The 56,479-nt window shown below is 71.3% G+C and carries 50 protein-coding genes and 1 pseudogene (2 of these 51 only partly in view); 25 read left to right on the plus strand and 26 right to left on the minus strand.

The features are described 5' to 3' along the window. Positions 1–475, plus strand: partial view of a GNAT family N-acetyltransferase gene (locus BX283_RS04715; protein ID WP_101386396.1) — the 3' portion only. It extends 122 nt beyond the left edge of the window; only the last 475 of its 597 coding nucleotides appear in the window; its start codon lies beyond the left edge, outside the window; the stop codon is at positions 473–475. Positions 476–531: 56 nt separating this feature from the next. Here the strand turns inward: BX283_RS04715 and BX283_RS04720 are convergent, their stop codons facing one another. Beyond that, positions 532–765 (minus strand): hypothetical protein, encoded by a 234-nt coding sequence (locus tag BX283_RS04720; RefSeq protein WP_101386397.1) that lies wholly within the window; start codon positions 763–765, stop codon positions 532–534. A gap of 188 nt (positions 766–953) precedes the next feature. Here BX283_RS04720 and BX283_RS04725 point away from each other — a divergent pair, with 188 nt between their 5' ends. Both BX283_RS04725 and BX283_RS04730 read left to right on the plus strand, forming a co-directional pair. After that, positions 954–1,427 carry a flavin reductase family protein gene (locus BX283_RS04725; protein WP_101386398.1) on the plus strand — a complete coding sequence of 158 codons (474 nt, stop codon included), beginning with the start codon at positions 954–956 and terminating at the stop codon, positions 1,425–1,427. Between the two features lie 221 nt (positions 1,428–1,648). Then, entirely contained in the window at positions 1,649–2,755 is a 1,107-nt protein-coding gene (locus BX283_RS04730) for a serine hydrolase (RefSeq protein WP_101386399.1), read from the plus strand. Between the two features lie 95 nt (positions 2,756–2,850). On the opposite strand, the gene BX283_RS04735 is transcribed toward BX283_RS04730, so the two are convergent. Then, positions 2,851–3,696 (minus strand): oxidoreductase, encoded by an 846-nt coding sequence (locus BX283_RS04735; RefSeq protein WP_101386400.1) that lies wholly within the window; start codon positions 3,694–3,696, stop codon positions 2,851–2,853. Positions 3,697–3,802: 106 nt separating this feature from the next. Here BX283_RS04735 and BX283_RS04740 point away from each other — a divergent pair, with 106 nt between their 5' ends. Continuing rightward, the gene (locus BX283_RS04740; RefSeq protein WP_101386401.1) at positions 3,803–4,720 is read left to right on the plus strand and encodes a LysR family transcriptional regulator; all 918 of its coding nucleotides are present in this window, start codon (positions 3,803–3,805) and stop codon (positions 4,718–4,720) included. 51 nt (positions 4,721–4,771) lie between these two features. Here BX283_RS04740 and BX283_RS04745 read toward each other — a convergent pair whose 3' ends face one another. Both BX283_RS04745 and BX283_RS04750 read right to left on the minus strand, forming a co-directional pair. Continuing rightward, entirely contained in the window at positions 4,772–5,239 is a 468-nt protein-coding gene (locus tag BX283_RS04745; protein ID WP_101386402.1) for a MarR family transcriptional regulator, read from the minus strand. Beyond that, positions 5,236–5,730 (minus strand): MarR family winged helix-turn-helix transcriptional regulator, encoded by a 495-nt coding sequence (locus BX283_RS04750; RefSeq protein WP_101386403.1) that lies wholly within the window; start codon positions 5,728–5,730, stop codon positions 5,236–5,238. Before BX283_RS04750 ends, BX283_RS04745 begins: the two co-directional genes overlap by 4 nt. Before the next feature lie 120 nt (positions 5,731–5,850). Here BX283_RS04750 and BX283_RS04755 point away from each other — a divergent pair. Next, positions 5,851–5,994: pseudogene (locus BX283_RS04755) on the plus strand (SAM-dependent methyltransferase); the annotation flags it as partial. A gap of 40 nt (positions 5,995–6,034) precedes the next feature. On the opposite strand, the gene BX283_RS04760 reads toward BX283_RS04755, so the two are convergent. The 3 genes from BX283_RS04760 to BX283_RS04770 form a co-directional block, all read right to left on the minus strand. Continuing rightward, a complete protein-coding gene (locus BX283_RS04760; RefSeq protein WP_101392131.1) occupies positions 6,035–6,478 on the minus strand; it encodes a GNAT family N-acetyltransferase in 444 nt (147 codons plus the stop codon). A gap of 62 nt (positions 6,479–6,540) precedes the next feature. Then, positions 6,541–8,088, minus strand: coding sequence for an FAD-dependent monooxygenase (locus BX283_RS04765; protein ID WP_101392132.1), 1,548 nt, complete (start codon positions 8,086–8,088; stop codon positions 6,541–6,543). A gap of 76 nt (positions 8,089–8,164) precedes the next feature. Continuing rightward, positions 8,165–8,797 (minus strand): TetR/AcrR family transcriptional regulator, encoded by a 633-nt coding sequence (locus tag BX283_RS04770; RefSeq protein ID WP_101386404.1) that lies wholly within the window; start codon positions 8,795–8,797, stop codon positions 8,165–8,167. Positions 8,798–9,115: 318 nt separating this feature from the next. Here BX283_RS04770 and BX283_RS04775 point away from each other — a divergent pair, with 318 nt between their 5' ends. From BX283_RS04775 to BX283_RS04790, 4 genes are all read left to right on the plus strand, one after another. Continuing rightward, positions 9,116–10,024, plus strand: coding sequence for a hypothetical protein (locus BX283_RS04775; protein ID WP_101386405.1), 909 nt, complete (start codon positions 9,116–9,118; stop codon positions 10,022–10,024). 201 nt (positions 10,025–10,225) lie between these two features. After that, positions 10,226–12,415, plus strand: a complete 2,190-nt coding sequence (gene helR, locus BX283_RS04780; protein ID WP_218976509.1) for an RNA polymerase recycling motor ATPase HelR — start codon at positions 10,226–10,228, stop codon at positions 12,413–12,415. Between the two features lie 112 nt (positions 12,416–12,527). Then, positions 12,528–13,493: a phosphotransferase family protein gene (locus BX283_RS04785; protein ID WP_101386406.1), complete on the plus strand. Its 966-nt coding sequence runs from the start codon at positions 12,528–12,530 to the stop codon at positions 13,491–13,493. 138 nt (positions 13,494–13,631) lie between these two features. Then, a complete protein-coding gene (locus tag BX283_RS04790) occupies positions 13,632–14,729 on the plus strand; it encodes a methyltransferase (RefSeq protein ID WP_101386407.1) in 1,098 nt (365 codons plus the stop codon). A gap of 77 nt (positions 14,730–14,806) precedes the next feature. Here BX283_RS04790 and phzG read toward each other — a convergent pair whose 3' ends face one another. After that, on the minus strand, positions 14,807–15,508 hold the full coding sequence (gene phzG / locus BX283_RS04795) for a phenazine biosynthesis FMN-dependent oxidase PhzG (protein ID WP_101386408.1): 702 nt from the start codon (positions 15,506–15,508) through the stop codon (positions 14,807–14,809). A gap of 61 nt (positions 15,509–15,569) precedes the next feature. Beyond that, complete coding sequence (locus BX283_RS04800; protein ID WP_101386409.1) at positions 15,570–15,962, minus strand: nuclear transport factor 2 family protein; 393 nt, start codon at positions 15,960–15,962, stop codon at positions 15,570–15,572. A gap of 94 nt (positions 15,963–16,056) precedes the next feature. On the opposite strand from BX283_RS04800, the gene BX283_RS04805 reads away from it, so the two are divergent. Next, on the plus strand, positions 16,057–16,500 hold the full coding sequence (locus BX283_RS04805; RefSeq protein ID WP_101386410.1) for a MarR family winged helix-turn-helix transcriptional regulator: 444 nt from the start codon (positions 16,057–16,059) through the stop codon (positions 16,498–16,500). Between the two features lie 80 nt (positions 16,501–16,580). On the opposite strand, the gene BX283_RS04810 is transcribed toward BX283_RS04805, so the two are convergent. Further along, positions 16,581–18,299 (minus strand): acyl-CoA dehydrogenase family protein, encoded by a 1,719-nt coding sequence (locus BX283_RS04810; protein WP_101386411.1) that lies wholly within the window; start codon positions 18,297–18,299, stop codon positions 16,581–16,583. 37 nt (positions 18,300–18,336) lie between these two features. Beyond that, the gene (locus tag BX283_RS04815; RefSeq protein ID WP_101386412.1) at positions 18,337–18,912 is read right to left on the minus strand and encodes a PadR family transcriptional regulator; all 576 of its coding nucleotides are present in this window, start codon (positions 18,910–18,912) and stop codon (positions 18,337–18,339) included. Positions 18,913–19,157: 245 nt separating this feature from the next. Between BX283_RS04815 and BX283_RS04820 the strand changes: the two genes are divergently transcribed. Continuing rightward, positions 19,158–19,340 carry a hypothetical protein gene (locus BX283_RS04820; RefSeq protein WP_101386413.1) on the plus strand — a complete coding sequence of 61 codons (183 nt, stop codon included), beginning with the start codon at positions 19,158–19,160 and terminating at the stop codon, positions 19,338–19,340. Positions 19,341–19,358: 18 nt separating this feature from the next. On the opposite strand, the gene BX283_RS04825 is transcribed toward BX283_RS04820, so the two are convergent. The 6 genes from BX283_RS04825 to BX283_RS04850 form a co-directional block, all read right to left on the minus strand. Continuing rightward, positions 19,359–22,349, minus strand: a complete 2,991-nt coding sequence (locus tag BX283_RS04825; protein ID WP_257581969.1) for a BTAD domain-containing putative transcriptional regulator — start codon at positions 22,347–22,349, stop codon at positions 19,359–19,361. An 89-nt stretch (positions 22,350–22,438) separates the two neighbouring features. Then, positions 22,439–22,840 (minus strand): NUDIX domain-containing protein, encoded by a 402-nt coding sequence (locus BX283_RS04830; protein ID WP_101386414.1) that lies wholly within the window; start codon positions 22,838–22,840, stop codon positions 22,439–22,441. Next, a complete protein-coding gene (locus tag BX283_RS04835) occupies positions 22,837–24,060 on the minus strand; it encodes a hypothetical protein (RefSeq protein WP_101386415.1) in 1,224 nt (407 codons plus the stop codon). The genes BX283_RS04830 and BX283_RS04835 overlap by 4 nt, the downstream gene beginning before the upstream one ends. Beyond that, the gene (locus tag BX283_RS04840) at positions 24,057–24,821 is read right to left on the minus strand and encodes a hypothetical protein (protein ID WP_101386416.1); all 765 of its coding nucleotides are present in this window, start codon (positions 24,819–24,821) and stop codon (positions 24,057–24,059) included. The genes BX283_RS04835 and BX283_RS04840 overlap by 4 nt, the downstream gene beginning before the upstream one ends. 39 nt (positions 24,822–24,860) lie before the next feature. Further along, positions 24,861–26,774, minus strand: coding sequence for a hypothetical protein (locus BX283_RS04845; protein ID WP_101386417.1), 1,914 nt, complete (start codon positions 26,772–26,774; stop codon positions 24,861–24,863). Further along, positions 26,771–27,601: a glucose 1-dehydrogenase gene (locus BX283_RS04850; protein ID WP_101386418.1), complete on the minus strand. Its 831-nt coding sequence runs from the start codon at positions 27,599–27,601 to the stop codon at positions 26,771–26,773. The genes BX283_RS04845 and BX283_RS04850 overlap by 4 nt, the downstream gene beginning before the upstream one ends. 358 nt (positions 27,602–27,959) lie before the next feature. Here BX283_RS04850 and BX283_RS04855 point away from each other — a divergent pair, with 358 nt between their 5' ends. Genes BX283_RS04855 through BX283_RS04885 form a run of 7 tightly spaced genes read left to right on the plus strand, consistent with a single transcriptional unit; the run spans position 27,960 to position 34,240 of the window. After that, entirely contained in the window at positions 27,960–29,171 is a 1,212-nt protein-coding gene (locus tag BX283_RS04855) for a pitrilysin family protein (RefSeq protein ID WP_101386419.1), read from the plus strand. Next, on the plus strand, positions 29,168–29,989 hold the full coding sequence (locus BX283_RS04860; protein WP_101386420.1) for a hypothetical protein: 822 nt from the start codon (positions 29,168–29,170) through the stop codon (positions 29,987–29,989). The genes BX283_RS04855 and BX283_RS04860 overlap by 4 nt, the downstream gene beginning before the upstream one ends. After that, positions 29,986–31,047, plus strand: a complete 1,062-nt coding sequence (locus BX283_RS04865; protein WP_101386421.1) for a nucleotidyltransferase family protein — start codon at positions 29,986–29,988, stop codon at positions 31,045–31,047. The genes BX283_RS04860 and BX283_RS04865 overlap by 4 nt, the downstream gene beginning before the upstream one ends. Continuing rightward, the gene (locus BX283_RS04870) at positions 31,044–31,997 is read left to right on the plus strand and encodes an ABC transporter ATP-binding protein (RefSeq protein WP_101386422.1); all 954 of its coding nucleotides are present in this window, start codon (positions 31,044–31,046) and stop codon (positions 31,995–31,997) included. Before BX283_RS04865 ends, BX283_RS04870 begins: the two co-directional genes overlap by 4 nt. Continuing rightward, positions 31,997–32,764: an ABC transporter permease gene (locus BX283_RS04875; RefSeq protein ID WP_101386423.1), complete on the plus strand. Its 768-nt coding sequence runs from the start codon at positions 31,997–31,999 to the stop codon at positions 32,762–32,764. The genes BX283_RS04870 and BX283_RS04875 overlap by 1 nt, the downstream gene beginning before the upstream one ends. After that, positions 32,761–33,567: an ABC transporter permease gene (locus tag BX283_RS04880; RefSeq protein WP_101386424.1), complete on the plus strand. Its 807-nt coding sequence runs from the start codon at positions 32,761–32,763 to the stop codon at positions 33,565–33,567. Before BX283_RS04875 ends, BX283_RS04880 begins: the two co-directional genes overlap by 4 nt. Position 33,568: 1 nt before the next feature. Further along, positions 33,569–34,240: an HAD family phosphatase gene (locus tag BX283_RS04885; protein ID WP_180357054.1), complete on the plus strand. Its 672-nt coding sequence runs from the start codon at positions 33,569–33,571 to the stop codon at positions 34,238–34,240. Here BX283_RS04885 and BX283_RS04890 read toward each other — a convergent pair. Next, positions 34,233–34,724, minus strand: coding sequence for a carboxymuconolactone decarboxylase family protein (locus BX283_RS04890; RefSeq protein ID WP_101392134.1), 492 nt, complete (start codon positions 34,722–34,724; stop codon positions 34,233–34,235). The two genes, BX283_RS04885 and BX283_RS04890, sit on opposite strands and share 8 nt — an antisense overlap. Positions 34,725–34,897: 173 nt before the next feature. Here BX283_RS04890 and BX283_RS04895 point away from each other — a divergent pair, with 173 nt between their 5' ends. The 3 genes from BX283_RS04895 (at position 34,898) to gltX (ending at position 38,249) form a co-directional block, all read left to right on the plus strand. After that, positions 34,898–35,833: an RNA polymerase sigma-70 factor gene (locus BX283_RS04895; RefSeq protein ID WP_101386426.1), complete on the plus strand. Its 936-nt coding sequence runs from the start codon at positions 34,898–34,900 to the stop codon at positions 35,831–35,833. 172 nt (positions 35,834–36,005) lie between these two features. Beyond that, positions 36,006–36,770: a hypothetical protein gene (locus BX283_RS04900; RefSeq protein ID WP_101386427.1), complete on the plus strand. Its 765-nt coding sequence runs from the start codon at positions 36,006–36,008 to the stop codon at positions 36,768–36,770. A gap of 114 nt (positions 36,771–36,884) precedes the next feature. After that, a complete protein-coding gene (gene gltX, locus BX283_RS04905; RefSeq protein ID WP_257581971.1) occupies positions 36,885–38,249 on the plus strand; it encodes a glutamate--tRNA ligase in 1,365 nt (454 codons plus the stop codon). Positions 38,250–38,252: 3 nt separating this feature from the next. Here gltX and BX283_RS04910 read toward each other — a convergent pair whose 3' ends face one another. Beyond that, entirely contained in the window at positions 38,253–40,451 is a 2,199-nt protein-coding gene (locus BX283_RS04910) for an MMPL family transporter (protein ID WP_101386429.1), read from the minus strand. 164 nt (positions 40,452–40,615) lie between these two features. Between BX283_RS04910 and BX283_RS04915 the strand changes: the two genes are divergently transcribed. Further along, positions 40,616–41,515, plus strand: coding sequence for an acyl-CoA thioesterase II (locus tag BX283_RS04915; RefSeq protein WP_101386430.1), 900 nt, complete (start codon positions 40,616–40,618; stop codon positions 41,513–41,515). 28 nt (positions 41,516–41,543) lie between these two features. Here BX283_RS04915 and fabG read toward each other — a convergent pair whose 3' ends face one another. The 4 genes from fabG to BX283_RS04935 form a co-directional block, all read right to left on the minus strand. Continuing rightward, positions 41,544–42,305 carry a 3-oxoacyl-ACP reductase FabG gene (fabG, locus tag BX283_RS04920; RefSeq protein WP_101386431.1) on the minus strand — a complete coding sequence of 254 codons (762 nt, stop codon included), beginning with the start codon at positions 42,303–42,305 and terminating at the stop codon, positions 41,544–41,546. Beyond that, positions 42,302–43,741 carry a coproporphyrinogen-III oxidase family protein gene (locus tag BX283_RS04925; protein ID WP_101386432.1) on the minus strand — a complete coding sequence of 480 codons (1,440 nt, stop codon included), beginning with the start codon at positions 43,739–43,741 and terminating at the stop codon, positions 42,302–42,304. Before BX283_RS04925 ends, fabG begins: the two co-directional genes overlap by 4 nt. 57 nt (positions 43,742–43,798) lie before the next feature. After that, positions 43,799–47,731 (minus strand): type I polyketide synthase, encoded by a 3,933-nt coding sequence (locus BX283_RS04930; protein WP_101386433.1) that lies wholly within the window; start codon positions 47,729–47,731, stop codon positions 43,799–43,801. Between the two features lie 406 nt (positions 47,732–48,137). Then, the gene (locus BX283_RS04935) at positions 48,138–50,462 is read right to left on the minus strand and encodes a beta-galactosidase (protein ID WP_101386434.1); all 2,325 of its coding nucleotides are present in this window, start codon (positions 50,460–50,462) and stop codon (positions 48,138–48,140) included. Between the two features lie 313 nt (positions 50,463–50,775). Here BX283_RS04935 and BX283_RS04940 point away from each other — a divergent pair, with 313 nt between their 5' ends. Next, positions 50,776–52,482 (plus strand): ricin-type beta-trefoil lectin domain protein, encoded by a 1,707-nt coding sequence (locus BX283_RS04940; protein ID WP_218976510.1) that lies wholly within the window; start codon positions 50,776–50,778, stop codon positions 52,480–52,482. A gap of 27 nt (positions 52,483–52,509) precedes the next feature. Here the strand turns inward: BX283_RS04940 and BX283_RS04945 are convergent, their stop codons facing one another. After that, positions 52,510–52,818 carry a hypothetical protein gene (locus tag BX283_RS04945; RefSeq protein WP_101386436.1) on the minus strand — a complete coding sequence of 103 codons (309 nt, stop codon included), beginning with the start codon at positions 52,816–52,818 and terminating at the stop codon, positions 52,510–52,512. Positions 52,819–53,049: 231 nt separating this feature from the next. Between BX283_RS04945 and BX283_RS04950 the strand changes: the two genes are divergently transcribed. After that, the gene (locus tag BX283_RS04950) at positions 53,050–54,039 is read left to right on the plus strand and encodes an aldo/keto reductase (protein ID WP_101386437.1); all 990 of its coding nucleotides are present in this window, start codon (positions 53,050–53,052) and stop codon (positions 54,037–54,039) included. A gap of 198 nt (positions 54,040–54,237) precedes the next feature. Here BX283_RS04950 and BX283_RS04955 read toward each other — a convergent pair whose 3' ends face one another. Continuing rightward, positions 54,238–54,852: a dihydrofolate reductase family protein gene (locus tag BX283_RS04955; RefSeq protein WP_180357055.1), complete on the minus strand. Its 615-nt coding sequence runs from the start codon at positions 54,850–54,852 to the stop codon at positions 54,238–54,240. Positions 54,853–55,075: 223 nt separating this feature from the next. Between BX283_RS04955 and BX283_RS04960 the strand changes: the two genes are divergently transcribed. Next, positions 55,076–55,918 (plus strand): class I SAM-dependent methyltransferase, encoded by an 843-nt coding sequence (locus BX283_RS04960; protein ID WP_101386438.1) that lies wholly within the window; start codon positions 55,076–55,078, stop codon positions 55,916–55,918. 3 nt (positions 55,919–55,921) lie between these two features. Here BX283_RS04960 and BX283_RS04965 read toward each other — a convergent pair whose 3' ends face one another. After that, a protein-coding gene (locus BX283_RS04965; RefSeq protein WP_101392136.1) for a LysR family transcriptional regulator crosses the window boundary here: on the minus strand, positions 55,922–56,479 show its 3' portion. It continues 378 nt past the right edge of the window; the window shows 558 of its 936 coding nt (coding positions 379–936); the start codon falls outside the window, past its right edge — the gene reads right to left on this strand; it ends in the stop codon at positions 55,922–55,924.

A 56,479-nucleotide genomic window follows, 5' to 3' on the forward strand; every position in this document is an offset into this window, starting at 1 on the left:
CCGCGGGGCACGCTCCCCGCTGGACAGCGAGGACGACGTGCGGGGGTGGATGCGGATGCAGGAGCAGGGGTGGGAGGCGGGCGACCGCTTCGGCTTCGCCGTCCTCGAAGCCGCCCAGGACGCGGCGCCGCCACGGTTGGTGGGCAATGTGGCGCTCAAGGACGTCGGCGCCGGGGAGCCCCGCGGCGAGGTCGGCTACTGGACGGCAGCGGCGGCGCGTGGGCGCGGTGTGGCTCCGCGCGCCCTGGAGGCTCTCACGACCTGGGCGTTCGACACCTTCGCAGCCGGTGGTCTGGAGCGCCTCGAACTCCTGCATCAGATGGACAACCCGGCGTCGTGCCGCGTGGCGGAGAAGTGCGGGTACGCCTTCGACCGGATCCTGCCGTCGTGGCCGCCCACGTACCCGCTCGACGGACACCTGCACGTCAAGACCGCACCGACGCACGGCACTTCGGGTGAAGTACGAGCCGAATGACGGCGGTCCGGTCTCGACGGACGTACGAGTACCCGTATCGCTCCCCCGTCCGCCCCCTATCCGCGCAGGAAGCCGTCACCATGGGCGGCGATGTGGGTCTCCAGGGCGCTGAGCGCCTGCTGTGTCGCGTCGGGGGTGCCTGAGCCGCGCCGCTCCGCGTAGTAGGCCGCCCCGAGCTGCTTCAGCAGTTCGTTGCCCGCGCGTTGCTGTTGGACCTCGTCCACCTTCTGCTTCCCCTGGTTGAGGGCGGACTGGGCCTGTTCCTTGGCCCGGTCGAGGAATCCCGGCATGACAACCTCCGCGTTTGGTGTGGGCCCATTCTGCTTGCTGGGACGAGCCGCCCGCAGCAGGGCGCGCCGCTGTACCTGCTCATGGGCTTCGCCGTGGGCGGTCCCGATCGGCGCCCGGACCTGTCGGCGTGAGGGGACGGCCCTTCGTCCGTATCCTCGTGCGAAAGCCGGATCCGAGGAGGCTTCAGATGGGTTTCGACGACTTCACCGCACTGGTGGACTCTCCCGTGTACGTGGTGACCGCCTCGGCGGACGGGCGGCGGGCCGGGTGCCTGGTGGGATTCGCCGGGCAGTGCTCCTTGCGACCCGAGCGGTTCATCGCGTGGCTCTCCAAAGCCAACCACACCTTCCTGGTGGCCGAGCGGGCAACGGTCCTGGCGGTGCATCTCCTGCCCCAGGACCACGGCCTGGCCGTGCGGTTCGGCGCCCTGTGCGGGGCCGAAGTGGACAAGTTCGACGGCCTGGAGTGGACCGAAGGCCCGGACGGAACGCCGCTGTTGGCCGATGCCGTGGCCTGGTTCACCGGGCGGATCCTTGAGCGTTTCGACGGAGGCGACCACGTCGGCTTCCTCCTGGAGCCGCTGACCGTCGACAAGGCACACGACGGCAGACCGCTGTCCCTGCACCAGACGCTCGACATCACCGCCGGGCATCCCGCCTAGTGGACGAACCCCCGGTGACGCCCGATGCGCGAGCCGTCGGGGGTTAACCCCACCTGGCGTCGGGCGGTAGCAGGATCGTTCGAGGCGGCCGCTTCCGGAGAAGCTGGGACTCGGCACACACCGCCGTTTCCCGACGATTCCCCAGGAGTTGACTCGTGCGCGAGCAGGCATGGCAGAGGTTCCGTTCTTCCGGGCGGCAGCAAGGCGGTCGGCCCATAGCCGTGCCGGCCGCGGTCGCGGTGGCCGTGGGTGTCCTGACGATGGGTGCGCTGGCGCCGCCCGCGGCATCCGCCGCCGCCAGGCCGGACACCGTCCAGCAGGGCCTCGACGCCCTGGTGCGGTCCGATGGCCTGCCCGCGGCCCTGGCGAGCGTCAAGGACCTAGACGGGCACACCCGTACGTACACCGCGGGCGTCGGCGACGTGGCCACCGGGTCGAAGGTGCCTCGGGACGGTCAGGTGCGGATCGGCAGCAACACCAAGACGTTCACCGCGGTGGTCGTGCTGCAACTGGTCGCTGAGGGGAAGATCAGTCTCGACGCCTCGGTCGACACCTACCTGCCGGGCGTCGTACGCGGGGACGGGATCGACGGAAGCCGCATCACCGTCCGTGACATCCTGCGGCAGACCAGCGGACTTCCCAGCTACCTCGAGTACCTCGACGAGGAGATCCGGTACTACGAGCCCCGCGAGCTCCTCGACCTCGCGCTCCAGCACAAGGCGCACTTCGACCCCGGGAAGAAATGGGAATACAGCAACACGAACTACGTGCTGGCGGGCCTGATCGTCGAGAAGGTCACCCACCGCCCGCTCGCCGAGGAGATGGACCGGCGCATCATCCAGCGCATCGGGCTGCGCCACACCTACTTCCCCGCCCCGGGTGACGCGACCATCCGAGAACCCCACCCCCATGGCTACTACCGGGGTTCAGCGGACCAGCCTCTGCAGGACATGACGGAGATGGACCCCTCCTGGGCGTGGGCGGCGGGCCAGATCATCTCCACCAACTCCGACCTCAACCGGTTCTTCACGGCGCTGCTCGTCGACGGCCGCCTCCTCCCGAAAGCCCAACTGGCCGAGATGCGCACCACCGTTCGCGCCGGAGCCCCCTTCGCCGACGGGGCCCGATACGGGCTGGGGCTCGTGAGCACGCCGTTGTCGTGCGGCGGTGTCTACTGGGGTCACGGCGGCAGCATCCCCGGATACGAGACCCGGGGCGGAGTCACCGACAGGGGCCGCGCCGCCAACGTCGCGGTGACCGTCCAGCAGGACGACAAGACACCCATGAAGCATGTGGAGCGCGTCGTGGACACGGCCCTGTGCCGCTGAGCCACCCGGTGCCGGGCGGTGGAGGGGGCCCGCGGTAGAACCGCAGGCCCCCTGCTCCGACCTTGTGAGGGTGCCCCTGCGGACGGCACCCACCGTCACTCCGTGTCGAAGTCCGTCCCCCTGGAAACCTTCTCCCACTCCGCCAGTTCGGCCCGCACGGAGTCCAGGTGTGCCGTCAGGAAGTCGACCGCGTCGGCACCCAGGGCGAGGCGGAGTGGGGGGTTCTCGGCGGCCAGGGCCAGGCGGATGGCCGCTGCGGCCTTCGCCGGATCGCCGGGCTGGTCGCCATTGCCGCCCTGGACCATCTGCCGGGTCACGCCGACCTTCTCGGCGTACGCCGGGTTCTCCTCGGAGAAGTACGCCGCGCCCTTGCCGAACAGGTTGGTGCGGAACGCGCCCGGCTCCACGATCAGCACCTTGATGCCGAACGGTGTCACCTCGTCGGCCAGGGCCTCCGACAGTTGCTCCAGCGCCGCCTTGGTCGCGCTGTAGGCGGAGAACCCGGCGAAGGACAGCTGCCCGCCGAAGCTGCTGATGTTCACGATCGAGCCGCTGCCCCGCTCCCGCATCTGCGGCAGCAGCGCCCGGGTCAGCCGGGCCGGGCCGAACACATGCAGCTCAAACAGGTCGCGCAGCTCCTGGTCGGTGGTTTCCTCGAACGCCCCCACCTGGGTGCGGCCGGCGTTGTTCACCAGCACGTCCACCCTGCCGTAACGGGCCAGGACGTCGGCGGCCACCGCGTCGATCCGTTCGCCGTCGGTGACGTCCAGGCTGATCGCCTCGACGCGGTCGGGGTGCGCGGCGACCAGGTCGTCCAGCGCCTGCGTCCGCCGGGCCGTGCCGATCACCGTGTCGCCGGCGGATACCGCGGCCTCGGCGATGGCCCGCCCGAAGCCGCTGCTCGCACCGGTGACCAGCCAGACCTTGGCGCCGTTGCTCATCTTCCGCTCCCTCGTCAACTGCCGTTCGGGGCTACCCCGTCGACAGCCCTCATCCTTCGCCAGGAACGGGAGATGCGTCCAAGACCCGTTGTGATAGCCATGAGTTATGGATGTCCATGGACGCGATCTGCGCTACTTCACCGCCGTCGCCGAGGAGCTGAGCTTCACCCGGGCCGCCGAGAGGCTGTTCGTCTCCCAGCCCGCGCTGAGCAAGCAGATACGTATGCTTGAGAGACAACTCGGCGCGGAACTGTTCCAACGCGACAGACGCACCGTGCGGTTGACTGCGGTGGGGCAGGCCCTGCTGCCGCACGCCCACGAAGTACTGGCCCTTTGGCGCACCGCGCAGGCAGCGGTGGAGGAGGCGAAGAGCGCCGGGCGGTGCGACCTGGTGATCGGCATGTCCACCAGCCCGGGCCGCGGATTGCTGCCCGCCCTGCGGGCCCGTCTCCTCTCCCGGCATCCGGACGTACGCCCCGTACTGCGGCAGGTCAACTGGGCCGATCCGAGCGCAGGGTTGGCGGACGGGTCCAGCGATGTCGCCTTCGTCTGGCTGCCGCTGCCGGACGGGGACCGTTACCAGCACGCGGTGGTGGCCCGCGAGCCACGACTGGTCGCCCTGCCCGACGGGCACCCCCTGGCGGCGCGCGCAGCCGCCGACCCCGAGGGAGAAGTGGACTTCACCGACCTGCTGGACGAGCCCTTCCTCGCCCTCCCCCCGCAGGCCGGCCCGCTGCGGGACTACTGGCTCGCCCTTGACGCGCGCGACGGCCGCGAGCCACGGATCGGCGCGGTGGTGGCCAGTGCCGAGGAGACCCACGAAGGCGTCGCAGGCGGCCAGGGCGTCGCACTGCTGGCTGCCGGAAACGCCCCGCTGGTCGCCCGGGACGAGGTGATCGCCGTGCCGGTCCGGGGCATCTCGCCGTCCCAACTGGCGGTGGCCGCCCGCAAGGACGACAAACGGCCGCTGGTTGTCAGCTATCTGGCCGCCGCACGGGAGGTGGGGGCCGCAGCCGCCTCTTGATCCCCACGGCGTGGCCCCCCGGCCCGCACATCAGAGCTCGCTCGCGAATGGTCAGGCGGCCAGCGCCGCAAGCTCCGCGTCGGCCCGCTCGGCGACCAGGGCCAGGACACGCCCGGCGGCGGCCAGGTCCTCGGGGTCCATCCCGCCCCAGATCCGGGCGGTGAAGGGGGCGGCCTCCGCAGCGGCAACGGAGATCAACTCGCGCCCCGCGGCCGTGGGGCGGAGGTGCGCGCCGTCCGCGACGAGCAGGTGCTTGGCCAGCAGTTCGTCGAGAGTGGTGCGGATGTCGGTGGGATCGGCCTTGAGGGAGCCCTGCACCTGGACGACGAGATCGTCCGGCGTCGGCGGGGTGTCGGCGGTGACAGCGGCGCGCAGGGCGATCTGCTCCTGGAACGTGACGCCGTGCCGGGCGAGGACGCGCTCCAGGACGCCACGGGCGGCGTAGTGGGCCAGAGCGAGGACACGGGGGTCGGCGACGGGTGCGGTGACGGACGCGGCGGTGGCTGCTGTGGCGGTCATGGGGTTGTCTCCCGGGTGCTCTCGTCGTTCGGTACGGACGGGCCGAGTGGTGCGTCGAGCAGGGTTCTCAGTTCGTCGGTGAACGCACGCGTTCGCGGAGCGTCCAGGCCGCCGAGCGGCTCCAGCAACCGCTGGTGCAGTTCCTGGACCAGCGCGATGGCCTCCCGCGTGACGGCCCGGCCCTGCTCGGTGAGGGCGAGCTGTACGGCGCGCGGGTCGCGGGGATCACGGGTGCGCTCGATCAGACCGGCCGACTCCAGGGCACGCGCCAGCTTCGAGACGTACAGCGCTTCCAGACCGGTGTGGTCGGCGAGCCGGCGCTGACTGGGCCGCTCACCGGCACGGTGCATGCCGTGCAGCGACGCGACCACCGAGTACTGCGCGTGGGTGAGCCCCAGCGGAGCCACCGCGCGATCGACCGCGACGCGCCACTTGTTGGCGAGTCGCCATACGAGGAAACCGGGCGTGGGGCCCGGCGAACCGTTGCTCATGACACATAGAGTACATGGCTACTATGTCCATGACTACTATTTTCTGACGGAGTACGAGCGGCTCTACGGCTCGTTCGGCTCACGCCGTAGTGCGTCTGCCGCAATCGCCCGATGGCCGAGCACGACAGGGATCGCACCGAGGCCCTGCGCCGGATGGTCCAGGCGCTGCGGCCCGGCAGCCGGCTGCTCCTGGAGGACGCCGACACCACCTTGCAACCACTGCTGTGCCCGGACGAGTCGGGGCCCGAACAGCGGCGCGCCTCCGCTTGGGGACGCCGCCCGTAGCGGCGATCCGGAGCGGTGGCTACGCGGACACGTGGCGCACCATGAACACGTCGACCGGATCCTCGCTCTCGGCCACGAACCCGTGCCGCTCGTACAACCGCCGGGCCGCGCTGCCCCGCAACACGTTCAAACGCACCGGGAATCCGCCGCGGTCGCACCGCTCCAGCAGTTCGCGCAGCACGCCCGAGCCGATGCCGGTGCCCTGGAGGTGCGGGGCCAGGTAGAAGTGCTCCAGCCAGTGGCCGTCCTCGGCCGGTCGCAGCGCCACACAGCCGGCGAACGTATCGGCCACCTCGATCACCCAGGTGTGGGCCGGGTCGAAGCGGTCCCGCAGCCGCTGCCGCACCCGGTGCTCGTCGTACCGGCCGAGCCGTTCCAGGTCCGGTCGCATCACGACCGCCCGCAGCTCGACCGCGGCCTCGACGTCTGCCGGCGAGGCCGCCCGTATGTTCCAGTCCGCCATGATCGCCACGCTACCGCCACGGGGTTGCACCGTCGTCGGGGCGGTCAGGAGGCCGTCGGCTCTCAGGCCGTGAACCAGCGCTCGATTGCCGACCGCAGGGCGGCCAGCTCGACCGGGTCCGGGGCGGGCGAGCCGCAGGCCCAGGCCACATAGCCGTCGGGGCGGATCAGCAGGCCGGTGAGGTCGGCCGGGCCGCCGTGCGCGAGGACGAGGTCGACGGGCGCGTCCTGGCCCTTCGGCAATACGGCTGCCAGCGACTGCCCCTCGGTGAGATCCACCAGCAACGGCCGGGCGCTGCGCGCCAGTTCGGCGATCCGGACCTTCTCCGTCCCGGTGATCAGCTCCAGCTCCGGTGCGAAGTAGCCGACCGCGGGATGGGGGTCGGTGACGCCCATGTCGTAGCGCACGTCCGTGCCCGCGGTGAGGTCGGCGAGGTGCTGGACGACTTCCTTACGGGTGAGCAGCTCGGTGAAGAGTTCGCGCAGGGCGGTGATGTCGCTCCCCGGTGCGGTGAGTGCGGACTGCGCCTCGGCGTTGAGCACCATGCGCCGGGCCGCCTGGCGGCGCTCGCTGTCGTAACTGTCGAGCAGGCCGGGCGGGGCGGCGCCCCGGAGCTCGGCGGCGAGCTTCCAGCCGAGGTTGGCGGCGTCCTGCAGACCGAGGTTCAGCCCGGGGCCGCCGCCGGCGGTGTAGACGTGGGCGGCGTCGCCGACCAGGAGGATCCGACGGTCGCGGAACCGGTCGGCGACACGGGTGTTGCCGCCGTCGAGGCGCCGCAGCACATGTGGGCCCGTGCCGTCCGGCGCACCCAGTGGCAGGTCGACGCCCAGGACCCGGCGGATGCTCGCCTCCATCTCGGCCAGGGTCATCGGCTCGTCCGTCGCGGGCTGGTCCCACTCGGTGGTGCTGACCAGCGGCGGATGGCCGGGGAACGGCGCGTAGGTGAAGCCGCCGCGGTCGGTGCGGTGGGGCAGGAAGGGCAGGGCCGGACCATGGCCGGGAATCGTGAGGGCGCCGTTGACGGGGTCGATCCAGTCGGCCGGGACGGTGGCGTGGGCGGTGCGGTTGGTGCGGCGGTCGTAGCTGACGCCGGGGAACCCGATCCCCGAGAGTTTGCGGACCACGCTGTGCGCGCCGTCCGCCCCGACCACGTAACGCGCCCGCAGCCGCTGATCGCCGTCGGGGCCGGTGACGTCGAGGGTGACGGCGTCGTCGTCCTGGGCGACGGCGCCGACCCGGTGTCCGCGCCGGACGTCGACGCCGAGTGCGCGGGCGCGCTCCTCCAGGACCTCGACGATGCGGTGCTGCGGAACGGCCAGCCCGAAGACCGGACTGGCGTCCAGCAGGGCGAGGTTGAGGCCCATGGCCGCGAACATGAAGTACGCGGAGTTCGGCCGCGGGGGCTCGGGGCTGCCGCTGAGCGGTTCGTACAGGCCCCGGTGGTCGGCCAGGCGCACCACCTGCCCGAGCAGGCCGTTGGCCTTAGGTTCGGTGCTGGGCCGCGGAAGTTGCTCCAGTACGGTCGGCCGGATGCCGGCCAGAGCGAGCTCGCAGGCCAGCATCAGCCCGTTCGGGCCGCCTCCCACGATGATCACGTCGTCGACTGTCACGATCACGCCTCCTCGGGCGGCGAGCGGGAACAGGAAAGGGGTACACCCACGCCGAAGGCGTGGCCGCCGCTCCTCGTCAGGGGACGGGCAGACCGGCGGCGAGCTGCTCGAAGACCTGTGTCAGGGCCGCGCCGAGCGGCACGGCCTCCTCGGCGCGCAGACTGTGCTCGACGGCCACCGCGCTGCCGGCGGCGACCACCGCCGCGACCAGCTTCGGGTACACCTCGCGTTCGGCGTCGCTTCCGGTGCGCCGTGCGACGGCCTCGGCCAGTTCCTGCTGGGCGGCGGCGTTGGCCTTGACGATCTCCCCGGCCAGCGCGGGTTCGGCCAGCATCAGCCGCACGCCCTCGCGCCACCGCTCGTCCTGCGGCGCGGAGTTGCCCTGCGGTGCGAACTGCCCCAGGACGGCGTGGCGCAGCGAGTCCCAGAGCGGTTCGCCGGGCGGGCGGGTGAGCAGGTCGCCGGCGACGCGGTGCATCCGTTCCAGGTGACTGGCGGCGATCGCCTCGGCCTTGCCGGCGAAGTAGTTGCGGAAGGTGCGGACGGAGACGTTGGCCTCGGCGGCGATCTGATCCATCGTCACATTCGCCCAGCCGTGCAGGACGCACAGCCGGATCGCCGCCTGGCTCAGCGCGACCCGGGTCTCGCGCTTCTTGCGCTCGCGGAGTCCAGGCCGGTCGGCCGGGCGGGCCTCGTCTGCGGGTGTCATGGGAGGACCGTACGGCAAATCTTGCCGCCACGGCAAGTTTTCCAGAATGGCAATTATTTTTCGGAGGCCTCCCCGCTCGGCGACCTCACGGAGATGCGATGCGGCCGTGGGCGGCGCACGATGAAGAGGACGTCTGACCACGAGCGTGGAACGAGCTCGACAGGCAGCCCGGCAGGGCGTCGGGCGGGGGCGGGGCCGACTGTCCGGGCGGGTGCACGGACGTCCTCCTTTCAGATCGTGAACGGCTGCGGCGCGGGAATTCCGGCGCGCCCCGAGGGCCGACCGCACGCGTCCAAGTGCGAGGAAATGGGGAGAATCATGAGGAAGTCCCTGGTGGCCGCGCTTGCCACTGCCACGTCCGCGACGGCCGCCCTGCTGGCCGGGCCCGCCATCCCCGCGAACGCCGCCACGTCGTACTGCAACAGCACCACACCGAGCAGCTCGATCCTGTTCTACCGGGCCGACAACGGCGAGGCCGGCACCGGCACCCTCTCCGGCGGCCACTGGCGATACAGAGGCGGTTTCAGCCTGCCGACCGGCTACACCCACGCGGCGGCGAGCCGCGACTCGCTGGTGCTGTACAACGCGGACACCGGAGCCGGGGAGGTCGGCACCTTCAAGAACGGCACCTACTCCCGCACCCAGACCTACGACGACTTCTCGACGGGCTGGACCTTCGTCGAGGCGTCCGGCGACTCCGTGCTGTTCTACAACGGGGACACCGGCGACGGCGTCACCGGCACCCTCAAGAACGGCAGGTACCAGGAGGTGCGCACGTACGACAACTTCAGTACGGGCTGGGGCACCATGGCCAGTTCCTGCGACACCCTGATCTCCGCGGCCCGGCACGGCTCCGGCGACTTCCCGTGGAGCAACGTCGGTTACGGGACCCTCAAGAACGGCGTCTACTCGGACAAGGGCGCCATCCCGAGGGACGACTTCCTGGGTGAGCTGACCGCGACCAAGGACTCCGTGCTGGCCTTGTCGAAGAGCGGCGGCGAGCTCCAGTTCCGGGTGAGCAACGCGACCAACGGCACGGGCATCAACTTCCGTGAGATCGGCACGTCGGGTATCTGGGACACCGTCGGCCGGACCTCGGACAGCCTGTTCTTCTACAAGACCGACGGGACGGCCTGGATCTCGACGCTCTCCGGCGGCCACTACCGAAACGTCGGCGCGCTCCCCCACGTCTCCTCGGGCTGGTCCCTCATCGTGGGCGGTGTGTGACCACCGTCTGAACGCCTGCCCCTGCCGCGGTGTGCCGCGGCAGGGTTTGTCCGTCCGGAGGAAACGAAAAAGGCAAGGAGGTATATCCGCTCCTTGCCACTCTCAACTTATAGCGCACCGGGGGGCTTGCCGCAAGGCCCCGGGGGTGGGGCAGAATCGCCGACCTCAGTCAGAAGCCGCAGTACAAGGGGGATTCAGGAAGTGCGTGTTCTGTCGTCGGTCCCATCGGTTCACAGGTCTGCGTTCGACCTTCCCGAGCGCCTTTCCCACAAGGCCGACCCGGCGTTGATCGACGGTGACGAGCGGCACTTCGCGGCGATCGCGGAGAGCCTGGAGCGGTCGACCGCCGAACTGTCCGAGCGTCTGGAGGCCGCGCGCCGGGCACCCGGCGGCATCGGCCGGGAGGCGATGGACCGGGACACCGAGATCCACCGGCTGACCGGCCGCCTGCGCACCCTGCGCCGCTTCGGCCTGGACCTGTGCCTGGGGCACTTCGTCCCCGCGGACGACGCCGAGCCCGTGTACATCGGGCGTCTCGGTCTCACCGACAGCACCGGCCACCGGCTGCTCGTCGACTGGCGCTCCCCCGCGGCCGAGCCGTTCTTCGCGGCCACCCACGCCAACCCGATGGGCCTGACGAGCCGCCGCAGGTACCGCTGGGCCCAAGGCCGGATCAACGACTACTGGGACGAGGTGTTCACGGCCGAGGGGCTGGAGGGGCGCGCCGCACTCGACGACCAGTCCGCGTTCATCGCCAGCCTGGGCGGCAACCGCTCGGCCCGGATGCGCGACGTGCTGTCCACCATCCAGTCCGACCAGGACGCCATCATCCGCGCGGGTTCCCGTGGCGCGCTCGTCGTCGACGGCGGTCCGGGTACGGGCAAGACGGTCGTCGCCCTGCACCGCGCCGCCCATCTGCTCTACTCGGACCCGCGCCTGGGTCACCGCCGGGGCGGTGTGCTGTTCGTCGGCCCGCACCGGCCCTACCTGGACTACGTCGCCGACGTCCTGCCCAGCCTCGGCGAAGAGGGCGTACAGACCTGCCTCGTACGGGACATGGTCACCGAGGGAGCCACGGCGGTGGCCGAGACCGACCCGGAGGCGGCCCGGCTGAAGTCGTCCGCGGAGATGGTGAAGGCGATCGAGCCGGCCGTGGGCCTCTACGAGGAGCCGCCCACCAAGGGCATGACGGTCTCGACCCACTGGTCCGACGTCTGGCTGAGCGCCGACGACTGGGCGGCGGCGTTCGCGGCCGTGGAGCCCGGCACTCCGCACAACGAGGCGCGCGACCAGATCCGCGAGGAGCTGCTCACGATCCTGATGGACAAGCACGCGGACGAGTACGAGGACGACGACGAGGTGTCGCCCCAGCTGCTGCGGAGGTCGCTGCTGCAGAACCGGGAGCTGATCGGGACCCTGAACCGGGCGTGGCCGATGCTGGAGGCGACCGACCTCGTCGGCGACCTGTGGACGGTGCCCGCGTATCTGCGCAAGTGCGCTCCGTGGCTGAGCGCCGACGACGTACGCACGCTCCAGCGCGCGGAGGCACAGGCCTGGACGGTGTCCGACCTGCCGCTCCTGGACGCGGCACGGCAGCGGCTCGGCGACGCGGAGGCGTCCGTGCGCAGGCGTCGCCACGAGGCCGCCGCCGAGGCCGAACGCGCGCGGCGGGCCGACGTCATGGACAGCCTGCTGCAGAACGTCGAGCTCGACGAGAGCGAAGGCGCGCTCGGCATGCTGCACGGGCGGGACCTGCAGGACACCCTGATCGACGAGAGCGCGCTGCCCACCGCCGAACCGGACCTGCTCGCCGGTCCGTTCGCCCACATCATCGTGGACGAGGCGCAGGAGCTGACCGACGCCGAGTGGCAGATGCTGCTGCTGCGCTGCCCGTCGCGGAGCTTCACCATCGTGGGCGACCGCGCCCAGGCCCGGCACGGGTTCACCGAGTCGTGGCGGGAGCGGCTGGAGCGGATCGGCCTCGACCGCATCGAGGTGGCCTCCCTGAGCGTCAATTACCGCACGCCCGAGGAGGTCATGGCGGAAGCCGCGCCGGTCATCCGGGCCGTGCTCCCGGACGCCAACGTGCCGACCTCGATCCGCAGCAGCGGTATCCCCGTGGTCCACGGACCGGTCGCGGAGCTGGAGGGGATCCTCGACGACTGGCTCGCGGCGCATGACGAGGGGGTGGCCTGTGTCATCGGTGATCCCCGGTTCCGGGAGAGGCCGCGTGTGCGGTCGCTCACGCCGACGCTGTCGAAGGGCCTTGAGTTCGACCTGGTCGTTCTCGTCGACCCGGATACGTACGGCGACGGCATCGAAGGAGCTGTCGACCGGTATGTCGCGATGACCCGCGCGACCCAGCGACTGGTCATCCTCACCAGTGCCTGACGCCAGCGGCCCCCGCCACACGTGAGGCGTGTGGCGGGGGCGGCCGGTGGTGTGAGCGCGCCCACACGAAAACCTGTCGCTTCGCCCGCGCCGCGTCGTCGACCATGTCGGCATGACCATCAGCGCACCGTCCGCCACCGGAGTCCGTACCGAATGGGACCAGGTTCCCGAGCACGTCAGGCGCGGGCTGGAGGCGCGGCTGGGCGCACCGGTCGTCGAAGCGGTGACCCAGCACGGCGGTTTCTCTCCCGGGGTGGCCGCGCGTGTGCGGTTGGCGGATGGGAGGCGTGCGTTCGTGAAGGCGGTGAGCGCCGAGGCCAACCCCGCCAGCCCGGTGCTCCACCGGGCCGAGGCCCGTGTCTCCGCCGCCCTGCCGCCCGAAGTCCCCGCACCGCGGTTGCTGGCCGGCCACGACGACGCGACCTGGGTGGCCCTGGCCTTCGAGGACGTCGACGGACGGCAGCCCCAGGTGCCGTGGCGGCCGGACGAGTTGGCGCGGGTCCTGCGCGCGGTGGGCGACCTCGCGCACACCCTCACCCCCGCACCCCTCGACGTACCGACCGTCGTGGAGAGCGAGGCCGAGTCGTTCCGGGGGTGGGAGGAGCTCCTCGACGGCGACGAAAGCACACGGGACCGCCTCGATCCCTGGGTGCGGCGCAACCTGGCCGCTCTCGCCGACCTCGCCGCGCCCTGGGGCGAGTTCGCCTCGGGCGACACCCTCGCCCACGGCGACCTGCGCGCCGACAACCTCTTGCTGACCGCCGACGGCCGTGTCGTCTTCGTCGACTGGCCGCACGCGGTACGGGCAGCGCCCTGGTTCGACCTGCTCCTGATGCTGCCCTGCGTGCGTGCACAAGGAGGCCCCGACCCCGACGAGGTGTTCACCGCGCACCCGGTGGGCCGGGACGCCGAGCCCGAAGGGGTGACCGCCACCCTCGCCGCGCTGGCCGGCTATTTCGTACGCCAGTCGCTGCGGAGCGCGCCGCCCGGGCTGCCGACCGTACGTGCCTTCCAGGCCGCGCAGGGGGCCGCCGCGATCGAGTGGCTCAGGACCCGCCTGGGCTCGCGGCTCCCCTAGCGGCGACGCCGACCGGATCTCACGCGGCACTCAAGCGAAATGCCACGTGCCGGACGTAGGCTGGAGCGCCGCTGCTGGATCATACGTACATTCCATGCACTCTTGTTCACACGAGAGTTGAGAGAGGGGACCTCACCGATGGCAGGCGCTCGCCCGGAAGCCACAGGAGTTTCGCAGACGTCCGGCACCCCGCACGGCCCGGAGGCCGGACAACCCCTCGGCTCACCCGCCGCCCCGGACGAGGTGACGGGCGAGTTACTCGAACTCTCCCTGGGCTACCTCTACTCGGCGGCCCTGCACACCGCCGCACGCTTCGGCATCGCCGACCACCTGGCGGGCGGCCCGCGCAGCGCCGACGAACTCGCCAAGGCCGCGGAGGTCGACGGCCCCCACCTCCACCGGCTCCTGCGGTTCCTCGCCACCAAGGGCGTCTTCCGTGAGGACGAGGAGGGCCGCTTCCACCTCACCCCGCTCGCGCAGCCGCTGCGCTCTGACACCGAGCGTTCGCTGCGCGACTACATCCTGGTGCGCGGCGAGCCGGTCTTCTGGCAGTCGGCGGCCCAGCTCCACGAGGCCGTCCGCACGGGAAGCACCGCCTTCGAGAACGTGTACGGCGTCCCCTTCTACGACCACGTGGCCGCCGACCCGGAACTCGGCAGGGCCTTCAACTCCAGTATGGCGGCGTTCTCCGAGACGCTGAGCAACGACGTCGTCGAGGCCGTCGACTTCTCCGGGGCCACGAGCGCCGTCGACGTGGGCGGCGGGCGCGGCGGTCTGCTGCGCGCGATCCTGCGCCGCAACCCGCACCTGACGGGCACCCTGGTCGACCTGGAGCCGGTGGTGGCCGGGCACGTTCTCGACACCCCGGAGCTGGCCGGGCGGTGGCGTGCGCAGGCCGGGGACTTCTTCGCCTCCGTGCCCTCCGGCGCCGACGTCTACCTCCTCAAGCACGTATTGGCCAGCTGGCCGGACGAGGAGTGCGTACGCATCCTGCGGACGTGTCGTGAGGCCATGCCCGCGCACGGACGCCTCCTGGTCATCAACGCGATGATCCCGGCGGGCAACGACCCGCACCCGGGCAAGACCATCGACATACTGATGATGACGGTCCTGAACGGCAGGGGCCGCACCCGCGCGGAGTACGAGGCGCTGCTGGCCACGGCGGGATTCTCTGTCGTACGGGTTCTGGACCCCTCGCCGCACGCGTCGGTCATCGAGGCGGTCGTGGCCGACTGAGGTTCCGCCCGAGGTGAGCGAGCGGGGGCCGGGTCGGCGCATGCCCTGTGGGTGGGGCGCGCCGACCCGGCCCGCCGTCACGGCTGGAGCCTGCTGATCCTCCAGCCGTCGCCGGTGCGGTCGTAGCGCAGCCTCTCGTGCAGACGGTCGGTGCCGTCGGCCCAGAACTCCACGCTGTCGGGTGCGAGTCGGTAGGCGGTGAACGTCGTGGGGCGCGGTAAGGGCCGCTGCGGCTCCCCCAGCTCCCGCGCCCTGTCGCGCAGTTCGGCCACCCGGTCGAGACCGTCCATCGGCTGACTCTGCCGGGAGGCGGTGCTCATGGCGTGGGTGAAGACGGGCCGCGCGAACCACATACTGTCCGCCTCGGCGTCGGGCAGCCGGTCCACCGGGCCCGCCAGTGTGATCTGCTGGCTCGTCTCCCTCCAGTAGAGGACGCCGGACGCCCAGGGGTTCTCCTCCAGTTCACGGCCCTTCTGGCTGCTGGAGTGGCTGAGGAAGACGATTCCGGCGTCCGTCATCGAGGTGAGCACCACGATGCGGGAGGACGTACGGCCCCGGGTGTCGGCGGTGGCCAGGGCCAGCGCCCGGGGCTCGCGCACCCCCCGCGCGACGCTGCTCTCCAGCCACGAGGCCAGCAGTCCCATCGGTTCGGGGGGTGGCGTGCGGAACTCGGGGAATTCCACGTCGATGCTGCCGGTGAGTGTCTCGGAACGGCGGGTTCCCGTACGGCCGTTGGCGGCGTTGACGGGAGATCCGTTCGACTGGGACAGGTCAGGCATGAAGAATCCTTTCGATCGTCGAAACATCATGTCCCGCGACCTCCACGGCGTCGACGGTGCCTCAGCGGGCGCTGCCCAGATTCCGGTCGGCGTCGGAGCCCTGAAGCATCAGGGTGGTCTCCTCGATGCGGTGGAAGCGTCCGTCGGGCGCGAGGTCGGCGAAGACGTACACCTCCATGCTCACCGTCGAGCCGTCCTTCTTGGTGACGTCGACGGTGTGCCGGTCGGCGTACTTGCCGCCGTCGTACAGCTCCTCGTGGACCGTGACACTGCCGTCGGCGACGACGGTGCGCAGATGGGAGATGTGCTCGACGAACCCGGCGCGGTCGGCCCACTCCCCGTCGGTGCGCTGGCGGTACTGCGCGGTGAAGTGGCGGTCGGCCGCCTCCTCCACGGTGATGTCGCTGTTGAACAGCAGGTCGTTGAGGGCGGCGCTGATACGGGTGGGGTTCATGGTGGTTCCCTTCGCAAGCCATAGTGCGTGCGCGGCGCACGCATTGATGACACCGTAACAGGTACACGTGCGCCGCGCACGCTATTCTTCGGGGGTGGACAACGAAGTAGGGCAAGAGATCGCGGACGCGCTGGGGATCCTGCTGCGCCGCACCACTCGCGCGCAGCTGCACAAGCAGCTCACCACCGGTATGGGCGAGGGAGTGGACGAGGTGACATACCCGGTGCTCAGCGCACTGGCGCGGACAGGGCCGCGCAGCGCGGCCGACCTGGCACCCGAGGTCGGAATCGACCGCTCCGGCGTCACCCGCCGCGCCTCCCGACTGGAGGCCGCCGGGCTCGTCCGCCGCGAGGCGGACCCCCACGACCGCCGGGCACACCTGCTCATCCTCACCGAGCAGGGCCGACTCGCCGTGACGGAGCTGCGCAGGCGGCTGGCCGCCCACATCACGGCCAGCCTCTCCTCCTGGCCGCCGGGCGAGGCGGAGGCGTTCGCGCACCAGCTGCGGCGCTTCACGGCCGAGGGCCCGTTCGCCTAGCGGGCGCCCAAACGCACCATGGCCCACCGGCGGCGGTCGCGCCGGTGGGCCATGGCAGATGGGCAGGTTGGCTCAGTGCGTCACTGCGCCATCTCGTACGCCCCGGACAGCGCCTCGACGCGCTCCCAGACCCGCGCCGAGCGGGCCTCGTCCACGACCGGGCGCCGGACCGCGCCGAGCGCCCAGGTCTGCTGCTGCTCGGTGGCGGAGTCCTTGCCGTGCAGCTCGACGGCGTGCGCGGAGAAGTCCCGTACGAGCACGGCGAACAGCTCGTCCAGCACGTCCTCGTCCAGACCCGTCAGACGCGCCTGCTCCAGGATCAGCTGGCCGTGGACGACGAGCGCGAACAGCTGGCCGACGGCGAGCAGGAGGTCGAGGTCGCGGCTCTGCTGCTCGTCGGGTGCGGCGGTGGTGACGAACTCGCACAGCGCGTCGGCCTGTTCGCGGAAGCGGGCCACGTTGGGCACGGTCGCGTACGCGTCGAAGGCGGGGCGCCAGTCGTGGAAGCGCACGGAGCCCAGGCCCCGGGCCGGGCCCTGCCGGAAGAGGAAGTCGTCGTCGGCCGCGTCCAGGCGCGTCGGGACGGCGGGGTAGTCCACCGGGTCGAGCAGGTGGTTGCGCATGAACTTCAGGATCAGCGCGAGGTTGACGTGGACCGTGCCCTCCAGCTTGGGCAGTCCGCGGATCTCGACGGCCGCCTGGGCGAAGTAGTTGTCCTTCTCGAAACCCTTGGCGGCGATGACGTCCCACATCAGGTCGATGACCTTCTCGCCCTCCGTGGTCACCTTCATCTTCGTCATCGGGTTGAAGAGGAGGTAGCGGCGGTCGTCGGGCCCGGCGGAGCGGAAGTAGTCGACGGCGCGGTCGCTGAACAGCTTCATCCCGACGAGACGGACGTACGCGTCGGCCAGCTCGCGGCGCACGTGCGGGAAAGCGGTGACCGGGCGGCCGTAGAGGATGCGGTTGTGCGCGTGGGTGACGGCCTCGTACATCGCGTGCTCGCAGATGCCGATCGAGGCGGTGCACAGGTTGAACTTGCCGACGTTTACCGTGTTGAGGGCGGCGTCGAAGGCGGCGCGGCCGGTGTGCAGGACGTCGTCCGGGCCGACCGGGTAGCCCTCCAGGCGGAACTCGCTGACGTACTTGGAGGAGTCCACGACGTTCTTGACGAGGTGGTACGAGGTGTGGCGGCTGTCGGCCGCGAAGAAGACGTAGCCGTCGGGGCCCTCGACGTCGGTGCGCCGGCCGAAGACCGACACCAGTCCGGCGGCGTTGCCGTTGCCGATGTAGTACTTGGAACCGGTGGCCCGGAAGCCGCCGTTGCCGTCCGGCTCAAGGAGCATGTCGGTGGAGTAGATGTCGGCGCCGTGCGTCTTCTCCGACAGGCCGAAGGCGAACACCTCGCCCTGGGAGAGCAGTTCGGCCGCGCGGGCGCGGGCGGCGGCGTTGTCGCTCTGCCACACGGGGCCGAGGCCGAGGATGGTGACCTGCCAGGCGTACCAGTAGTCGAGGCCGTAGAACCCGAAGATCTCGTTGAGGGCCGCGATACGGGCCGTGTCCCAGCGCTGCTCCTCGTTCCCGGCGTCCGCGGCCGGGGTGAGGAAGGTGGCGAACAGGCCTTCCTTGGCGGAGAAGGCGAGGAAGTCCGCGAGCCAGGCGCGGGAGCGGTAGTCCTCGATCAGCTTGCGCTTGCCGCGCGCCTCGAACCAGTCGACGGTGGCGCGCAGCAGCCTGCGGGTCTCGGGGTCGAAGTGCGCCGGGTCGTAGGTACGCGGGTTGAACAGCAGGGCGTCGGCCATGAAGGGTCGCCTTTCGCGGAGGGGTCGGAGTCGACGGTCAGTGGTCATCGGTGGTCGGTGAGCCGGTGGACAGCCGGTGGATGGTGGCGAGGACGTCGTCGAGCCAGGCGATCGTCATCCGCTCGTACGCGATGCCGCCGCGCAGCACGACGTGCTGGAGCTCCTGGCCGGTGTCGAGCGGGGCCGGGGCGGCGGGCCCGGTGAAGTCGCGCAGCTCTCCGGCGAGGTAGTGCGCGAGGCGGTCGCTGTGCACCCTGCGGTGCCGCTCGACCTCGTGGAGCACCGCGGCCGGGTCGTCGAAGGCCGCACCGCGGATCTTCACGGCGAGGTCGTGGCGCAGGCTCTCGGGTTCGATCGGCTCGTGCAGCCACTGGGAGAGGGCGGCCCGGCCGGGGCCCGCGACGGAGTACTCCTTCTTGTCCGGCCGGCCCTCCTGGGCCACCTCGCGGACGGCGAGCAGGCCGTCGCTCTCCATGCGCTTGAGGACGCGGTAGATCTGCTGGTGCGTCGCCGTCCAGAAGTAGCCGATGGACCGCTCGAACCGCCGGGCCAGCTCATAGCCTGAGCCCGGCTTCTCCAGCAGGGAGACGAGGATCGCGTGTTCGAGCGCCATACCGCCGATCCTTCTATGCAACTCGTTGCATAGCCAGCGCCGCCGCCCGAGTGAGACCCGGATCACCCGGGGCTGGGGGCGGTGCGGGGCGCCCGCGCCCGGGGAATATACGAGCTTGGTCGAGCGGCCCGCCCTGGCTGTGACCGCCGTATATGAAACATAGATGCCCCGCTGTGACACTCGGGCGCAGAACACCCCGCAGGCCAGGTCGCAGCCGTAGGCCTCCTCGAAAGACAGGGAATCCCGTGCACAACCTGAACTCCGGCGCCCGCCGTATGACCGTTCTCGTCCCGGCCCTCCTCGCCGCCCTCATCGCCGTCTCGGGACCGGTCCTGTCCGCGGCCCACTCCGGTGACACCGCACGGACCTCCCTGGCCGACGGCCCCCGCCACGGGAAGGACCCCGAGGAGTTCAACACCAAGGCGTGACGGCCGCTGCCACCGGGGTCATGCCGGTGTAGGGCGGACCCCCCTGCCCTGCACCGCCATGACCCCGGTGGCCTCGATGAGCAGCCGCGCCTGTGCGGCCTCGGGCAGACCGGCCCGGGTGAAGACCTCCAGCGCCTCCCGGGAGCGGGCCAGCGCCTCCTCGTGGTGGCCGGCGTCGGCGGAGATCCGGGCGTGGATCAGCAGCGCGTAGCCCCGGTCCCGGTTCCGGTCGGGGACGGTCCGGAAGTAGGCCACCGCACCGGCGGCCGCGTCCAGTGCCGACTCGACGCGGCCCAGGACGCGCAGGGTCTCGGCGCAGCGGTACAGGGCCTGCGCCCGCTGGCCCGGAATCCTCTCCGCCTCGCAGACCTCCAGACACCGCTCGTAGTCGGCCAGCGCCTCCGGCAGCCGGTCCAGTTCGTGCAGCGCCTGGCCGCGTACGCACAGCGCGTGCGCGATGCCGTGGGGGTCCGCCATCTCGCGCAGGGCGCTCAGCGCCTCGTCGCAGGCGGGCAGCGCCTCGTCGGCCCTGCCCCCGCGGATCCGGGCCAGCGCGGCGTTGAGGGTGGTGGTCAGTCCGCCCGAGCGGTGCCCCAGCTCCCGGGCCAGGGCGAGCGCTTGGTCGAAGTGCTCGGCCGCGTCGTCGTAGCGCTGCTCGAACTGGGCGATGACACCCAGGTCGTTGTACGCCTGTTGCAGGATGGAGCGGTCCCCGGCCCGGCTGCACGCCTCGGCGGCCAGCTGGGAGTCGGCCCGGGCCTGCGCCAGCTGGGTCGCCTGGAGTGCCGCGTTGCCGCAGATGAAGTGGGCGCGCCCGGCCGCGTGGTGGTTGCCGTGCTGCGCCGAGACGCGGGCCAGCGTCCTCGCCGTGAGCGCCATCCGCCCGTACGGGATGTCCTGGCCGAACGAGCTGAGGGCCACCAGCAGGTCCGCCGCCACCGTCAGCAGGTCCGGTTCGGCACTGTCCCCGCGTGCGACCAGGAGCTGGACTGCGTGGACGGCGCAGTCGAACTCCGCCACCACCCAGGCCCGCGCCTGCGCCAGGGTCGTGAGCCGGTGCTCTCCAGGCTCCGCGGTGACGACCGGGATCGTGCTGTGCGCCGGGTCTCCCGGCACCATCCGGTGGAACGCGTCGGCGGCCATCCGCAGCAGATGGTGGAGCAGTCGGCGCTCCACCGCGAAGTCCGCCTCGCCCGCGGCGGTGTCGGGCCGCGGCAGGTGCAGCGCGAAGTCCCGGCCGAGCTCGTGGTAGCGGTACCGTCCCGCTTCCGGCGATTCGAGCAGCGCGGCATCCACCAGCGCCTCCAGGAGGGACTCCGTCTCCGACTCGCCGAGGCCCAGTGCCGCCGCCGCGGCGGACAGGCCGATGCTCGGCCAGGCCACCGGGGCCAGCGAGCGGAACACCATCGCCTGACTCGCGGTCAGCTGGCGGTAGCCGAGCTCGAAGACGGCGGAGACGGCCAGGTCGTCGGCCCGCAGTTCGCTCAGCCGCCGTCGTTCGTCGGCCAGCCGGGCCAGCAGGTACGCCACCGTCCAGCCCGGCCGGGCCGCCAGCCGGGCGGCCACGATGCGCACCGCAAGCGGCAGATGGGCGCAGGCGGCGACCAGGGCGACCGCGGCTGCCTCCTCCTGGTCAATCCGGTGTGCGCCGACGACGTGCCGCAGCAGGGAGAGGGCTTCGGCCGGGCTGAACTCGGCGAGCTGGACATGGGTGCCGGACGGCACACCGGAGAGGTGGGCCCGGCTGGTCACCACGACCGCGCAGTGGACGGCGCCCGGCAGCAGCGGCTTGACCTGTGCGGTGTCGCGGGCGTCGTCGAGCAGCAGGAGAACCCTGCGGCCGTCCAGGACCGTACGGAACAGCCGGGCGCGGTCCTCCACGGAGCCGGGCACCTCCTGCCTCGGCACACCCAGCGCCGCCAGGAAGCTGGCCAGTACCGCACCGGGGTCGGCCGGCTCCGCACCGGTGCCGCGCAGGTCCGCGTAGAGCTGGCCGTCGGGGAACTCCTCCTTGACGCGATGGGCCACCCGCAGGGCCAGCGCGCTCTTGCCGATGCCGCCCATACCGCTCACGGTGGCGACGGCCAGCGCGGTGCGGTCCTGATCGGCGAGCGCCCCGCACAGCGCGGCGAGCGTGGCGGCCCGGCCGCTGAAGTCGGCGATGTCGGCGGGGAGCTGCGCCGGGCGCGGAAGGGACGCCGGGCCCGCACCCCCGGCTTCGGCGGGCTCCTCGGTGGTGGACGGCGACGCGGGGGGAGTCTGGGCCGGCGCGACCAGGTCGGCGTCTCCGGCCAGGATCCGCTGGTGCAGCGTGCGCAGCTCCGGCCCCGGATCCAGCCCCAGCTCCGCCGCGAGCACCTCGCGCGCCGTCCCGAACACGGCCAGCGCGTCGCCCTGGCGCCCGGCGGCGTACAGCGCCCGCATCAGGAACCCGTAGGGCCGCTCACGCAGCGGCTGTTCGGCGATGAACGCGGTCAGCTCCGGGACGACCTGGGTGTGCCGCCCCAGCAGGAGGTCGAGGGCGAACCGTTCCTCCAGCAGCTGCCGGCGCAGTTCGGACAGCCGGGAGCGCTGCTGCTCGGCGAACGGCCCCGGCACCCCCGCCAGCGGCTCCCCACGCCACAGTCCCACGGCCTCGGCCAGCAGCGCGGCCGCCTCGTCGTGGCGTCCGGCCTCGCGGGCGCGCGCCGCGTCCGCGGCCAGCCGCTCGGCGCGGAACGCGTCCACCGACTCGGGTGGCACGGCGAGCCGGTAGCCGTCGTTGACGGAGGCCAGGACCTGCGGATCGCAGCCGCCGCTCTCCAGGATCTTGCGCAGCCGCCATACGTAGGTCCGCAGGATCATCACCGCGGAGCCGGGTGCCGCCTCGCCCCATACGGCGCCCATCAGCTCGTGCAGGGGGACGACGTGGCCGGAGCGCAGCGCCAGCGCGGCGAGCGTCGCCTGCTGCTGGGGCGGACCTCCGGGCACGACGCTCTCGCCGAGCTGAATGCCCAAGGATCCGAGCACGAAGAATTCCACAGTTCCCCCGGCGCACGCGCAACAATTTCACCGGCTGCTGGTCTCCAGCGGTCTGGCGCGAGCCGGTAAACGGAGGATCATCTTACGGTGTTGGGGATGGCGACCAGGTGCGCTGCGATGGCGTCCGGCTTCAGCCCGATGGACGCCACGTCGGCCAGCGGCACCCACACCAGCCGGTACTGGTTGTCGCCGGACTCCCGCTCGCTCTCCGGACCGCCCAGACGCGGCGTCCCCGCGGCCGGTCCCATCACGAAGTAGTGCTCGGTGCGGCCCGCGTTGTCGAAGGTGTGCAGAAGAAACTCCACGGCGGCGCGCAGCCCGGTCTCCTCGGCCAGTTCGCGTACGCACGCCTGCTCGGGCGTCTCCCCCTCCTCGACGCCTCCGCCCGGCAGGGTGTAGTACTCCGCGCCGCCCTTGCGGCGATGGATCAGCAGCACGGCGTCGCCCTCGCGGACGATCGCCACGGCCCGGGACTTCATCGGGTCCTCCCATGATCGACAAGTGTGCGCAGGACGTTACCGAGGTCGTCGCGCTCGTTCCAGAAACGCAGTACCAGAGTGGTGCACGCGGCCCGGTCGGCGGGGTCGAGGGTGTCCAGGTCGAGCACCCCGACCGCCCGCATGACCAGGTACGGGGCCAGGGCCCGGTCGAAGAGCTCAGGCCCGAAGGCGTCGGCGAAGACGTCCAGCAGACGGCCGAGCAGATCGGCCCGCGCGGGCGAGAGCCGGTGTGCGAAGTCGATGTGGAGCGTCGCCGTACGGGGCTCCAGGCGTGCCCGGCACAGCGGCGCCGCGTCGGCGAACGGGGCCTCCCGCCACCGGTAGGCGGCCGGATGGTACTTGGGGAACAGGTATCCGCCGCCGAGGAAGAGCGACCAGAAGGCGGTCGCCAACTCCCCGCGCACATCGTTGTGTCCGGCGTTGCTCAGATCGACGAAGACCGCTCCCCTGCCCACGTTGGTCTCGCTGAAGTCGCCCTGGGACAGCATGCATGCGCGTACGCCGAGGTTTTCGAAGAAGGCCGCGGTGCCCTCCAACGCGTCCCGCATCGTCACACCCTGCGGCACCGAGTTGACCACCACCCGCTGGTCCAGCCACGGCCGTTGGCGCGCGAAGTACCAGGGGACGAGCCGCTCGGTGACACGGCGGCCGAAGAAGGCGTCGATGGGCGAGGACGAACTCACCGTACGGTAGCCGCAGTTCGCCCGGATCCGGTCGAGCAGCGGCCCCACCTCCCGCTCCGGCAGCAGTGTCCCGGCCCGCTCGGCCCGGCACAGCAGGTCGAACAGGGTGCCCCGCCCCAACCCCATCGAGGGGAGGTACTCGTACACCATGACCGTCCCCGCCTCCGTACGCAGCAAGGACAGCAGGGCCGGCACCCGGTTGCCCGCGGCGCCGAACTCCAGATACCCGGCGAGTTCGGCGACGGCGCTGTGGGCGCGGACGTATTTGAAGAAGTACGGCCGTCCGTCCCGCTGGACGAAACCGCAGGTCGAGTTCTTCAGCTCGCTCACGTCGGTGACGCGGTAGCCCCGGGACGCCAGCGCGTGCCGCCAGACGGCCGCACGCGAGCCGGAGGCCGACGGCACGGGAGCGAGCACCTCGACACCGCTGAGCGCCTCCACCCCGGCCCAGTCCCGCGCGTCGGCCCGGTCGGCCAGCAGTTGCCGCACAGAGGCCGCGGTGGTCGGCGCGGTCACGGGGACCCGGCCAGACCGGCGCGCACCCAGTCCGCCGCCCGGGCCGCCGTCGTCTCCCGCTCGGCTCGCGGCAGGCCGAGTGCGTCGGTGTCCTTCAGGAGGTCCTCGACGATGTCCTGGACGCGCTGCTGGTAGGCGATGAAGCTGTCCCGGTAGGCCTCCTTGGGCCCGGCGAACCGCAGCCCGTCGTCGCCGTGCACGTCCACCCCGCACTCCCAGTACGAGAAGGTCGTCGACAGCGCGGCCTTGCGGTCGAAGCACTCCGCGACGGGCGTGCGCAGATGCAGGGTGCGGTGCGGCAGGGTGGCCGGAGCGAGGAGGTCCGTCAGCCACTGCCGGTCGCAGCCACGGGCCTCCGAGCGGCCCATGACGGAGTAGAGGTAGCGGTCCATGATGACCACACCGCCCGAGGCGAGGTGCGGAAGCACCTCCCGGTTGACGAGGTCGACCAGCGAGGAGGCGTACATCAGCGCCATGGTGTACGGATCCCAGTTGTCGTACTTGCCGCGCGCCTTGGAATGCCAGATGAGCGGGTTCCTGATGAACGCGCACACCCTCACGTCCCAGCCGTCGGCGGTGAGCGCCGCCTTCAGCAGCTCGATCTGCGTGGTCTTGCCGGCCCCGTCGGACCCCTCCACCGCGATGAGCCGGTACGGCGACACGGCCGCGGCGGCCGCGGCGCCGATATTGCGCACCGGAGCCAGCCGGGGGTAGGGCCGGATGACCTCGCCCGGGTCGGGAACGTCGTCGTCGATCTTCACAGTGCGGTACTCCTACGAATCATGCGGTGTTCCTACGGGTCAGACGGCGGTCAGGGGCGCCAGGTCGGCGACTGTCGGCGCGGGGGCGGAGGCCAGGTACTCCTCGAACCAGTGCAGGACGGACGACGCGAGCGCCGCGATCTCGTCGAGCCCCGACTCCCGGTACTCGTCCCGGTCGGGGATGCGGATCCTGCCCTGCGCCGGAAACATCCGCTCGAACTCGGCGGAGATGGCGGCCGGGTCGGTCTCCTCGACACCGGCGAGCCGGAGCAGCATCTTGGCGGCGTTCAGCACCGACTTGTACAGGCGGTAGCGGCTCGTCTCCACGCCGAGCAGGGGGCGCCGGATCTCGTGCAGGGTCCGGGCCAGGTACTCGATGGTCCGCTGGTGGCGCTGCGTTCCGGTGAAGGCCGGAAGTTCCAGGTCCGCGCCGACGTACTGGCAGGCGATCCGGCCCTGCCCCAGCGAGTACAGCGCACTGTACGTACGCGAGTCGCAGCGCTGCAGCAGCAGCTCGTGGCGGGTCAGCACGGTGATGCCTAGTTTGACGTCCGACTCGCCGCGCAACCTGGCCAGTTCGGCGGCCAGGTCGGTGGTGCAGCCGGACTCGACGACCAGCAGGACGTCGAGATCGCTGAGTTCGGGGTCGGCGGTGCCGAATCCGACGCTGCCGGCCACGGCGAACAGCAGCAGCCGCTCGCCCAGCGCGGTCCGGATCCCGTGCAGGGCGGTGGCGGCGGCGTGCCGCAGCGCGGTCGGCGCCGCCAGCTCCAGTGGATCGGTCACCCGCAGGGACTCGGCGGCCGGGCGTGCGGTGGCGCCGGTCATCAGCCGGTCAAGGACGACCTCCAGATCGGGCCGGGGTCCGCTGTTGTCGACGAGCAGGTCGCAGGTCGCGGCGATCCGGTCGGCTCCCCTCGCCCGCTTCACCTCGTCGTTGCGGGCCAGGGCCGCCGGGTCGACGAGCGAGCGCCGGGCCCGTACCTGCGGGGAGGCGTCCAGGTAGACCACGTCCAGACGCTTGCCGAGCAGGCGCTTCAGCTCCGAGGTGATGTCCGGGCGGTGCAGGCTCTCGATGGTGTAGTCGAGCAGGTAGTAGTGGGCGTGGGCGTACCGGTCCAGTTCGTCGACGACCAGCTCGGCGAGGAGCCGGGGCTCTTCGCCGTAGGGATCCGTGAGCCCGTTGCGGGCCGCCGCCAGCTCGATCAGATAGCCCAGCTTCAGCCGGGTGGTGCCGAACCGGCGGCGCAGATACTCTCCGGCACTGCTCTTGCCGCTCTCCGACATACCACCGAGGCCGATGACCCGCCGGACACCGCCCAGCAACGGCCTTACCTGGAGGCCGACTTGGGAGAGATGGGACCGGAACTGGTTCTGCACATCGACGATGTCGGCCCGGTCCGCTTCGATGACCGCGCTGTGGCGGCTCCGCCGGGTTTGCAGGGCGGTGTGCAGCAGGTACTGGTACCGGGCGTACCGCTCGTCCGCGCCTCGCTCCCGTCCGACGCTCAGCGCGGCCCCCTCGACCGCCGGGCCCAGACCCAGCAGAACGCTGTACGGCTCGGGGGCCGACTCGCCCAGGACCTCGGCGCGCACCCCGGCGACCATGGCCTCGGCGTCCCGCGCCGAGCAGTCGTCCTTGAGCATGACGGAGGCGACACAGCTCGCCTCGACCGTGGCCAGGCCGCGGTCCAGGACCACCCAGCCCGGCCGGTCGGTGAGCGCGTCCAGCCGTCTGCGGTAGCCGTCCAGGAGCAGCGTCACGAGCTCTTCGCTGCGCGAGCCGGTGAACCACCAGTGGGCCAGCTCGGCGCCGGAGAGCTCGGGCCATCGGGGCTGGTAGTGGTGGACGCTCCCGCCGATGCGCACCTCGTCCCCGGTCGCCCGCCGCAGCAGCCTGAGCTGGGTGGTCTTCCCCGAGTTGTCGGCCCCGTCGAGGGCTATGACGTTCATGAGGCCCACTCGTGCTGGAAGTCGGTGTGCAGGCTGAGGCCGCCGTCGATGAGCACCGACTGGCCGGTGATGTAGCGCGCGGCGTCGGAGAGCAGGAAGAGGGCGAGGCCGGCCACCTCGTCGGGCTGTCCGATCCGGCCCAGCGGGATGCGCGCTTCGCCCCGGGCCTTCTTGTCCCGGTCGGACACCCAGTCCTGGTTCATGTCCGTGTCGATGGCGCCCGGGGCGATGGCGTTGACCCGGATCCCGTGCTTCGCGTACTCCAGTGCCAGGGTGGCGGTGAGCATCCGCAGCGCCGCCTTGCTGGCCGCGTAGCTGGCGAACCCGGGCTTGGGGACGGTCTCGTGGACGCTCGTGATGTTCAGGACCGCGCCGCGGACGCCGGTGCGCACGAAGTGGTCGAGCGCTGTTCGGGCGCACAGGAACGCACCGACCAGATTGGTGTCGAGGACGCGGGAGAAATCCGCCAGAGAATGCAGATGAGTGGCCGAGGGAAGCTGTTCACCGGCGTTGTTCACCAGAAAGTCGAGGGAGTTCGTCCCGCTCAGCGCGAGCTGGTACATGTCCTTCACCTCGCCTTCCGACGAGACATCCGCCTCGATGAGCTGGTAGTCGGCTCCCAGGCCGTCCAGGTATTCCCGGGTCTCCTTTTCCCGGCGGCGGCCATCCGTACTGCTCCAGTCCCGGTCGTTCAGCACCACGCGGGCGCCTGACCGGGCCAGGCCCCAGGCTATCGATCGGCCGATTCCGGAACCCGCACCGGTTATCAGGGCGCTTTTGCCTGCCATCGGCAACTGGTCGGTCATGGCTGGCCGAACCCCTCTCATCTGCTGGTGAGCACCCGATCCTGGCAAGCATCCATATATCTCTGATCTACGCCGAAGTAGCCCCGCATATACAGCTCATCAACGAATTATCTATGGGCGAGAAAAACGAATCAGACCTTCAAACCGGGCTTGACGTCGCGTTTCCGATGCTCATATGTTTCTGGGGCACCCCCGACGGACCGAGAAACGAAGGGAGGAAACCACAATGCGAGCTCACAAGGTGTCGCTCCGTCCGCGTCTGGACAAGACGTCGACGAAGCAGCGGTAATTTCCGCTCATAAAAGCAGGGCGGAGCACTTGCTCCGCCCTGCTTTGTCTCTCCGTACCAACCGTCCGAGAAAACCAGGGAAAGGCCGAGATGCCAAGCTCGCCCACCGTCGTCGAACCTTCCGCGCTGCCGACGATCGCGCTACTGGACGAGCGGTTGCGCACGACCAGCATCTGCCTCGCCGTCCGCTACGGCTCACGCGACGACCCAGCGGAGCACGGCGGCCTCGCCCACCTGCTGGAGCACACGTTGATGTCGGCCCCGCTGGACGGGAATCCCTCGTTCTGCGAGCAGGTGGAACGGCTCGGCGGCCACGCCAACGCCGAGACCGGTCTCGACATCATGCTCTTCTACGCCCAGGTGCACGCCGACGACGCCGATACGGTGGCGCGACTGCTGCACCAGGCCGTGCTGCGGCCCGAGTTGACCGACGCGGTCCTCGACACCGAGCGCGACGCGGTCCTTCAGGAGCTCGCCGCGGCGCAGGCCGACCCGGGCGACGTCGTACAGGACGCCTTCCTGGCCCGGCTGTTCCCCGGTCACCCGCTGGGCCGGCCGGTCGGCGGCGACGTCGAGCAGATCCGCCGGACCACCCTCCCCGACGTCCTGGCCGGACACCGCACCAGGTTCCTCACCAGCGCCATGACGCTGGTCGTGATCGGGCCCCGGCTGCCGCGACTCGACGGCCTCGGGCGGACCGTCCCGGCCGCCGCCGTCCCGCCGCCCGCCCAGGCGCTTCCCCCTCTGGCCGAGCCCACGGACGCCGCCGTGACCTGGCCCGACGAGTACGGCTGGGTCTGCGTCGGCGCCCGCTCCAGCGCGGCCGACGACGCCGGGCGCCGCCGCTTCGCGATCCTGGCGCAACTCCTCGGCGACAGCCCCTCGTCCCCGCTCTACCGCAAACTGCGCAACGAGGCCGGACTGGCCTACTCGTTCGCCTGCTGGGACCGCGGCTACCAGGAAGCGGGCGCATGGCGGGTCCTGGTCGGTGTCGAGCCCGGCAACGGCGAGACGGTCGTGGCCGTCGTGCGCGAGATCCTGGCCGAGCTGGCCTCCGCCGGCCCCGCCCCGGACGATCTGGCGGCCGCCCGCCGACAGGCCGGCATGCGGCTGATCCTGGACAGCGAGTCGCCCCTCGACCAGCTGCGGATGGTCGCCCAGCGCACCCGCGCCGGAACCGCCGACTGGTCGCTGGCCGGGGAGTTGGCGGCCCTGGACGCCGTCGACGCGGAGCAGGTCCGCGCCGCGGCGGCCGAGGTACTGAGCCAGCTGACCGTCGTCGTACGACCGGAGGCGTCATGAGCACCCCCACCACCGTCTCCCCCGCCTACCTCGACTGGGCCCACGAGCAGCGGATACGGGCCGAAATCGCCAACCACGTCTACGTGGCGGGAGCCCAGACCGACCCCGTCACCCAGGAGCTGAGCTGTCTGGTGGAGTACGCCGCACCGGAGCTGCTGGCCGCACCCAGCGCCCTGGCCGAGCTGGAACAGCGGCTCGCCGCCGTCCACCCCGGGGCCACGGCGCTGCTGCTGCGCGCACCCGGCGACACCCCACTGCCCGCACCCTGGCGGCCGTCCGTCAGCTATGTCCGCTACACCGGCGCCGTACCGCGAGCCCCGCGCCCGTCGGACGGCCTCGCCGTCACACCGGCCGGACCCGAGCACGACACGCTCATCCTGGACTGGCTGGCCCGTGCGATCACCGACGGCTACGGGCCCGAGAACATACCGGCCGCGGAGCTCATCGACGCCGCCGCCGCGAACGTACTCGACGCGCCCGACCGGGTCTCCTTCCTGCTGACCCGCGACGGCCGTCCCGTCGGTCACGCCTCCGTGCTGACCGAGGCCCACGACGAGGTCACCGGCACCGAGTTCATCGACCTGTTCGACCTGCTGGTCGAGGAGAGCGACGTCGTACGGCCCGGCACCGCGGCACTGGTCGCCGCGTGCGCCGCCTTCGCCGCCGAGCGGGAACTGCCGCTGTTCGGCAACGTCGTGCACGACGGCACCGGCCCCGACAGCGGCGCCCGGGTCGTGGCGTCCCTGCTGGAGCGCGGCTGGAGCCTCGACCACCGGTTCTGGCGCCGCCCCCGCCCCGACGAGGAGACCTCCGTATGAGCACCCGCGCCCGCGCCGACTCCGTCGATCTGCCGCTGCTGTACCGGTTGTTCGACCTCTCCCCCGACGACGACCTGCGCTTCCTGGTCCGCCGGGCCCGGGCCACCCGGGAAACGCTCGTCCAGCTGGTCCTCTCGGTCGCCGAGCGGGCCGGGCACCGGCTCGGCACCGGATCCGCCGACGAACTGCGCCGCGCCCGCACCCGCGCCGCCGGCTACCACCGCCTGCACACCGCGGTCTCGGCCGCCCACGCCGTAGGCGTACTCAAGGGCCCCGCGATCGCCCAGTACTACCCCGAGGGCGTGCTGCGGCCGACGGGCGACCTCGATCTGGTCGTCTCCGGCGAGCGGGAACTCTGGAGCGTCGTCCGGGTGGTGCTCGACCACCAGGCCGTCGACACGATCGACTACTCCCTGGTCGACGGCGAGCAGCGGCACATGATGGCCACCCTGTCCTGGGCGCCGCTGGACCCCCTGCTCGACCGCGACGCCAAGATCGACGTGGGTACGGCCGCCTACTTCGGGGACGGCGAGGTGCTGCCCGTACGCTCCCGGCCCCCGGCGGACTCCGTGCTCACCAGCCTCCTCGCGATCGCCGAGGAGAAGTTCCAGCGCGCGTTCCACGCCGTCGACGCGATCGACGTGATCGTCCTGTCCCAGGTCGGCCCGGACTCGGTCGCGCAAGCCGAGGCGACCGTCCGCGAGTTCCGGCTGGCCCCGGAGGTGACGGAACTCCTCGCCCACGCCGGACGGTGCGCGCCGCTCGGCCCGTTCGAGGAGCTCCGCCGACGGCTGGAACCGGCCGCCGAACAGGAGCGCGAGCTGCGCGCCGCCGCCACCCCGGAGACCGCGCCGACCACCCGGGTCCGCTACGGCATGGAGCTGCGCCGGGCGCAACGCCCCGACTGGCGGCGCGCGGTGGAGCACCACGCGGGCGGCGACACCCTGATGCTGACCCCGGTCGGCGACTACCTCCTCGTCGAGTCCGAGCTGGTCGCGCCGGCCCGCTACGAGGCGGCGCTCGCCGCCCTCCCCCATCTGCCCGAAGGACCCCGATGAGTGCCATCGAGATACGCGCGCTGTGCCGCGACTACGGCGTGGGCCGGGCCGGCGGCAAACGCACCCAGGCCCTCAGCGACGTGGACCTGACCGTCGAACTCGGCGAGGTGCGCGGCCTGGTCGGCCCCAACGGCGCGGGCAAGACCACCCTGTGCAAGATCCTTTCGACCGTCCTCGAAGCCACCTCCGGCAGCGCCAAGGTGCTGGGCCACGACGCCGCCACGGACGCGGCGGCCGTCCGCCGCCACATCGGGATCGTCTTCGGCGGCGACCGGGGTCTGTACGGGCGGCTCAACGCCCGGCAGAACCTGCGGTTCTGGGCCGCGATGTACGGACTGCACGGCGCCCCGCTGCGGCTGCGGGTCGACGAGCTGCTGGAGCGGCTCGGCCTGGCCGACCGCGCGGGCGACCGCGTCGACACCTTCTCGCGCGGGATGAAGCAGCGGCTGCATCTGGCCCGCGGGCTGGTCGGCGATCCGCGCGTGCTGCTCCTCGACGAACCCACCGTGGGCATGGACCCGGTGGCCGCCCGCGACTTCCGTTCGCTCGTCGGCGAGATGCGCGCGGAGCGCAGGACCGTGCTGATCACCACGCACGACATGGCCGAGGCCGAGGCGGTCTGCGACCTGGTGACCATGATCGACCAGGGGCGCGTGCTCCTCACCGACACCCCCTCCGCCATCGGCGAGGTGGTGCCCCGTCACGAACGCGTGGTGGCGGGCGCGGTACCGGCACGGACGCGGGAGGCGCTCGCCGCGCTGCCGGGCGTCGTCTCGGTCGAGCAGGAGCCGTCCGGCCGGCTCCGGGTGGAGACCGCCGACTCGTCGGTGACCCGTACCGTACTGCGACTCCTGGTGGAGGCGGGGGTGTCCGACCTGTCCACCCAGCGGCCGAACCTGGAGGACGCCTATCTCCACCTCATCGGCGACCGCGGGATGGCGGTCGGCTGATGCGGATCTTCCTCACCGGCTTCCGGTTCCAGCTCAGGGTCGCCTGGGGCTCCCCGGACACCTTGCAGATCTGTGTCACCGCCCCGCTGTTCACGCTGGTCTTCATGGCCATCGCGGAGCACGCGGAGCGGCCCGACCTCGCCCCGTTCGCCATCGTCTCCCCGACCCTCATGTCGCTGTGGACGCTGGCCCTGTTCATCGCGGGCGAGCTGATCGGCGACGAGCGCAGGTCGGGCACCCTGGAAGCGCTGATCGCCGTACCGGCGCGGCTCTCCACCCTGGTGATCGGGCGGATCTGCGCGGTGACCACCCTCGGTCTGCTGTCCTTCGCGGAGGCGTGGCTGGTCGCCGGGCTCGTCTTCGACCGGTGGCTGGCGGTGCGCCACCCGCTGCCGTTCGTGCTGTGCCTGGTGGTGACCGCGCTGGCGATGGCCGCCACCGCGACCATCTTCTCGCCGCTGTTCATCCTGATGCCCTCGGCCCGCACCGTCCAGAACACCCTCACCTACCCGTTCTACCTGCTCAGCGGTGTCCTCATCCCGGTGGCGATGCTGCCGTTCTGGCTCCGGCCGGCATCCCATCTGATCTTCCTGTCCTGGAGCGGCGACCTGCTGCGCGACAGCCTGGCCGCACCGGCCCCGCACGACGTCGCCGCCCGCCTCGCCGCTGTCCTGGCGCTGGGCGCCGTGAGCCATCTGATCGGAATGGCGCTGCTGCACCGCGTGCTGCGTCGAGTCCGCCGACTAGGAACGTTGTCCCACTCATGAGCCTCACCGCGTCGATCACCGCGCCCGCGCGCATCATCCGCTACAGCGCCGCCAACGCGCTGGCCGACATGCGCCATATGTACACCTGGAAGACCTGGACGTTCGGCTGGCTGGGCCGGATGCTGGCCCAGGTCACCTTCTTCGCCTTCTTCGGCCACGTCATCGGCTCCGCCGACCAGACGCGCTATCTGCTCGTCGGCAACGCGGTCATGACCTGCGTCATCGAGTCGATGATGGTCATCGTCTCCACCACCTGGGAACGCCGGGTCGGCACCCTGACCCTGCTGACCGCGGCACCGGCCCCGCTGTCCTGGGTGTTCATCGGCCGCAGCCTGCAGTGGCCGGTCAGCGGGACGCTCACCTCACTGGCCGCGCTGTTCGGCCTGGGACCGGCGTTCGGCGTGCACTGGCGGGCCGGGCAGATCCTGCCCGTCACCGCGCTGGTCGTCCTCACCTCGGCGACCACCTACTGCTTCGGCCTGTTCGTCGCCGCGGTGGCCTTCAACGCCGACGGCGCCCGCAACATCATCTCCAACGCCACCTATCTGCTGATGATGGCGGTGTGCGGAGTCCAGGTGCCGACCTCGTACTGGCCCGACTGGGTACGGGCCGTGGCACAGGCGATCCCCCTCACCCAGACCCTCAAGGCGATACGTTCCGTCAGCGGCGGCACCGGCCCCGCCCTGGTTCCGGCCTGCTGGGCCGTGCTGCTCGGTATCGGCTGGCTCGTCGCGGCCTCCTGGGTGTTCCGCCTGATGGCCCGTCGGGGCCGCCGCTCGGGCTCGATGGGAACGGGTGCCTGACGTGATCCGTACCCGCACCACCCGCGTACCGCCCACCGACGCCGTGGTCCTGGACTGCGACGGCACCCTCGTCGACACCCAGGCGCACTGGGACCGCGCCTGCGCGGCCGTCTGCGCCCGGCACGGAGTGTCGCTGGCCGACGCGGACCGGCAGGCCCTGGTCGGACTGCACCTCACCGAGCTGGGCCGGGCCCTGGGCCGACTGCTCGGGCGACCGACCGAGCACGAGGAGCTCGCCGGACAGGTCCGCGGACTTGTCTCCGCCAATCTCGACGAAGGCGTCACCGCCATGCCCGGCGCGGCCGAGTTCGTCGCCCGGCTGGCCACGACCCGCCCGCTCGCGGTGGTCTCCAACTCGCCGCGCCGCGCCGTCGTCCGGCACCTCGAACGCGTCGGCCTGGCCGACGCGTTCGAGCTCGTCCTCGGCAGCGACGACGTCGACCGCCCCAAACCGGCGCCCGACCTCTACCGCACCGCCTGCGAACGGCTCCGGGTCGCACCCGGCCATGCGGTGGCCGTGGAGGACTCGGCGATCGGCGTCCGCTCCGCCCGGACGGCGGGCCTGTACGTGGTCGCCGTGCCCTCCTCGCCCGGCCCGGCCCTGGGCGGCGACGCGCTCTACACCACCCTGGCCGAGCCGGAACTGCTGCGGAGCCTGCTCCCGGTCAGCTGACCGCGGCCGCGAACATGCCGACCTCGTAGGAACCCCCCTTCTGACGCAACGGCACGGCGAGCCGGTTGGCCGCGTTGATCAGGGCCACCAGCGAGACCAGCGCGGCGGTCTGGTCGTCGTCGTAGTGCTCGCGCACCTGGGCCCAGGTCTCGTCGGACACGCCCTGGTGGACGTCGGCGAGCCGGGTGCTCTCCTCGGTGAAGGCCAGCGCGGCCCGCTCGGCCTCGGTGAACACGGTGGACTCGCGCCAGGCGGCGACCAGGTTGAGCCGTACGGCGCTCTCACCGGCCGCCGCGGCCTCCTTGGTGTGCAGGTCGATGCACCAGCCGCAGCCGTTGATCTGGCTGGCGCGCAGCGACACCAGCTCCTGCGTGGACGCCGCCAGCGACGACTGCTGGACCAGCAGTCCGGCGTTGGCGAACCGCTTGGCGAACTTGGAGCCGAACTCGTTCTCGAACAGGTTGAACCGGGGGTCGGTGTCCATGACTTCGTCCTCACTCGTGGTCGGTGCGTGTACGAACACCAGATGCCGGTGGCGCGCTCCTTGTGACGCGGCGGTGCTGTGACGAGCGCCACCGCCCGGACGTGTCACGAAACGGTGGGCTCCGGTGTCTTGTGCGCGTGCCACCGTCGAGAGCGAACAGGCAGGAGCAGCTGGTGAAGACCGAGCATGTGGAGCGGACCGAGGACACGGCGGAGCTCGCCGAGGGCGGACGCGCGGACGCCGCCACCGAGGCGTTCGTCGCCCATCGCAACCTGCTGTTCACCGTCGCCTACGAGATGCTCGGCTCGGCCGCCGACGCGGAGGACGTCCTGCAGGAGACCTGGCTGCGGTGGGCGGGCGTCGATCTCGCCGCCGTGCGGGAGCCGCGGGCGTACCTGGTCCGGATCACCACGCGCCAGGCGCTGATCCGGCTGCGCACACTCGGCCGCCGCAAGGAGTCCTACGTCGGCACCTGGCTGCCCGAACCGCTGCTCACCGCGCCCGACGTGGCCGAGGACGTCGAACTGGCCGACAGCGTCTCGATGGCGATGATGCTGGTCCTGGAGACGCTCACACCGACCGAGCGGGCGGTGTTCGTGCTGCGCGAGGTGTTCGCCGTCGAGTACGACGAGATCGCCGAGGCCGTCGGCAAGAGCCCGGCGGCGGTCCGCCAGATCGCCCACCGGGCACGCGCCCACGTCACGGCGCGCCGACCGCGCGGGACCGTGACCCGCACCCAGACCCAGAGCGCCCTCGACGCCTTCCAACGGGCGGCGGCGACGGGCGACATACAGGGCCTGCTCGACATCCTCGCGCCGGACGTCGTCTTCCTCGGCGACGGTGGCGGCGTCAAGCAGGCCGTCCCGCAGCCCGTCACGGGGGCCGACAAGGTGGCCCGCCTGCTGGCCGCCGGGCTCGGCCGAATGAGTGCGTCGGCGCTGCGCCCGGCCCAGGTCAACGCCTACCCCGCGCTGGTCCTGCGGCTCGACGGCGAGGTCGACACCGTCGTGGCGCTGCGCATGGACGACGGCCTCATCACCGGCCTCTACGCGGTGCGCAATCCCGCGAAACTCTCGCACATGCGGCGGGAGACCACCCTGCGCCGATAGCCGATCAGGGGCATCGCAAGTCACCTCATACGAAGAGGAGTTGAGGCCTGTTCCCCCGCACTGGGCTTGGCTAGCCTCGGATCATGGCGCCCGAGGCCCCCGTATTCGTCAATGTCCGTGACTTCAACGCCATTCCCGGCCCCGCCGGCCGCTCGACGCGTTCCAGAACGCGGTGGACGCGCTGGACGAGAACGCGGGCGGGGTCGTCTTCGTCCCCGCCGACCCCCAGCCCTATGAATTCCTGCGCTCCGTCCTCGTCGACCGCAACAGGGTCCGTATCGTCGGTGAAGGAGGACGGACGAGCGCGCTCCGGGCCATCGGGGCGACGCCTCCGCTGACTTTCGGGCTGCGCCGGGTCACCCATGACCGGCCGCTCAGTGACGGCCACTGGGCGGATCTGAGCGGGATGCTCGACGCCTCGGTCACCGGCCGGCGGTGGGGCTGCCGCACCCGCGTCCCCTCCCCGGCCGGTGGGCCGACGAGCGAGGCCACGGTGACCCTGCCCTGCTCGCCTTTCCAGTTCGGCCCGACGGACGGCGACTACTGGTCGGACGTGCGTCAGCTGACCGTGGATCTCATCGTCCGCAACGACGTCATGCCCTGGTCCGTACAGTCGCTCTTCGGCATGGTCGACGCCTTCCACATGTCCCGCTCGGCCGAGTCGGACAACGACTGGGCGGTGTACACCGTCCGCTGCACCGCGGGTGCGGCCCGCAGGCTCCAGACGTACACCAACGGGTACCCGTACGAGCTGCGCAGGGACGACCGCGTCCGTACCGTCGGCTGGTCCACGCCGGTCCTGGGCTACCGCCCCGACCACGGCCAGGTGCTCCAGGGGCTGGTGGCCTCCGCGGTCGTCTGCGACGCGGCGCTGAGCGACCAGCAGGTGGCCGACACCTGCCGCTACCTGGTGAATCGCTACCAGATCCCGATGTAGCGGGGACGCGCGCGTCAGGCAGGTATCGGCGAGCGGGGCCACGCCGGAGATCGGTAATCTCCCCTCATGCCCACTACCCCGGTTCGTGTTCGCTTCGCTCCCTCCCCGACAGGAATGTTCCACGTCGGCGGAGCCCGGTCCGCTCTCTACAACTGGGCCGTCGCGCGACAGTCCGGCGGTACGTTCGTCCTGCGCATCGAGGACACCGACGCCGCGCGCAACAAGCCCGAGTGGACGCGCGGGATCATCGACGCGCTCGCGTCGATCGGGATCTCCGAGGCCGACCCCGCCTTCGAGGGACCGTACTTCCAGTCGCACAACGCCGACCGGCACCGCGAGGCCGCGCGGCGGTTGTACGCGACCGGACGCGCCTACTACTGCGACTGCACCCGCGAGCAGATCCAGCAGCGGACCGGTTCGCAGCAGCTCGGGTACGACGGCTTCTGCCGGGAGCGCGGTCTGGAGTACGCGGAGGGGCGGGCGCTGCGGTTCCGTACCCCCGACGAGGGCGCGACCGTCGTCGTGGACCTGGTCCGGGGCGAGCCGGCCTTCCCGAACTCCGCCATCGAGGACTTCGTCGTGGCTCGCGGCGACGGCTCGCCCGTCTTCCTGCTGGCCAACGTGGTGGACGACCTGGCCGAGGGGATCACCCAGGTCATCCGGGGCGAGGAGCACCTGTCGAACACGCCGAAGCAGCAGCTTCTGTGGGAGGCGCTCGGGGCGGCGCCGCCGGTGTGGGCGCATCTGCCGGTGATCGTGAACGAGAAGCGGCAGAAGCTGTCCAAGCGGCGCGACAAGGTCGCGCTGGAGGACTACCTCGCCGAGGGCTATCTGCCGAAGGCGATGGTCAACTATCTGATGCTGCTGGGCTGGGGCCCCGGCGGCGACATGGAGATCCGGCCGCCGCAGGAGCTGGAGCGGCTGTTCCGGGTCAAGGACGTCAACGGCTCGTCGGCGTTCTTCGACGTGAAGAAGCTGTCCGCCTTCAACGGCGCGTATGTACGCGATCTGTCGCCCGAGGAGTTCATCGAGGCGTGCGGTCCATGGCTGACCGAGCCGTACGCGACCTGGGCACCCGAGTCCTTCGACGCCCCCGCCTTCGCGACCCTGGCCCCGCTGGCCCAGACGCGCATCACCGTGCTCAGCGAGATCACCAAGTACGTCGACTGGCTGTTCCTCGCCGAGCCGGTGGACGACGAGGCGTCGTGGACGAAGGCGATGAAGCCGGGCGCCGACGCGATCGTCAAGGACACCCGGGAGCGTTACGCCACCACGCCGTGGGACGCCGAGTCCCTCAAGACGGCTCTGGAAGAGGTCGCCGCGGCCCACGGCCTCAAACTGGGCAAGGCCCAGGCGCCCGTGCGCGTCGCGGTGACCGGCAGGACGGTGGGCCTGCCGCTCTTCGAGTCCTTGGAGGTCCTGGGGCGCGAGAGGACACTGGCGCGCCTGGATGCCGCGCTGGCGAAGCTCGCGAAGTAGCCGTCAGGCCCCGTCGTCCGCGTCCTCCCGCAACCCCGCCCGGTCGTGGAGGCGGCGCAGCGGCGCCGGGGCCCACCAGTTGGCGCGGCCCGCCAGCCGCATGAAGGAGGGGACCAGTACGGCGCGGACCAGGGTCGCGTCCAGGATCACCGCCAGGGCCAGGCCGACGCCGAGCAGCTTGAGCAGCGTCACCCCGGAGACCGCGAAGACGAACAGGACCACGGCCACCAGGACCGCCGCGGCCGTGATGATGCGGCCGGTGTGCTGGAGGCCGAAGGCCACCGACTCCGTGTTGTCGCCGGTGAGCAGGTAGCGCTCGCGGATACGGGACAACAGGAACACCTCGTAGTCCATGGAGAGGCCGAAGGCCACGCAGAACGTCAGGATCGGGATGGTGGCGTCCAGGGTGCCGGTGTGCAGCGGGCTGCCCACCAGGGACGACAGATGGCCCTCCTGGAAGACGAACACCATCGCCCCGAACGTGGCGCTGAGGCTGAGGGTGTTGAGCACCAGCGCCTTCAGCGGCATCAGAACGCTCCCGGTGAACAGGAACAGCAGCACCAGGGAGAAACCCACCACGATGCCGATCGCCGCCGGGGTGGCCCGGGTGATGGCCGCGGTGCTGTCCTTCACCTCGGCGGCCCGGCCGCCCACCCACACCCCCTCGGTGCCGTCGGGCGGCTCCACGTTCCGTAACCGGCCCACGAGTCGGGTCCCGGCGGAGGAGTCCTGCTCCACCGAGGAGACCACCGAGAGCAGCGCGGTGTCGCCGTCCACGAGGGCGGCGGAACCCGGACCGGGCTCCTGTGCCCGGCGGCCGCCCGCGTAGGCGCCGGTGGACGCGGTCACCTGGCGTACGCCGTGCACGGTGGACAGGGTGCGGGCGTAGGAGTCCAGGCCGGGCCCCGCGCCTTGGACCACCACCGGCACCGTGCCCAGCACGCCCGCGTCGAAGCGGTCGCGCAGCAGTTGCGTGGCGCGGTGCACCTGGGAGTCGGCGGGCAGCGAGCGGTCGTCGAAGAGGCCGGAGGAGACCCGGGTGAACGGGGAGGCGAGGACGAGCAGCAGCACGATCACGGCGCCTCCGTAGAGGGCCGGGCGGCGCATCACCGCCATCGCGAAGCGGTACCAGCGTCCGTTCTCGGGGGCGGTGGGCGGCGCGGCACCGCGCCACCGGGCGAAGACGTCGTAGCGGTTGACCCGGTGGCCCAGGACGGCGAGCAGCGCGGGCAGCACGAAGACCGCACCCGCGGCGGCGGTGAGGACCACCGCGATCCCGCCGTAGGCGAAGGACCGCAGGAAGAACTGGGGGAAGACCAGCAGGGCGACGAGGGACAGCGCCACGGTGAGAGCGGAGAACGCGACCGTCCGCCCGGCCCTGCGCACGGTCGGCACCAGGGCCTCGCGCACCGTGGCGCCGGTGCGCAGCTCCTCACGGAAGCGGGCGAGGATGAACAGGCTGTAGTCGATGGCGAGTCCGAGGCCCAGCGCGGTGGTGGAGTTCATCGAGTACACCGAGATCGACACGGTGCCCGCCAGCGCGTTGAGCATCGCCCGGCTCACCAGGATCGACAGCACCGCGATGACCAGCGGCAGAGCGGCGGCCACAGCGCTGCCGAAGATCAGCAGGAGGAGGACGAGGGTGATCGGTGTGGCTATCGCCTCGGCGAGCAGAAGGTCGTGCGCGGTCTGCTTGCCGACCTCCGACTGCACCTGCGCGGACCCGGCCGCCATCACCGTCAGCCCCCGCGCGTGCCGTCGCACGTCCGGCACCAGCCGCTCGGCGGTCTTCGCCCGGTCGTCCTCGTCGCCGCGCAGGGAGAGGGTGACGAGCCCGATGGAGCCGTCCCGGGAGCGCAGCGAGGGGGCGCGCCCGGCTCTCCAGTACGAGGTGGCCGCCCGCACGCCGGGGGTCCGCTCCGCCCGCCGGGTCAGTTCCGTACCCAGCGAGACCGACTGCGCCGAATCGACCGGACCGGCGCCGCTCAGCAGCAGCACCAGGTCGTCGTCGGTGCCCGGGAAGTGCTCGGCCACCAGGCGCTCGGCATGGGAGGACTGCGCCCCGGGATCCGCGAACCCGCCGTGGACCAGCCGGTTCTCCACCCCCAGGCCGCCGATTCCGGCCAGTACGACGACAACCGCGCTCACCCACAGCACGGCCGCGCGTCGCCGGTACAGCAACGCGCTGACGCGGTCGAACATGGGGGGTCCTCCGATCGTGGAGCGGGCGTTGCTCCGACGTACCGCACGGACCGGTGTCCTGTCTGCGGCACAACTCGGCCAGCTTTCCGGCCTGTTCGCTTGATGGGCCGGACCGGCCTGGCGATACTGGCTGGCGCACCGCGACGCCGAGGTGAGTGGGGCTCATGGACCAGGAACGCGCACTCCTCGACCTGCTCGGGCTGCTCGAACTGGACCCCGTGCCCGACCGGGGCGAGGGCGAGCACTTCCTCGGGCCGGCTCCGCTGGAGCCCTCCTCCCCCGTGTACGGAGGCCATCTGGCCGCCCAGGCGCTGGCCGCCGCCGGCCGTACGGTCCCCGACGGGCTCGACACGCACTCGGTGCACGCGTCCTTCACCCGGCCCGCCGTGCCGGACACGCCCTTCGAGCACCGGGTCGAACGGGTCAAGGACAGCACGTCCTTCGCCGCCCGACGGGTGTATACGAGCCAGCGCGGCCGGGAGGTGTTCGCGCTGGCCGCCTCCTTCCACCGGCCCGAGCCGGGCCTCGCCCACCAGGACCCCATGCCGTCGGTCCCGGCGCCGGAGGACCTGCCCACGTACGAGGAGCGGCTGACCAAGGCGTTCGGCGCGCAGGTGTCGCCGCTGGGCAAGCCCTACGACCAGCGGTTCGTGGGGCCGTTGAGCTTCGACGTGGAGAAGGATCCGTCGCTGGCGTCCGCCCGGACCCAGGTGTGGCTGCGTGCCAGGGGCGAGCTGCCGGCCGGGACGGGCGGCGACCGCGAACGGCTGCTCCACGCCTGCCTCCTGGTCTACATCTGCGACGTCACCATGCTGGAGACCGTGCTGGTGCGGCACGGCGTCTCGTGGTTCCACGCCAACGGCCGCAGCATCGACTACACGGTGTGGATCCACCACCCCTTCCGCGCGGACGACTGGCTGCTCTGCGCCCACGAGACGCCCGTGGCCGCCGGTGGGCGCGGCCTCGTCCTCGGCCGGGTCTTCACCCGTGACGGAATCCTGGCCGCCACTCTCGCCCAGGAGGGACTCCTGCGCGTGAGCGGCGGCCATGGGCAGACCGTTTGAGCCATCCCCGTACCGATGTGTACGGCCCCTATACGACCAGGCCGCCGGAGATCTCGATGGCCTGCCCGGTGATGTAGCGGGCCCGGTCGGAGGCGAGGAAGCACACCAGGTGCGCCACGTCCTGCGGGGTGCCGAAGGCGTGGCCGGGGATGAGGGATTGGAGGAACTCGGTCTTGTCGGGCGGTATCGCGGCTGTCATGTCGGTCTCGATGAGTCCCGGGGCGACCGCGTTGACGGTGACGCCCCGGGCCCCGATCTCCTTGGCCAGGGCCTTGGTGAAGCCGATCACCCCGGCCTTGGCGGCGGAGTAGGCCGTCTGACTGGGGATGCCGTGCAGCCCGGAGGACGAGGCGATGTTGATGATGGCGCCGCTGCGCTGTTTCACCAGCGGCATCAGCAGGGGTTTGGTGACGGTGTACATGCTGTCGAGGTTGGTGCCGATGACCTCGCGCCACTGCTGCGGGGTCATCCGGGCGAACAGGGTGTCCCGGGTGACGCCCGCGTTGTTGACGAGGACGTCGAACCGGTCGAGGTGGCCGAGCGCCGCGACGGCGAAGCGCTCGGCCTCGTCGGTGTCGGCGACATGGGCGTACAGCGGGACGCACCGCTGGTCGGGATGGGCCGCGTTCAGTTCGTCGGCGAGGGTGCGGGCGCGGTCCTTGTCGCTGTGGTAGCCGAAGACGACATCGGCGCCCTGCGCCAGTGCGAGACGCACCACCGCGGCGCCGATGCCGCGCGACCCGCCGGTGACGACGCAGCCGCGCCCCGCCAGGGGGAGGTCGTCCGTCACTGTCCGCTCCGGGACGCGGCCGCGGGCCGGACGGAGTCCTTCTTGCGCCGCGCCGCCTCCTCGCGCAGCTCGCGGTAGCGCTCCTCGGCGACCAGGGCGGAGAACATCGGCGCGTAGAACGGGCCGTCGCCGGTCAGAGTGATCCGCTCCGGTGTGATCCGCGCGTAGCCGCGCTCGGCCAGCGCGTCCCAGACGGTGGCGAACTTGTCGTAGATGTCGAGGCCGAAGGCGGCCGCGTACTGGGTGCGGTCGATCTCCGTGCTGATCAGGCTGCGGAAGAGCAGCATCATCAGCCAGTCCTCGGCGGTGTGCCGGTAGCCCCGTTCGACGGGGAACCGGCCGTTGTCGACGGCGGCCTTGTACTGGGCCAGGTTGCGTTGGTTGATGAACGACCAGGAGCGGCCCGAGGGGAGCGCGGGATTGCCGAAGAAGGTGATCGCCGCGTAGCCGAGTCCCAGGGTGTCCAGGTGGTCGAAGCGGGTCGTGTAGCCCTCGCGGAAGTCATGGGCCGCGGGGTCGCCGGGGCGGCGGAAGTTGTACGTGGACAGCTGCCGGTAGCCGCGGTCGAGCAGGAAGTCGCGCCCCGCCCGGTACATCTCCAGGTTGGCCAGGGTGCTGGGCAGTTCGTGGAAGCGGTTGAGGGCGAAGTCGGTGGGACCGCCGACGTTCAGCTCGTAGTGGGTGATGTCGTAGACGTCCCACGAGACCAGGGTCTCCAGGTCCTCCAGCATCGTGTCGACGGTCTGCTGCGGCCAGCCGAAGATCAGGTCGACGTTGGCGGACAGACCCAGTTCACGCGCCCACTCCAGGCTCTGGATGACGTGCTTGGTGGTCTGTTTGCGGCCGCTGAAGCTGTTGAGGCGTTCGTTGACCTGCTGCACGCCCATGCTGATGCGGTTCATCCCGGAGTCGCTGATGGCCTGCATCTTCTCCCGGGAGAACAGCTGGGGGATGCCTTCCAGGGTGAGGTCCGCCTGCTCCGAGATCTCCGGGAAGAGGCGGCGCACCATGTCCATCAGGCGGTGGTAGACGGGGCCTTTGTAGAGGTTGGAGGTGCCTCCGCCGAAATACGCTCCGGCGAGGACGGAGCCCTGCATCTGCTCCCGGTACATCTCCGCTTCCCGCTCCACGTATCCGTAGTAGTTCTCCAGGGCCGCGTTGCCCTGGAACTCCTCCACGGGGAAGAGGCAGTACCCGCACTTTCCGGGGTCGGTCTGGATGCAGTACGGGACGCCGACGTACAGGAACACGGGTGAGGTGCCGTGCGCTTCGCGCAGCTTGATCCGGTCCTCGGCGATCTCGTCGAGCGGCACGGACGTCTCGTTCCAGAAGCGCGGCGACGGGAAGCCGTGCTGGATCTTGTTGACCTGGCGTTCACCGAGGTGGCTGTCGAGGTAGTTGTTGACGAAGTCGGGGCTCAACACGATTGCTGGCACTTCCCCTCTGGTGGGATCTGCCGGATGTGGTCTGCCGAAGGCGGCGGAGGGCCGGGCTCAGGAGTGCGCCGGAGCTTCGGCACCGGCCGGGTCGGCCAGGATCACCTGGTGGAGGAGGTACTCCGCCAGTTCGTCGATGCTCTGGTACTCCAGGGCCTCCATGGCCTTGAAACGGAAGTCGAGCTTCTCCTGGATGCGCCGCTGGAGTTCGGTGATGGTCAGCGAGTCGAGGCCGATCTCAAGGAGGGCGAGCGACGGGTCGAGATCGCTCATGTCGATCTCCAGCTCCGTCGACATCCGGCCCAGCGTGTCGACGATCTCGACCATGAGCCAGTCGATGACCGCCTGCCGGCGCTCCCCTGCCGCCAGGGGCTCCACGTGTGCGCGCAGTTCGCGCCGCGACTCGCCGCTCTCACGCGAGCGACTGCCGCCGGGCCCGGCCGGGGCCGCGTCCGGGTCGGTCAGGGAGCCCACGCGCCGGAACTCGATGGCGTCGAGGTCCGCGACAAGGCGCCCGGTGTCGTCCAGGACGCGCAGCCGCGCCGTGAACGCGGTGTCGGTGGCGTCGGCCAGCCGGACATGGCCCCAGATCTGGTCGGGCAGGGGCCCGTGCAGCACCATCCGGCCGATTCCCACCGGGAGGTAGGTGCCCCTGGCCGCGCCGTCGCGGGCCGCGGCCGCGGCCAGGTGCAGACAGCCGTCGAGCATGGTCGCGAACCGGTGCGGATGCCCGGCCCGGGCCGCGCCGTCGGGAGCGGCGGTGATCCGGCCCAGCGCCTGGCCGCCCGCCTCGTCGGTCCACAGCTCGCGGACGGTGGAGAAGCTGGCGCCGTACTCCAGGCCGTCCTCCCGCAGCAGCCCGTACAAACGCCCGGGCGCGAGCGAGGTGGACATCTGTGCGCGCAGATCGTCCAGGCGCTCGGCGAATTCGCCGGGTCGCTCGCCGACGGGCCCGACCGTCCCGTGGCAGTACCGGGGCGCGTCGTCGCCGTCGCCTCCCGCCACGGTGAACCGGAAGCGGCCGTCGGCCGGGGCGCCCTCGCCCGCCAGGTCCACCCGTACGCTGCTGGGCCTGGCCGGGGCCAGGACGAGCGGCCGCACGAAGCTGACGTCGGTGAGCTCGACCGGTGTGGAGCCGTGGCCGTCGGCCGAGGCGCGGGCGTCGACGGCCAGCTCCAGATAGCCGGTGGCCGGGAAGACGGTCGCACCGAGGATGCGGTGGTCCACCCAGGGGGTGCCGGGCCGCAGGTCCTGCCGGTGGACGCGGTGCGCGGCCGGTCGCGGCTCGGGGGCTGCCTGCCGTGGCGGAGCCACCGGTGCCGTCGCCGCGCGGCCGGTGTCCTCGGGCGTCACCCAGTACCGGTCCCTGCGGAAGGGGTACTGCGGGGCGTCGGAGGTACGGCGGTGGCGGGGGCCGCGGTAGAGCGCGGGCAGATCGACGGCGGCACCCGCCGTGAACAGGGCGCCCGCGGCGGCGAGGAGGTTGCGTACGTCCCGCCCGTCCTGCTGGAGCGTGGAGATCACCGTCACGTCGGCCTTGCCGAACGCCTCCGCCACATACGTCCGCAGCGCGGGGTGGGGACCGATCTCGACGACCGCCGTGCAACCGCCGGCGGCCACCGCACGCAGGGCGTCGTGGAACCGGACCGGCCGCCGGGCCTGCTGGCTCCAGTACTCGGGTCCCTCCTCACCGGTCAGTGCCTCGCCCGTGGCTCCGGAGAACACCGGGACGGCCGGGGCGACAGGACTCAGCGTGGCGGCTGCCTTGTCCAGCTCGGGCAGGACCGGGTCCATCAGTGGCGAGTGGAAGGCGTGGGAGGTGCGCAGCCGGGTGGTGCGGACGCCCTGCTCTCCGGCGAGGCGCGCCACTTCGTCCACGGCTTCGGCCCGCCCGGAGACGACCACGGCGCGCGGCCCGTTGACCGCGGCCAGACTGACGTCGGCCTCCCGTCCGGACAGCCAGCCCTCGATGGTTCCGGGGTCGGCGGCGACGGCCAGCATCACGCCGTCGCGCGGCAGTTCACCCATGAGTCGGCCGCGTACCGCGCTGAAGCGGGCGGCATCCTCCAGGGTGAGCATCCCGGCGACGCACGCGGCGACGACTTCGCCGATGCTGTGCCCCACCACCGCGTCCGGCACCGCTCCCCAGGAGCGCAGCAGGGAGGCGAGCGCGTACTCGACGGCGAACAGCGCCGGCTGCGCGAGCCGTGTGTCGTCGAGCGCTTGCGGTGACTGCTCGTCGAAGAGGAGCTGCCGCAGCGGTACGGGCAGTTCGCCGTCCAGCACCTCGGCGCACCGGTCGATCGCGGCGGCGAACTCCGGCTCGTGGTCGTACAGTTCGCGGCCCATGCCCGGGTACTGGACGCCCTGGCCGGTGAAGACGAAGGCCGTCTTCGCGGCCTTGACCGGGTGGCCGCCGGTCACTGACGGGGGTGTGCGCCGGGTCCGCCACAGCCGCAGGTCGTTGGCGATCTCGGTGCCGCCCCGTCCGGTCACCGCGAGGCGGTGGCGGTGGGCGGCCCGCCCGGCGGCGGCGGTGTAGACAGCGGCGGGCAGGCTGTCCCGGTCGGTGCGCGAGAGGTACCGCGCCCAGCGGTCGGCCAGCGCGTCCAGGCTCGTGGACGACTTGGCGGACAGCACGAGCAGCTCGGCGGGGCGCCGCCGTACCGCATCGGTGCGGCGGCGCGGGCTCGGGGCTTCGCGCAGCAGCACATGGGCGTTGGTGCCGCTGTAGCCGAAGGAGTTGACGGCGGCCAGACGCGGCGCGGCGCCCCGGGGCCACGGCACCGGCTCGGTGGGGATCTCCACCGCGGCACCCCTGAGATCGATCTTGGGGTTGAGGCGGTCGAGGTGGACGCTGGGGTAGATGGTCTCGCGGTGCAGGGAGAGGGCGGCCTTGAGGACGCCGAGGAGTCCCGCCGCGGCTTCGGTGTGTCCGAAGTTGCTCTTCGCCGAGCCGACGTACAGCGGCCGCCCGGCGGTGCGCGGCCGCCCGTACGCGTTGGCGATGGCGCCCATCTCGATGGGGTCGCCGACCGGGGTCCCGGTGCCGTGCGCCTCGACGTAGTCGACCTGCGCCGGGTCGATGCCGCTGCGGGTGAGGACCGCGCGCATCACCTCCTCCTGGGTCCGCCCGTTGGGGGCGGTCAGCGCGGGGGTGCGTCCGTCGTGGTTGATGGCGGTGCCGACGATGTGGGCGAGGACGGGATCGCCGCGTTCCTCGGCGAGCGACTGACGGCGCAGCAGCGCGGCCACACAGCCCTCGCTGCGGACGTATCCGTCCGCCTTCGCGTCGAACGACCGGCACTGCCCGCTGGGCGAGAACAGGCCGAGTTTGCAGAACGCGATGTGGACCTGCGGGTTGAGGATCAGATTGACCCCGGCCACGATGGCCGAGTCGCACTCGCCGGTGAGGATGGACTGCCGGGCCAGGTGCATGGCGACCAGCGAGCCGGAACAGGCCGTGTCCACCGTGAGACACGGGCCCTTCAGGTCCAGGAAGTGGGCGACGCGACCGGCGCTGATGCTCATCGAGTCGCTCATCGAGTCGTATGCCGTGATGCCGTTGAGGCCCAGGGCCTCGTGCTTGAGGATGAAGTAGCTGTTGCTGTTCATGAGAGCCAGGAAGACACCGGTGTTGCTGCCCCTGATCTCGTCGGCGTTCTGCCCGGCGTGCTCCAGGGCGTGCCACACGGTCTGCAGGAGCAGGCGCTGCTGCGGGTCCATGCGGGTCGCCTCGGCGTCCGAGATGCCGAAGAACGTCGCGTCGAAGAGGTCGACGTCGTCGACGAATCCGCCGTGCCGGGTATAGGTCTTGCCCAGGGCCAGGGGATCGGGATCGTAGAACTCGTCCACGTCCCAGCGGCTGGACGGTATTTCCTCGACGCAGTCCCGTCCTTCCGACAGGACGGTGTGCATATCGTCCAGCCCGTGGACCTTACCGGGCAGTGTGCATCCGATCCCTACTAACGCAATGGGCTCAGCGTCCATGCCGATCTCCTTCGGCTGGGGGTGACGGCGCTGTCGTCGTGGCGGGGCCCACACGGGGTGACGGCCCAGGACGGCCACAGGGGGTGAAGTGTCAAAGCACGTTCACTTGCCGGCTTCCAGGGTTTCGGCGAACCGCCGGTCCACGCATGAGTCAGCCGAAATGCCCTTTAGCGCACCTTTGCAAGGCTAGGTGCGGGGCGGCGGCGGGGTCAAGCGCTCCCTCGGCGGGCACGGCGGTGCGTCCGGGGGTGTGCCACGGCGCGGCGGCGCGGCATGGGGCGGGCGTCCAACTCGGCGCGCGCTCACAGGAGTTGAGCGTGTGACGACTGCACCTTCACGGGGCGGCGCGGACCTCCGTTCGCGACGGGAACCAGTCAGTCCGACCCGCTGTCATACCGCCATACGGTCACAGTGACGCGATGAGCCACTGTTGGCTGAAATCCCCTGTGTAGGTTTGTTCGACGATCTTCGCGCCGTCGGCGGTCGCGCTCCCGGCCACCCCGAGCACCTTGCCGGTGCTGACGCTGACGAGTTTCACGTACCCGTCACTGGTGGGCACCGGCCGCCACCGCTGATTGGCGCCACCGTTGGCGGGCCACTGGATGACCGGTGTGCCGTCAGCGGACGCGTTTGCCTGTATGTCGACGAGCTGGCCCGAGTGCACATTCGCCCACGTGCAGGTCCCGTCGGCGGCCGTGGTGCGGCGCCACTGCTGGTTGGCGCCGCCGTTGCCGCCCCACTGGTTCAGCTGCACACCATAAGCGGTTGACCAGTCCGGTACGTCGAGGAGTTTGCCGCTGCGCCGGTTGGTGAGAGTGCAGGGGGTTTCGACGAGGGTCGCCCGGAACGGGACGGGCTGCGGGCGCAGTTGGTGCAGGTCGAGGACGAGGATCTCGTTCTGTCCGACGGTGAGCCATGGGGCGGGGCAGTACAGGCGCTGCTGCGGTCCGATGGACCAGTACCGGCCGAGGTTGTGTCCGTTCACCCAGACGACGCCCTTGGTCCAGCCGGACATGTCGAGGTAGGTGTCGCCGGTCTCGGCGAGGGTGACCGCGGCGCGGAAGAAGAGGCCCGCGCGGCCGGGGTCGCTGATCATCGGACGCAGGTGTGCGACGAACGCCTCGTCGACCGGGAGGGCATACGTCTGCCAGTCGCTCACCGTGCCGTCGAGCGGCCCCGCACCGGAGAGGGAGACCTGCTGGGTGATGCCCTTGCGGTCGACCAGGCCGTGGCCGAAATTGGTCCGCCCCATACCCTCGACGAGAATGTCCAACGTGGGCCTTGCGCCCGCAGAGCCGAGTGCGAGACGCGAGCCCGTGGTCACCTTCAGCGGCGTCGCGTACGCGGAGGGCACCGCCGGGCGGGAGATACCTCCCTGGTAGACACCGTCGAGGAAGACGGTGGCGTAGTCATGGACGGAGGTGACGTCGAGCGTGCCTCCCGCGTACCCGGAGAGGACCTTGCGGTAGAGCATGAACCCGGAGTTCTGCCCGTAGTTCTCCATGGGCTGCGGCGCGACCGTCTGCGCGGGCGGCAGAGCGGCGGGCAGGTTGTCCCACAGCGACGCGTAGGCGCTCGGGACCGGCGCGTCGTTTCCGCTACGCGTAATGGTGGGGATCGGTTCCGGTACGGGTGGCAGTGAGACACCCGGATAGCCGCCGATGAGCGAGCGGTACGCGGCGTACTTCGGCGCGGGCCGCCCCTGTTCGGTGATCGGCGCCCCGTAGTCGTAGGTCGTGATGTCGGCGGTGTAGCCGCTTCCGTCGTCGTTCGCGTTGGCACCGGCCCAGTAACCGAAGTTGGTGCCGCCGTGCACCACGTAGACGTTGAACGACTGCCCTGCGTCCATCAGCTCCCGCAGCGCCCCGGAGAGGTCGGTGTCCTGCCCGGCGAAGGCACCCTCGCCCCAGTGCGTGAGCCATCCCGGGTAGAGCTCCCCCGACATCGCCGGAACCCGCGGGTACGCCGTGCGGCACGCCCTGATGTCCGAGGAGGTCCCGCCGCTGAGACCGATCGCCCCGCCGGTGACGTTGGTGTGGTTCGCCACGACCTGGCCGAGCCCGTCCTGGGTGTAGAACGGCCCCTCCACCCCTGCCCCGAGCCACAGTTGGCGCAGCTGCTCCAGGTACGTGCCGTCGCTGCCGTACGAGCCGTACTCGTTCTCGATCTGCACCATCAGGATCGGGCCGCCGTTGACGGCCATCAGCGGCCGGACGGCCGGGGCGATCGCGTTCACGTACCGGGCCACGGCCGCCATGTAGTCCGGGTCCTGGCCCGCGTTCACCCGCAGCCGCACGGACGGCTTCTTCAGGAGGTACGAGGGCAGGCCGCCCAGGTCCCATTCGCCGCAGACGTACGGGCCCGGGCGCAGCAGCACGTACATGCCCTCCTGCGCGCAGAGCCGGATGAAGGCGGCGAAGTCACGCCGGTCGGTGGTGAGGTCGAAGACGCCGGGCCGCTCTTCGAGGTAGTTCCACATCACGTACAGCGCGATGGTGTTGAGCCCCATCGCCTTGGCCATCCGGATGCGGTGGCGCCAGTACTGCACGGGGATGCGGGCGGGGTGCATCTCGCCGCTGCGGATCTGGAACACGGCGCCGTCGAGGACGAACCGGGATCCGTCGGCGGAGAAGCCGAAGGTGTGCCCGGCGGCGGAGGCGCGCCTGCCGGAGACGGCCAGCGCGGCGGCCGGGCTCAGGGCGGCGGCGACCAGCAGGGTGCGTCGGTGCATGCGTACTCCCCGGTGCGGCAGGCGAACTGCGGGCGGGTCATGAGGCGTTCGGCGGCACGTGAGGCGGGCGGAAGGACACGCGCCTCTCCGCTGTGCTGCGCCGCAACGTAATTAATCGATCAAGAAGCGTCAAGAGTGCACGTAATCAAACACAACACCTTCAGGGCGCGCGCTTCGGAACCTCCTCGCACCCCTGGCCGCGATCAACTCAAGCTGTCTGCACGGTGATTGAAGGTGCTTCAAACCCCGCGCTACGATGCACCATCAATCACGCCAGGCCGCACGTCCCCTTCTCACGACAGAGGAGCTCCCCGTGCCACGCCCCCCACGTTCACCCCGTAGACGCACCGCCCTGACCGCGGCCGCCGCCGCCCTGCTGTGCCTGCCGCTCGCCACGGCGACCGCCGCGCACGCGTCGCCCGAGACCGCTCCCGTGGCGGCTCAAGTACCGGCCCCCACCCCGCCGATGGGCTGGAACGACTGGGCCCACTACCAGTGCGGCGTCACCGAGCAGACCGTCACCGCCAACGCCGACGCGCTCGTCTCGACCGGCCTCGCCGCCAAGGGATACACCACGGTGACCGTGGACGACTGCTGGACGACCCGGTCGCGGGACGCCGACGGGAACCTCGTCGCCGACCCGGTCAAGTTCCCGCACGGCATGGCCTGGCTCGGCCAGTACCTCCACGCCCGCGGGCTCCGGTTCGGGATCTACGAGGACGCGGGCTCGTCGACCTGCGGCGGCTACCCCGGCAGCGGACGGCCCCAGGGCGGCGGCGCGGACCACTTCGCCAAGGACGCCGCCGCCTTCGCCTCCTGGGGCGTGGACTACCTCAAACTCGACGGCTGCAATGTGTACGTGGCTCCGGGCCAGACGCAGGAGCAGGCCTACCGGCAGGCGTACGACGCCCAGGCGACGGCGCTGCGCGGCTCGGGCCGCGAGATCGTGTTCTCCGAGTCCGCGCCCGCCTACTTCCAGAGCGGCGAATGGGGCAACCCCACCTGGTTCGACGTACTGTCCTGGGTCGGCTCGGACGGCCAGCTCTGGCGCGAGGGCTGGGACATCGCCACCTACGATCCCGCGCGGCCTAACACGAGCCGCTGGTCCAGCGTGCTCGCCAACTACGGCTACAACCGCTGGATCGGCCGCTACGCCCACCCGGGCAACTGGAACGACCCGGACTTCCTGATCGCGGGCGCGGGCGGGCTCACCGACGACGAGTCCCGCAGCCAGGTCGCGCTGTGGTCGATGATGGCCGCGCCACTCATCCTCTCCTCGGACGTCTCCAAGCTCACCCCGGCCGCCCGGTCCGCGCTGGGCAACACCGAGCTGATCAAGGTGGACCAGGACGGCCTCGGCCGGCAGGCGGGCGTGGTGTCCACGGACGGCAGCACCGACGTCCTGGCCCGGCCGCTCGCCGACGGGGACCGCGCGGTCGCCGTCCTCAACCGGAGTGCGACCGCCCGTACCCTCTCCACCGCGCTCGCCGACGTCGGCCTGCCGGGCTGCACGGTGACCGCCAAGGACCTGTGGACCGGCGCCACCTCGACGGTCGGCGGCAGTCTGACCGCGACCGTTCCCGCCCACGGCACGGCGGTCTGGCGCCTCACCCCCGGCAGCGGCTGCGGTACCGCCGTCCCCACCGGCCAGCTCACCGGCAACGGCGCCAAGTGCGCGGACGTCACCGGCAGCGGCACGGCCGACGGCACCCAGGTGATCCTCTACACCTGCACCGGCAACCCCAACCAACGCTGGACCACCGGCACCGACCGCACCCTGCGCTCACTCGGCAAGTGCCTGACCGCGAGCGGCACCACCGCCGGCGGCTCCGTCACCCTGTCCACGTGCACGGGCACCACCGCCCAGCAGTGGAACGCGAACCCCGACGGCACAGTCCGCAGTGCCGCGAGCGGGCTGTGCCTCGATGTGTACGGGGGCGGTACGGCCGACGCGACCAAGCTCGACACCTGGACGTGCGGCCACCTCCAGGCCAACCAGGTCTGGGCGATGCCCAACTGACAAGGCGGCCTGTTCGGCCCGGCACTGTCAGCCGAAGCGGACGCTGGAGAAGCGCAGCCCCTTCGGACCCTGCTTGCCGGCGGCGATCTTCGTGGCCTTGCCCTTGCACTGCTTACCGGCGAAGACCGTCGCCGACGAGCCCGTCCCGTTGTGCGGGCTGGACGCCGCCTGGGACATCGTGAAGCACTTGCCGTCCGGCAGGTTCTCCACGAAGTACGGCCGGCCCGCGCTCTGGAACGTGAACGGGCCCTTCGCGGCGACGGCCGTCCCTACCGGGACGGTCAGGGCGAAGCTCAGCCCGACGAGAGCGACGGCGAACGGACGGATAAGACGCATTATTGATCCCCTGTTGGACAACGAAACGGCGAAGCGGAAGTGCTTCACTCACACAACGACACTCAGCGGCAGGCGACACGAGCGGGGCGCTTCGTCGGATCTTCGGACGAGGGCTGGACAGACCCCGGTCCGCCGCCCGGCAAACCCCAGGAGCCGAAAGCCGGTTGACTTGGAGTGCACTCCAGCACCTAGCGTCCTGAACAGATCGTTTCCAGTTCAGGAGGCAGCAACATGACCACCGTTCCCACCCGTTACCTGGGCAGCCTGGCGGTTTCGGCGCAGGGCCTGGGGTGCATGGGCATGAGCCACGGCTACGGCGCCACGGACGACACCCAGTCCATCGCCACCCTGCACCACGCCCTCGACCTCGGGGTGACCTTGCTGGACACCTCCGACTACTACGGCTCCGGCCACAACGAGGAGCTGATCGGACGGGCGCTCGTCGGGCGGCCCCGTGACGAGGTGGTGCTGGCCACCAAGTTCGGCTTCGCCAACAGCCTGGGCGAGCCCACCCTCATCCGCGGGGACGCCGCCTATGTACGGCAGGCGTGCGAGGCGTCGCTGCGGCGCCTCGGGGTCGACCACATCGACCTCTACTACCAGCACCGGGTCGACCCGTCGGTGCCGATCGAGGAGACCGTGGGCGCCATGGCCGAGCTGGTCCAGGAGGGGAAGGTGCGCCACCTCGGGCTGTCCGAGGCCGGTGCCCAGACCATCCGGCGGGCGCACGCGGTGCACCCCATCGCGGCGCTGCAGAGCGAGTGGTCGCTGTGGACCCGTGACCTGGAGGCGGAGATCGCCCCGGTCTGCCGTGAACTCGGCATCGGTCTCGTCCCGTTCTCGCCGCTCGGCCGGGGCTTCCTGACCGGCCAGTACAGCTCGGTCGACAAGCTGGAGGCCACCGACATACGGCGCACCCAGCCGCGCTTCGCCGACGGCAACCTGGAACGGAACCTGGCGATCGTGGCGAAGCTCAACGAGCTGGCCACGGCCAAGGGCGTCACCGCGGGGCAGCTCGCCCTGGCCTGGGTGCAGCACCGGGGCCAGGACGTGGTGCCGATCCCCGGCACCCGGCGTCAGCGCTACCTGGAGGAGAACCTCGCGGCCCTGACCGTCGAGCTGTCCCCGGAGGACCTCGCCGCCATCGAGGCCGCCGCCCCGTCCGAGCAGATCGCCGGCACCCGCTACGACTCCACCAGCCTCACCTTCGTCGACAACTGAGCCGCCGAGGAATCGGCCCGGGCAGCGGCCGGGCCGATCCGGGCCTCGCGGAACGCCGCCCTCGACCCGTACGTGAACGGGGCGAGTCCGACGACGTGGTTGTGCCCGTGGTCGAACTGACCGCCACGCCCTGAGAACGCCTGCGGACCGCAACCTCACCCGGCCGGTGAGCGCGGCACGGCCACAGCGTCGGCAGCGCTACTGCCCGGTGGGGGCAATGTGGGCCTTGGCGTCCTCGTACGTGCCCTCGGGCTTCTGGTCGGCCGGGCCGTAGACCAGGTTCAGCACTCCCGTCTGGAAGGCCTCCGAAGAGATCAGCTTCAGCGGGACCGAGGGCTCGCCCTCGTCGAACAGGCGCATGCCCTTGCGTACGGCGAGCGGGTGCACCAGCAGGTGCAGCTCGTCCAGGAGTCCAGCCGCCAGCAGCTGGCGGATGACCGAGATCGAGCCGCTCAGGGCGATGTCGCCGCCCGGCTCGTTCTTCAGGGCGGTGACGGCGTCGACGAGGTCGCCCTCCAGCTGCTCGGAGTTCCGCCAGGTGAAGTCCAGCTTCCGGCTCGACGCCACGATCTTGCGCGCGTCACCCAGCATCTTGGCGAAGCCCGCGTCCTCGCCGCCCGCCGCCTCGCGCTCCGGCCACGCCCCGGCGAAGCTCTCGTAGGTCTTGCGGCCGAACAGCACGGTGTCGGCATCGGCGAGCATCGCGCCGACCGCCGCGCCCATCTCGTCGTTGAAGTACGGGAAGTGCCACTGGTCGGGCGCCTCCACCACACCGTCGAGCGAGATGAAGACGCCAGCCGTGATCTTCCTCATGATGTTCCTCCCAGATACCTCGCGGTCGCGGTCTGCTCCAGTAAGACGGCGCGAGTGCGGGGAACTCATCGGTGTCCGCGCGCTCTTTTCCCCTCCCGCGCGCCACGACTACGCCGCCGGTTGGCTTGTTCGCGCTCTGTGACGGCGGCGGTGAGTACGTTGAGGTGGTCCCCGAACAGCACGCACAGAACCGCACCCGCACCTGGCACAAGGAGTACGACCCATGCCGTACGACCGCGCATCGAGTTCCGAGCAGGCGACCCGCAGCTACTACGACACCGCCGACGTCGACGCGTTCTACGAAGCCGTGTGGGGCGGCGAGGACATCCACACCGGGATCTACACCCATGACCAGGAGTCGATCGCGACGGCCTCGCGCCGTACGGTCGAGCAGGCCGCGGACAAGGTGAGCGGTCTGCTCACCGCGGACAGCACGGTGCTGGACCTCGGGTCGGGCTACGGCGGCGCCACCCGCTATCTGGCCGGACGCTTCGGGTGCCGAGTCGTCGCCCTCAACCTCAGCGAGTCCCAGAACGCGCGCCATCGCGCCACGAACGCCGAGCGCGGCCTCGACGCCCTGATCGAGGTCGTCACCGGGTCCTTCCACGACATCCCCTTCCCGGACCGCAGCTTCGACGTCGTCTGGTCCCAGGAGGCGTTCTGCCACAGCGGCGACCGCACCCGGCTGCTCAGCGAAGCCGTGCGCGTGCTCAAGCCGGAAGGGGCGCTCGTCTTCACCGATCTGATGGCCGCCGAGGACGTCCCCGTCCGCACCCTGCGCCCCGCCGTGTCCCGCCTGGGCGTGGACGCCCTGGCCACCCCGAACCTGTACCGCCAGACGCTCGCCGGACTCGGCCTGACCCGCACCGACTTCGACGACCGCAGCGGCGAGATCCTCACCCACTACGAACGCCTCACCGCCGAGACCAGCCGACGGGAGCACGAACTGCGCCAGATCATCAGCCCGGCGTACGTCGACGGTCTGCTCGCCAATCTGCCGCTGTGGGTGGACGCGGCCCACCGAGGACACCTGCGCTGGGGCATCTTCACCGCCCGGCGCGCCTGAACCTCAGTCCCGCCCGCCGCGCGCGGGCGGTTCGGGCAGCCAGTCGTGCGCCGGGTCGTACTCCAGCCATCGGCTCCGCGCCGCCTCCGCCGCGCAGGCGGCGGTGAGGCCGTCAAGGCCCGGGTGTCCGCTGCCGGTGCGCCACAGCAGTGACCAGGCGTAGAGCGGTGTGGGTCCGACCAGGGGAACGGAGCACAGCCCGGGGACCGGCGGCAGGGGCACGTCGGCGGGCAGGAGCGAGAAGCGCCGCGGGTCGTCGGCCACCTCCGTGAGGAAGTGGCCGACGCCCAGGTTGACGCCGGCGGCCCGGTCCGGGATGTCGAACCGCTCGGCGAACTGGTGGAGGAAGTCGAGCCGGTCCAGCGCACCGGGCGCCCACAGCACGCTGCCGCGCAGCTGCTCCGGCCGTAGCTCCGGTTCGGCGGCGAGGGGGTGGCGCGTACTCAGCACGGCGTCCACCGGTTCGAGGCGGACGAGACGGTGGGCGAGGCCCGCGTGCAGCGGAGGGTGGACCCGGCCGAAGGCGGCGTCGATGTCGCCGCGCAGCAGCGCCGCCGTCAC

This window comes from Streptomyces sp. TLI_146 (assembly GCF_002846415.1).
In the GTDB taxonomy this organism is placed as follows: domain Bacteria; phylum Actinomycetota; class Actinomycetes; order Streptomycetales; family Streptomycetaceae; genus Streptomyces.

What these genes read in the sequence shown, in the direction of transcription:
- BX283_RS04930 (WP_101386433.1), bottom strand. Translation starts at nt 47,731, where the DNA reads ATGGACGCTGAGCCCATTGCGTTAGTAGGGATCGGATGCACACTGCCC.
- BX283_RS04725 (WP_101386398.1), top strand. Translation starts at nt 954, where the DNA reads ATGGGTTTCGACGACTTCACCGCACTGGTGGACTCTCCCGTGTACGTG.
- BX283_RS04875 (WP_101386423.1), top strand. Translation starts at nt 31,997, where the DNA reads ATGCGGATCTTCCTCACCGGCTTCCGGTTCCAGCTCAGGGTCGCCTGG.
- BX283_RS04740 (WP_101386401.1), top strand. Translation starts at nt 3,803, where the DNA reads ATGGATGTCCATGGACGCGATCTGCGCTACTTCACCGCCGTCGCCGAG.
- BX283_RS04935 (WP_101386434.1), bottom strand. Translation starts at nt 50,462, where the DNA reads ATGCACCGACGCACCCTGCTGGTCGCCGCCGCCCTGAGCCCGGCCGCC.
- BX283_RS04960 (WP_101386438.1), top strand. Translation starts at nt 55,076, where the DNA reads ATGCCGTACGACCGCGCATCGAGTTCCGAGCAGGCGACCCGCAGCTAC.
- BX283_RS04915 (WP_101386430.1), top strand. Translation starts at nt 40,616, where the DNA reads ATGGACCAGGAACGCGCACTCCTCGACCTGCTCGGGCTGCTCGAACTG.
- BX283_RS04910 (WP_101386429.1), bottom strand. Translation starts at nt 40,451, where the DNA reads ATGTTCGACCGCGTCAGCGCGTTGCTGTACCGGCGACGCGCGGCCGTG.
- BX283_RS04880 (WP_101386424.1), top strand. Translation starts at nt 32,761, where the DNA reads ATGAGCCTCACCGCGTCGATCACCGCGCCCGCGCGCATCATCCGCTAC.
- BX283_RS04870 (WP_101386422.1), top strand. Translation starts at nt 31,044, where the DNA reads ATGAGTGCCATCGAGATACGCGCGCTGTGCCGCGACTACGGCGTGGGC.
- BX283_RS04830 (WP_101386414.1), bottom strand. Translation starts at nt 22,840, where the DNA reads ATGAAGTCCCGGGCCGTGGCGATCGTCCGCGAGGGCGACGCCGTGCTG.
- BX283_RS04745 (WP_101386402.1), bottom strand. Translation starts at nt 5,239, where the DNA reads ATGACCGCCACAGCAGCCACCGCCGCGTCCGTCACCGCACCCGTCGCC.
- BX283_RS04850 (WP_101386418.1), bottom strand. Translation starts at nt 27,601, where the DNA reads ATGAGAGGGGTTCGGCCAGCCATGACCGACCAGTTGCCGATGGCAGGC.
- BX283_RS04785 (WP_101386406.1), top strand. Translation starts at nt 12,528, where the DNA reads ATGACCATCAGCGCACCGTCCGCCACCGGAGTCCGTACCGAATGGGAC.
- BX283_RS04720 (WP_101386397.1), bottom strand. Translation starts at nt 765, where the DNA reads ATGCCGGGATTCCTCGACCGGGCCAAGGAACAGGCCCAGTCCGCCCTC.
- BX283_RS04750 (WP_101386403.1), bottom strand. Translation starts at nt 5,730, where the DNA reads ATGAGCAACGGTTCGCCGGGCCCCACGCCCGGTTTCCTCGTATGGCGA.
- phzG (WP_101386408.1), bottom strand. Translation starts at nt 15,508, where the DNA reads ATGCCTGACCTGTCCCAGTCGAACGGATCTCCCGTCAACGCCGCCAAC.
- BX283_RS04735 (WP_101386400.1), bottom strand. Translation starts at nt 3,696, where the DNA reads ATGAGCAACGGCGCCAAGGTCTGGCTGGTCACCGGTGCGAGCAGCGGC.
- BX283_RS04890 (WP_101392134.1), bottom strand. Translation starts at nt 34,724, where the DNA reads ATGGACACCGACCCCCGGTTCAACCTGTTCGAGAACGAGTTCGGCTCC.
- BX283_RS04855 (WP_101386419.1), top strand. Translation starts at nt 27,960, where the DNA reads ATGCCAAGCTCGCCCACCGTCGTCGAACCTTCCGCGCTGCCGACGATC.
- BX283_RS04950 (WP_101386437.1), top strand. Translation starts at nt 53,050, where the DNA reads ATGACCACCGTTCCCACCCGTTACCTGGGCAGCCTGGCGGTTTCGGCG.
- BX283_RS04790 (WP_101386407.1), top strand. Translation starts at nt 13,632, where the DNA reads ATGGCAGGCGCTCGCCCGGAAGCCACAGGAGTTTCGCAGACGTCCGGC.
- BX283_RS04860 (WP_101386420.1), top strand. Translation starts at nt 29,168, where the DNA reads ATGAGCACCCCCACCACCGTCTCCCCCGCCTACCTCGACTGGGCCCAC.
- BX283_RS04810 (WP_101386411.1), bottom strand. Translation starts at nt 18,299, where the DNA reads ATGGCCGACGCCCTGCTGTTCAACCCGCGTACCTACGACCCGGCGCAC.
- BX283_RS04775 (WP_101386405.1), top strand. Translation starts at nt 9,116, where the DNA reads ATGAGGAAGTCCCTGGTGGCCGCGCTTGCCACTGCCACGTCCGCGACG.
- BX283_RS04815 (WP_101386412.1), bottom strand. Translation starts at nt 18,912, where the DNA reads ATGGCGCTCGAACACGCGATCCTCGTCTCCCTGCTGGAGAAGCCGGGC.
- BX283_RS04800 (WP_101386409.1), bottom strand. Translation starts at nt 15,962, where the DNA reads ATGAACCCCACCCGTATCAGCGCCGCCCTCAACGACCTGCTGTTCAAC.
- BX283_RS04945 (WP_101386436.1), bottom strand. Translation starts at nt 52,818, where the DNA reads ATGCGTCTTATCCGTCCGTTCGCCGTCGCTCTCGTCGGGCTGAGCTTC.
- BX283_RS04760 (WP_101392131.1), bottom strand. Translation starts at nt 6,478, where the DNA reads ATGGCGGACTGGAACATACGGGCGGCCTCGCCGGCAGACGTCGAGGCC.
- gltX (WP_257581971.1), top strand. Translation starts at nt 36,885, where the DNA reads ATGTTCCACGTCGGCGGAGCCCGGTCCGCTCTCTACAACTGGGCCGTC.
- BX283_RS04865 (WP_101386421.1), top strand. Translation starts at nt 29,986, where the DNA reads ATGAGCACCCGCGCCCGCGCCGACTCCGTCGATCTGCCGCTGCTGTAC.
- BX283_RS04955 (WP_180357055.1), bottom strand. Translation starts at nt 54,852, where the DNA reads ATGAGGAAGATCACGGCTGGCGTCTTCATCTCGCTCGACGGTGTGGTG.
- BX283_RS04770 (WP_101386404.1), bottom strand. Translation starts at nt 8,797, where the DNA reads ATGACACCCGCAGACGAGGCCCGCCCGGCCGACCGGCCTGGACTCCGC.
- BX283_RS04845 (WP_101386417.1), bottom strand. Translation starts at nt 26,774, where the DNA reads ATGAACGTCATAGCCCTCGACGGGGCCGACAACTCGGGGAAGACCACC.